Annotated in this window: 43 protein-coding genes; 13 read left to right on the forward strand and 30 right to left on the reverse strand. The window is 72.9% G+C overall.

Annotation, left to right across the window (positions count from 1 at the left end):
• Nucleotides 1–170 precede the first annotated feature (170 nt).
• Nucleotides 171–347 carry a hypothetical protein gene (locus ACIPRD_RS10690; protein WP_356402651.1) on the forward strand — a complete coding sequence of 59 codons (177 nt, stop codon included), beginning with the start codon at nucleotides 171–173 and terminating at the stop codon, nucleotides 345–347.
• 407 nt (nucleotides 348–754) lie between these two features.
• A complete protein-coding gene (locus ACIPRD_RS10695) occupies nucleotides 755–3,295 on the forward strand; it encodes a discoidin domain-containing protein (protein WP_401562122.1) in 2,541 nt (846 codons plus the stop codon).
• A gap of 114 nt (nucleotides 3,296–3,409) precedes the next feature.
• Here the strand turns inward: ACIPRD_RS10695 and ACIPRD_RS10700 are convergent, their stop codons facing one another.
• Nucleotides 3,410–4,714, reverse strand: coding sequence for an acyl-CoA dehydrogenase (locus ACIPRD_RS10700; protein WP_401562124.1), 1,305 nt, complete (start codon nucleotides 4,712–4,714; stop codon nucleotides 3,410–3,412).
• A gap of 120 nt (nucleotides 4,715–4,834) precedes the next feature.
• Nucleotides 4,835–5,293, reverse strand: a complete 459-nt coding sequence (locus ACIPRD_RS10705; RefSeq protein WP_356402658.1) for an Rrf2 family transcriptional regulator — start codon at nucleotides 5,291–5,293, stop codon at nucleotides 4,835–4,837.
• Nucleotides 5,294–5,869: 576 nt separating this feature from the next.
• Between ACIPRD_RS10705 and ACIPRD_RS10710 the strand changes: the two genes are divergently transcribed.
• Both ACIPRD_RS10710 and ACIPRD_RS10715 read left to right on the forward strand, forming a co-directional pair.
• Nucleotides 5,870–7,231: a bifunctional o-acetylhomoserine/o-acetylserine sulfhydrylase gene (locus ACIPRD_RS10710; protein WP_356402660.1), complete on the forward strand. Its 1,362-nt coding sequence runs from the start codon at nucleotides 5,870–5,872 to the stop codon at nucleotides 7,229–7,231.
• Complete coding sequence (locus tag ACIPRD_RS10715) at nucleotides 7,228–8,379, forward strand: homoserine O-acetyltransferase (protein ID WP_401563154.1); 1,152 nt, start codon at nucleotides 7,228–7,230, stop codon at nucleotides 8,377–8,379. The genes ACIPRD_RS10710 and ACIPRD_RS10715 overlap by 4 nt, the downstream gene beginning before the upstream one ends.
• Nucleotides 8,380–8,458: 79 nt before the next feature.
• Here ACIPRD_RS10715 and ACIPRD_RS10720 read toward each other — a convergent pair whose 3' ends face one another.
• The 5 genes from ACIPRD_RS10720 to ACIPRD_RS10740 form a co-directional block, all read right to left on the reverse strand.
• A complete protein-coding gene (locus ACIPRD_RS10720; RefSeq protein WP_401562126.1) occupies nucleotides 8,459–8,920 on the reverse strand; it encodes an SUKH-4 family immunity protein in 462 nt (153 codons plus the stop codon).
• Complete coding sequence (locus ACIPRD_RS10725) at nucleotides 8,917–9,066, reverse strand: hypothetical protein (RefSeq protein ID WP_401562127.1); 150 nt, start codon at nucleotides 9,064–9,066, stop codon at nucleotides 8,917–8,919. Before ACIPRD_RS10725 ends, ACIPRD_RS10720 begins: the two co-directional genes overlap by 4 nt.
• Nucleotides 9,067–9,179: 113 nt before the next feature.
• Nucleotides 9,180–9,995: an amino acid ABC transporter ATP-binding protein gene (locus ACIPRD_RS10730; RefSeq protein WP_401563156.1), complete on the reverse strand. Its 816-nt coding sequence runs from the start codon at nucleotides 9,993–9,995 to the stop codon at nucleotides 9,180–9,182.
• 274 nt (nucleotides 9,996–10,269) lie between these two features.
• Entirely contained in the window at nucleotides 10,270–10,404 is a 135-nt protein-coding gene (locus tag ACIPRD_RS10735; RefSeq protein WP_356402666.1) for a hypothetical protein, read from the reverse strand.
• Nucleotides 10,405–10,499: 95 nt separating this feature from the next.
• A complete protein-coding gene (locus ACIPRD_RS10740; protein ID WP_356402668.1) occupies nucleotides 10,500–11,315 on the reverse strand; it encodes a DUF427 domain-containing protein in 816 nt (271 codons plus the stop codon).
• A 266-nt stretch (nucleotides 11,316–11,581) separates the two neighbouring features.
• Here ACIPRD_RS10740 and ACIPRD_RS10745 point away from each other — a divergent pair, with 266 nt between their 5' ends.
• Nucleotides 11,582–13,486: an SMI1/KNR4 family protein gene (locus ACIPRD_RS10745; protein WP_401562129.1), complete on the forward strand. Its 1,905-nt coding sequence runs from the start codon at nucleotides 11,582–11,584 to the stop codon at nucleotides 13,484–13,486.
• Nucleotides 13,487–13,724: 238 nt separating this feature from the next.
• On the opposite strand, the gene ACIPRD_RS10750 is transcribed toward ACIPRD_RS10745, so the two are convergent.
• From ACIPRD_RS10750 to ACIPRD_RS10800, 11 genes are all read right to left on the reverse strand, one after another.
• Nucleotides 13,725–14,993 carry a cytochrome P450 gene (locus tag ACIPRD_RS10750; protein ID WP_401562131.1) on the reverse strand — a complete coding sequence of 423 codons (1,269 nt, stop codon included), beginning with the start codon at nucleotides 14,991–14,993 and terminating at the stop codon, nucleotides 13,725–13,727.
• A 4-nt stretch (nucleotides 14,994–14,997) separates the two neighbouring features.
• A complete protein-coding gene (locus ACIPRD_RS10755) occupies nucleotides 14,998–16,266 on the reverse strand; it encodes a cytochrome P450 (RefSeq protein WP_356402674.1) in 1,269 nt (422 codons plus the stop codon).
• Nucleotides 16,266–16,856, reverse strand: a complete 591-nt coding sequence (locus tag ACIPRD_RS10760; protein WP_401562133.1) for a GTP-binding protein — start codon at nucleotides 16,854–16,856, stop codon at nucleotides 16,266–16,268. The genes ACIPRD_RS10755 and ACIPRD_RS10760 overlap by 1 nt, the downstream gene beginning before the upstream one ends.
• Nucleotides 16,834–17,202: a DUF742 domain-containing protein gene (locus ACIPRD_RS10765; RefSeq protein ID WP_356402678.1), complete on the reverse strand. Its 369-nt coding sequence runs from the start codon at nucleotides 17,200–17,202 to the stop codon at nucleotides 16,834–16,836. Before ACIPRD_RS10765 ends, ACIPRD_RS10760 begins: the two co-directional genes overlap by 23 nt.
• Complete coding sequence (locus tag ACIPRD_RS10770) at nucleotides 17,199–17,612, reverse strand: roadblock/LC7 domain-containing protein (RefSeq protein ID WP_356402680.1); 414 nt, start codon at nucleotides 17,610–17,612, stop codon at nucleotides 17,199–17,201. The genes ACIPRD_RS10765 and ACIPRD_RS10770 overlap by 4 nt, the downstream gene beginning before the upstream one ends.
• On the reverse strand, nucleotides 17,609–18,904 hold the full coding sequence (locus tag ACIPRD_RS10775; RefSeq protein WP_401562135.1) for an ATP-binding protein: 1,296 nt from the start codon (nucleotides 18,902–18,904) through the stop codon (nucleotides 17,609–17,611). Before ACIPRD_RS10775 ends, ACIPRD_RS10770 begins: the two co-directional genes overlap by 4 nt.
• Before the next feature lie 358 nt (nucleotides 18,905–19,262).
• Complete coding sequence (locus tag ACIPRD_RS10780; RefSeq protein ID WP_356402684.1) at nucleotides 19,263–20,735, reverse strand: multicopper oxidase family protein; 1,473 nt, start codon at nucleotides 20,733–20,735, stop codon at nucleotides 19,263–19,265.
• A gap of 196 nt (nucleotides 20,736–20,931) precedes the next feature.
• Nucleotides 20,932–21,327 (reverse strand): glycine cleavage system protein GcvH, encoded by a 396-nt coding sequence (gene gcvH / locus ACIPRD_RS10785; RefSeq protein WP_356402686.1) that lies wholly within the window; start codon nucleotides 21,325–21,327, stop codon nucleotides 20,932–20,934.
• A gap of 66 nt (nucleotides 21,328–21,393) precedes the next feature.
• Nucleotides 21,394–23,724: an FUSC family protein gene (locus ACIPRD_RS10790; protein WP_401562137.1), complete on the reverse strand. Its 2,331-nt coding sequence runs from the start codon at nucleotides 23,722–23,724 to the stop codon at nucleotides 21,394–21,396.
• A 417-nt stretch (nucleotides 23,725–24,141) separates the two neighbouring features.
• On the reverse strand, nucleotides 24,142–26,547 hold the full coding sequence (locus ACIPRD_RS10795) for a SpoIIE family protein phosphatase (protein WP_401562139.1): 2,406 nt from the start codon (nucleotides 26,545–26,547) through the stop codon (nucleotides 24,142–24,144).
• Nucleotides 26,548–26,665: 118 nt separating this feature from the next.
• Nucleotides 26,666–27,205, reverse strand: a complete 540-nt coding sequence (locus tag ACIPRD_RS10800) for a YbhB/YbcL family Raf kinase inhibitor-like protein (RefSeq protein WP_401563158.1) — start codon at nucleotides 27,203–27,205, stop codon at nucleotides 26,666–26,668.
• 342 nt (nucleotides 27,206–27,547) lie between these two features.
• Between ACIPRD_RS10800 and ACIPRD_RS10805 the strand changes: the two genes are divergently transcribed.
• A complete protein-coding gene (locus tag ACIPRD_RS10805) occupies nucleotides 27,548–29,269 on the forward strand; it encodes an MFS transporter (protein ID WP_401562140.1) in 1,722 nt (573 codons plus the stop codon).
• 150 nt (nucleotides 29,270–29,419) lie between these two features.
• On the opposite strand, the gene ACIPRD_RS10810 is transcribed toward ACIPRD_RS10805, so the two are convergent.
• Nucleotides 29,420–30,154, reverse strand: coding sequence for a class I SAM-dependent methyltransferase (locus tag ACIPRD_RS10810; protein WP_356402695.1), 735 nt, complete (start codon nucleotides 30,152–30,154; stop codon nucleotides 29,420–29,422).
• 238 nt (nucleotides 30,155–30,392) lie between these two features.
• On the opposite strand from ACIPRD_RS10810, the gene ACIPRD_RS10815 reads away from it, so the two are divergent.
• The gene (locus tag ACIPRD_RS10815) at nucleotides 30,393–31,151 is read left to right on the forward strand and encodes a hypothetical protein (protein ID WP_356402697.1); all 759 of its coding nucleotides are present in this window, start codon (nucleotides 30,393–30,395) and stop codon (nucleotides 31,149–31,151) included.
• 104 nt (nucleotides 31,152–31,255) lie between these two features.
• Here the strand turns inward: ACIPRD_RS10815 and ACIPRD_RS10820 are convergent, their stop codons facing one another.
• The 3 genes from ACIPRD_RS10820 to ACIPRD_RS10830 form a co-directional block, all read right to left on the reverse strand.
• Nucleotides 31,256–33,160, reverse strand: a complete 1,905-nt coding sequence (locus ACIPRD_RS10820; RefSeq protein ID WP_401562143.1) for a GMC family oxidoreductase — start codon at nucleotides 33,158–33,160, stop codon at nucleotides 31,256–31,258.
• A 328-nt stretch (nucleotides 33,161–33,488) separates the two neighbouring features.
• Nucleotides 33,489–34,862 carry an MFS transporter gene (locus ACIPRD_RS10825; protein ID WP_401562144.1) on the reverse strand — a complete coding sequence of 458 codons (1,374 nt, stop codon included), beginning with the start codon at nucleotides 34,860–34,862 and terminating at the stop codon, nucleotides 33,489–33,491.
• A gap of 231 nt (nucleotides 34,863–35,093) precedes the next feature.
• The gene (locus ACIPRD_RS10830; RefSeq protein ID WP_401562146.1) at nucleotides 35,094–37,385 is read right to left on the reverse strand and encodes an ATP-binding protein; all 2,292 of its coding nucleotides are present in this window, start codon (nucleotides 37,383–37,385) and stop codon (nucleotides 35,094–35,096) included.
• A 934-nt stretch (nucleotides 37,386–38,319) separates the two neighbouring features.
• Here ACIPRD_RS10830 and ACIPRD_RS10835 point away from each other — a divergent pair.
• From ACIPRD_RS10835 to ACIPRD_RS10845, 3 genes are all read left to right on the forward strand, one after another.
• Complete coding sequence (locus tag ACIPRD_RS10835; protein ID WP_401562148.1) at nucleotides 38,320–41,565, forward strand: TIM-barrel domain-containing protein; 3,246 nt, start codon at nucleotides 38,320–38,322, stop codon at nucleotides 41,563–41,565.
• A 588-nt stretch (nucleotides 41,566–42,153) separates the two neighbouring features.
• Nucleotides 42,154–43,698 carry an AMP-binding protein gene (locus ACIPRD_RS10840; protein ID WP_356402717.1) on the forward strand — a complete coding sequence of 515 codons (1,545 nt, stop codon included), beginning with the start codon at nucleotides 42,154–42,156 and terminating at the stop codon, nucleotides 43,696–43,698.
• A gap of 417 nt (nucleotides 43,699–44,115) precedes the next feature.
• Nucleotides 44,116–45,309 (forward strand): PP2C family protein-serine/threonine phosphatase, encoded by a 1,194-nt coding sequence (locus ACIPRD_RS10845; protein ID WP_356402719.1) that lies wholly within the window; start codon nucleotides 44,116–44,118, stop codon nucleotides 45,307–45,309.
• 44 nt (nucleotides 45,310–45,353) lie between these two features.
• On the opposite strand, the gene ACIPRD_RS10850 is transcribed toward ACIPRD_RS10845, so the two are convergent.
• Nucleotides 45,354–45,902, reverse strand: coding sequence for a TetR/AcrR family transcriptional regulator (locus ACIPRD_RS10850; RefSeq protein ID WP_401562150.1), 549 nt, complete (start codon nucleotides 45,900–45,902; stop codon nucleotides 45,354–45,356).
• A gap of 201 nt (nucleotides 45,903–46,103) precedes the next feature.
• Here ACIPRD_RS10850 and ACIPRD_RS10855 point away from each other — a divergent pair, with 201 nt between their 5' ends.
• Together ACIPRD_RS10855 and ACIPRD_RS10860 are read left to right on the forward strand one after the other, a co-directional pair.
• Nucleotides 46,104–46,946, forward strand: coding sequence for an oxidoreductase (locus ACIPRD_RS10855; protein WP_401562152.1), 843 nt, complete (start codon nucleotides 46,104–46,106; stop codon nucleotides 46,944–46,946).
• A gap of 35 nt (nucleotides 46,947–46,981) precedes the next feature.
• Nucleotides 46,982–47,422, forward strand: coding sequence for a carboxymuconolactone decarboxylase family protein (locus tag ACIPRD_RS10860; protein ID WP_401562153.1), 441 nt, complete (start codon nucleotides 46,982–46,984; stop codon nucleotides 47,420–47,422).
• Nucleotides 47,423–47,504: 82 nt separating this feature from the next.
• On the opposite strand, the gene ACIPRD_RS10865 is transcribed toward ACIPRD_RS10860, so the two are convergent.
• The 7 genes from ACIPRD_RS10865 to ACIPRD_RS10895 form a co-directional block, all read right to left on the reverse strand.
• Entirely contained in the window at nucleotides 47,505–48,515 is a 1,011-nt protein-coding gene (locus tag ACIPRD_RS10865; protein WP_401562155.1) for an aldo/keto reductase, read from the reverse strand.
• A 108-nt stretch (nucleotides 48,516–48,623) separates the two neighbouring features.
• Nucleotides 48,624–49,445 (reverse strand): aldo/keto reductase, encoded by an 822-nt coding sequence (locus tag ACIPRD_RS10870; RefSeq protein ID WP_401562156.1) that lies wholly within the window; start codon nucleotides 49,443–49,445, stop codon nucleotides 48,624–48,626.
• A gap of 206 nt (nucleotides 49,446–49,651) precedes the next feature.
• Nucleotides 49,652–50,644: a phosphotriesterase gene (locus tag ACIPRD_RS10875; RefSeq protein ID WP_401562158.1), complete on the reverse strand. Its 993-nt coding sequence runs from the start codon at nucleotides 50,642–50,644 to the stop codon at nucleotides 49,652–49,654.
• A complete protein-coding gene (locus ACIPRD_RS10880; protein WP_356402732.1) occupies nucleotides 50,644–52,158 on the reverse strand; it encodes a long-chain fatty acid--CoA ligase in 1,515 nt (504 codons plus the stop codon). The genes ACIPRD_RS10875 and ACIPRD_RS10880 overlap by 1 nt, the downstream gene beginning before the upstream one ends.
• A 325-nt stretch (nucleotides 52,159–52,483) precedes the next feature.
• Entirely contained in the window at nucleotides 52,484–53,281 is a 798-nt protein-coding gene (locus tag ACIPRD_RS10885) for an IclR family transcriptional regulator (protein WP_356402734.1), read from the reverse strand.
• 370 nt (nucleotides 53,282–53,651) lie between these two features.
• On the reverse strand, nucleotides 53,652–54,413 hold the full coding sequence (locus ACIPRD_RS10890; RefSeq protein WP_401562160.1) for an SDR family NAD(P)-dependent oxidoreductase: 762 nt from the start codon (nucleotides 54,411–54,413) through the stop codon (nucleotides 53,652–53,654).
• A 112-nt stretch (nucleotides 54,414–54,525) separates the two neighbouring features.
• Nucleotides 54,526–55,995, reverse strand: a complete 1,470-nt coding sequence (locus ACIPRD_RS10895) for an MFS transporter (RefSeq protein ID WP_401562162.1) — start codon at nucleotides 55,993–55,995, stop codon at nucleotides 54,526–54,528.
• Between the two features lie 353 nt (nucleotides 55,996–56,348).
• Here ACIPRD_RS10895 and ACIPRD_RS10900 point away from each other — a divergent pair, with 353 nt between their 5' ends.
• Nucleotides 56,349–57,488 carry a hypothetical protein gene (locus tag ACIPRD_RS10900; RefSeq protein ID WP_356402743.1) on the forward strand — a complete coding sequence of 380 codons (1,140 nt, stop codon included), beginning with the start codon at nucleotides 56,349–56,351 and terminating at the stop codon, nucleotides 57,486–57,488.
• Nucleotides 57,489–57,671: the final 183 nt, after the last annotated feature.

Genomic DNA, 57,671 nt, shown 5'->3' on the forward strand with positions numbered 1-57,671 from the left:
GGATGATCCCCCATTCCTGCCGCTGTCCTCCCCTAAGGGAGGTTCTGTCACCACGCCCGCCCCGGTTCGCGGGGCCCGTCGGCCACCTGATTCGATCACTCGGACGCAGTGCGACAGAATCTTGCAGGTAAGAGGCCGGATGGCCGTCCGATCCCACCAGAGAAGCGTGCATGTTTCAGGAGACACCGATCTACACCCGCCTCATCACCGAGCGCGGCGACGTGCCCGCCCAGGTACGCGGCGAGGCGGACCGCATCCATCGCGAACTGGAACGGGTGACCGGCTACTCCCCCGTCCTGGCGCCCCACCACAGCTTCCAGTCCATCGCTCCCGTCCAGCGTCACTGAGCCGCTTCCGTGAGCGGGCCGGCATCGGTCCTGCCGGCCCCTCCTGACCGCCTCCACCGGCACGGACGGCCCCACGCCCGCTCCCGGACGGCCGCCCCGTTCCGTTCACTTCTCGTCGGCGCCGGACCGGCACCGCGTCGACGTGGCGCGTGGACCGCTGCCGGTCGCGCGCGACCGTCCACCGCCAGGGGCGGACCCGTCCCGACGGCCCACCAGGGAGCACGGCGTCCCGGTCCGCGCCGTCGGCTGTCCGGAATCGCGGTACGGGCAGGGGCCGTCGCGCACCGCTGCGGTTTTCAGGATGTGGCTTCCGAAGGCTTGCCGTGCGCATGACTCATCTCTTAAATCAAAGCATGAACTAAGCACGGGGAAAGGTGAGTCGAACCCGCAGTCGAGGGAGCCGCCGTATGAGACTGAGATCCCTGGGCACAGCGCTCGCCGCCACGGCAGCACTGATCGCCCTGCCCGCAACCCACCCGCCGGCCGTCGCGGCCGAGACCCCCCTGTCACAGGGGAAGACGGCCGTCGCGTCGTCGGAGGAGAACGCCGGCACCACCGCCACGAAGGCCGTCGACGGCGACGCCGGGACCCGCTGGTCCTCGGCCGCAGGTGACGAGCAGTGGCTCCAGATCGACCTTGGATCGAGCGCCACGGTGACCCAGGTGGTCCTCAACTGGGAGGCCGCCTACGGCAAGGACTACAAGCTCCAGATCTCCGGGGACGGGAGCAACTGGAACGATCTGAAGTCCGTCACCGGCTCCGACGGCGGTGTCGACACGCTCGACGTCTCCGGCCAGGGCCGCTACGTGCGGATGCTCGGCGTGCACCGCGCCACCCAATGGGGCTACTCGCTCTGGGAGTTCCAGGTCTTCGGGACGGCCGGCGGCACGTCCGCCGGGTGCGGCACGTCGAACGCCGCCCAGGGCAGGCCCGCCACCGCCTCCTCCACGGAGAACGCGGGCACCCCCGCGTCGGCCGCCTTCGACGGCAGCGGCACGACCCGCTGGTCGAGCCAGGCCTCGGACCCGCAGTGGGTCCAGGTCGACCTCGGCTCGGTCCAGGACGTCTGCAAGATCGACCTCACCTGGGAAGCGGCGTACGGCAAGGACTTCCAGATCCAGGCCTCCTCGGACGGCCAGAACTGGAGCACGCTGAAGAGCGTCACCGGCGCCACCGGGGGCACGGCCTCCTACGATGTCAGCGGGTCGGGCCGCTACGTCCGGGTGTACGGCACCGCACGCGGCACCGTCTACGGCTACTCGCTGTGGGAGGTGGCCGTGCACACCGGTTCCACGGGCGTCCCGCCGGTCCAGGGCGGGGGCGACCTCGGGCCCAACGTCATCGTCGTGGACCCTTCCACACCCAATCTCCAGCAGAAGTTCGACTCCGTCTTCGCCCAGCAGGAGTCCAACCAGTTCGGCTCCGGCCGCTACCAGTTCCTGCTCAAGCCGGGCACCTACAACGGCATCAACGCCCAACTGGGCTTCTACACCTCCATCTCCGGGCTGGGCGCGAACCCGGACGACACGCAGATCAACGGTGACATCACCGTGGACGCGGGCTGGTTCAACGGCAACGCCACGCAGAACTTCTGGCGTTCGGCCGAGAACCTCGCGATCAGGCCGTCCAACGGCACCGACCGCTGGGCCGTGGCCCAGGCCGCCCCGTTCCGCCGCATCCACGTCCAGGGCGGCCTCAACCTCGCCCCGAACGGCTACGGCTGGGCCTCCGGCGGCTACATCGCCGACTCGAAGATCGACGGCACCGTCGGCCCGTACTCCCAGCAGCAGTGGTACACCCGGGACAGCTCGGTCGGCGGCTGGACCAACGGCGTCTGGAACATGACCTTCACGGGCGTCCAGGGCGCACCGGCGACGAACTTCGACAGCGGGCCTTACACCACCCTGGACACGACCCCGGTATCGCGGGAGAAGCCGTTCCTGTACCTCGACGGCTCCACCTACAAGGTCTTCGTCCCGTCCAAGCGCACCAACGCGCGCGGAGTGTCATGGCCGGCGAACGCGGGCACCTCGCTGCCGCTCGACCAGTTCTACGTCGTGAAGCCGGGCGCGACCGCCGCCACCATCAACACCGCGCTCGCCCAGGGCCTCAACCTGCTCTTCACGCCCGGCGTCTACCACCTGGACCGGACGATCGACGTCACGCGCGCCAACACCGTGGTGCTCGGCCTCGGTCTGGCCACGCTCGTCCCGGACAACGGGGTGGACGCCATGCATGTCGCCGACGTGGACGGGGTCCGGCTCGCCGGCTTCCTGATCGACGCGGGTCCCGTCAATTCCGACACCCTTCTGCGCATCGGCACGCCCGGCTCCGGGGCGGACCACTCCGCCAACCCCACCACCATGCAGGACGTGTTCGTCCGCATCGGCGGTGCCGGTCCCGGTCTCGCCACCAACTCGGTCGTGGTCAACAGCAACAACGTGATCATCGACCACACCTGGCTATGGCGCGCCGACCACGGCAGCGGCGTCGGCTGGGACACCAACCGGGCGGACTACGGGCTCCGGGTCAACGGCAACGACGTACTCGCGACCGGCCTGTTCGTCGAGCACTACAACAAGTACGACGTGTACTGGAGCGGTGAGCGGGGGCGCACGATCTTCTTCCAGAACGAGAAGGCCTACGACGTGCCCAACGCCGCCGCGATCACGCACGACGGCATCGTCGGCTACGCCGCCTACAAGGTCGCCGACTCGGTCACCACGCACGAGGCGTGGGGGCTCGGCAGCTACTGCAACTTCACGGCCGATCCCTCGATCGTCCAGGCGCACGGGTTCCAGGTGCCCACGGGCTCCGGTATCAAGCTGCACGACCTGCTGGTGATCTCCCTCGGCGGCAAGGGCCAGTACGCCCACGTCGTCAACAACACGGGCTCCCCCACCTCGGGGACGGACACCGTTCCGTCCAAGGTGACGCAGTTCCCGTGACATCAGGTGCACGGAGCCGTCCCGGGACGCGGAGCAGCGCGTCCCGGGGCGGCGTGTCCGGGCGGCCGGTCACCCGGGTGACCGCCCTGCGCGCTGCCCCGCCGCGCCCTCCGGTCACTCCGGGTCCTGCCACCGGCCGGCGCGGGTGTCGTTCAGGAAATGGTCGCCGATCGCGCGCAGGCCCGGGGCGGCGAGCACGCGGCCCGTCAGGGCCCTGGCGTTGCGCCAGAACCGGTCGAGCCCTTCGGACTCGGCGAGTTCGAGGACGCGTTCCCCGGTCAGCAGGGCGGTCCTGAAGGTGGCGGCCTCGGCGGCCGCGACGAGCGCGGCGGCATCGGCGCGCGGACCGGCGTCCAGCTCCCGTCCCGCGCGCAGGGCACACCCCATCGCCGCGGTCGCCCGGTCGACGACCGCGGCAGCGGCGCAGGAGGCGAGCGCCAGCTCTCCGAAGGCGAGCAACTGGTCGGCGTCCGCGGCGGGAACCGGCACGGGCAGCCTGCCGCCGCTGCCATCGGCCGCCCACCGGGTGTGGGTCTCGGCGAGACGCAGATCCCTCGCCTCCGCCAGTGCCCCCTCGGCGATGCCCAGGGCGACCTGCGCGAGCATCAGCCGCAGGGCGAGCGGGGCGACGGTCGCGTAGGGCGCGCTGCCGTACTCGTCGTGGACGGCGGGCCCCAGCACCTGACCGGCCGGCACGGATACCTCGTCGAAGAGGAGCGTGCCCGCGTCGGCGAGCCGCTGGCCGAGCCTCTCGGGCGACGGGGCACGCGTGATACCCGGACGGCTCGGGTCCACGAGTACGACGAGGGTCTCACCGGTGGCCGCGCACACCGCATCGAGGACGAACCGGTCGGCCACGTTGACCGCGGTGGCCAGGGTCAGGTGGCCGGTGAGCAGATAGCCTCCGGCGGCAGGGGTGAGCACGGGAGAGACGCCCCCGCCGCCGGGACGGACGGGCTCCGCCGGCGCCTGGCCCGGGTCCGGGAGCCGGACGTCTCCCGCCCACAGCCACTGCTCCCGCACCGCCCGGGACTCCACCTCGGCGGCGTGCCCGGGGTCGGCGAAGAAGCGCGGGCTCCAGGACAACACGTAGTGCCGGCCCAGCAGTTCACCCATCGAGCCGTCGGCGGCGGCGACCCGGCGGACGATGGCGCACGCGCTCTCCCACTCCATCCCCGTCCCCGTGCCGGCCGCCCCGGGCGGCGCGAGCACGGCGTGCAGACCGGATTCCCGCAGACGCGCCACCTCGTCGTACGGCGGCTTGCCGGCTCTGTCACGGTCGGGTGCGTCCACCGCGAGGTCGTCGCCGAACTCGTGGGCGACGCGCTGCCAGAACCGCCCTGGCAGGACACCGTCCTCCGCCTCGGCCTCGCTCGCCGCCGCTCCCCGCCTCTGCCCGGAACCCGCGCTCACAGCCACCTCGGACCATTCCCTAGTATTCCTAGTGCCTTAGTAGGGATTAATCCTGTGGACGGGTGGCGCCCCGGGCAAGGGAGCATCCAGCACCTGGACACGCACGTCTCGCCCACCGGGAACCCGTCATGGATTCAGCCAGGCGTCCGGCGTCTCGGTGAGCGTCAGGACACCGGCGGGGAGCTGGCCCGCCACGACCTGGGCGAGGGAGGTCCCGTCGAGGATCTGACGGACGTTGACCCGCAGCGCGACCCACAGCGGGAGCAGGGACGTGGCGGGACCGGAGTACGACAGGTCGGGCGGACGTACGCCCTGCACCGACACCAGCGGCCCGTCCACGACACGGATGACGTCGGCGATGCTGATGGAGGCCGCGGGCCTGGCGAGGCGGTAGCCGCCGTTGGCGCCACGCTGGCTCAGCACCAGCCCGCCGCGGCGCATGTCGTTGAGGATGCCCTCGAGGAACTTGTGCGGAATCGCCTGGGCCTGGGCGATCTCCTCCGCCTTGAGCGGCGCGGTGTCCCCGGCCGCGGCGAGTTGGAGCGCGGCCCGCACCGCGTAGTCTGCTTTGGCCGAAATCCGCATGACCCCCATTATCCGGCACGAGGACCCCCGCGAGGCGCGGAGCGCGGCGACCCGTGCGGCACGAGGCGAGCGGCGGTTCCGGCGCCGCCCGATGGCCCCCGGATCCGGGCCGGCCCGGTGCCCGCGGATCCGGCGTCCGCCTCGTGGCCGCCGGTCCGGACCGGCCGCGGGAACGGGCGGAGAGGAACGACACCGCCGCACCTTCCGACGCGTGCGAGCAGGCCGTTCGTCAACTCCACGTGTCATGCTGGTACTTCGTGGCCGCCTGTGGTTACCTGAGTCCATGACCGTGCTCGTGACCCGCCGCCACGTCGATTACGTGCGTGTCACCACCACGGCGTGTCCCCGCGTGAGCTGACGCTCCGCCCCGGGACCTGAGCGTTCCGCCGCTCCCGGCTCCGGCCGCGCCCTTCGCTCTCTCCTCCGCCGCCTTCCCGGCGTTTCCCGCGTTCCCCCTGTTCGCCGCACCGCGCTGTCCGCCACCCCTGTCCGGGCGTGGCACCGGGCTCCGCGGCGCCTTCGCCGTCCGCCTCCTCCTGCGCACCCGCGCACCCGCACGCCGCACAAGGGAGAAACATGAGCCAGCCCCTCGACTCCGTCAGCGCCGGCCACACCCCCGAGGACGAGCCCGCCGGACCGGACACCTCCGCCTGGTCGTTCGAGACGAAGCAGATCCACGCCGGTGCCGCGCCGGACCCGACGACCGGGGCCCGGGCCGTGCCGATCTACCAGACCACCTCGTTCGTCTTCCGCGACACCCGGCACGCCGCGGACCTGTTCTCGCTGGCCGAGCCCGGCAACATCTACACCCGCATCCACAACCCCACCCAGGACGTCTTCGAGCAGCGCGTCGCCGCCCTGGAGGGCGGTGTCGCCGCGGTGGCGGTCGCCTCCGGACAGGCCGCGGAGACCCTCGCCGTGCTGACCCTGGCCTCCGCGGGCGACCACGTCGTCTCCAGCACCTCGCTGTACGGCGGCACCTACAACCTGTTCCGGCACACGCTGCCCAAGTTCGGCATCGAGGTGTCGTTCGTCGACGACCCCGACGATCCCGACGCCTGGCGGGCCGCGATCCGGCCGAACACGAAGGCGCTGTTCGCCGAGACGCTCGGCAATCCACGCGGGAACGTCCTCGACGTGCGCGCGGTGGCGGACGTCGCCCATGGGGCGGGGGTCCCGCTGATCGTGGACAACACGGTCCCGACGCCGTATCTGCTGCGGCCGGTCGAGCACGGCGCCGACATCGTCGTCCACTCCGCGACCAAGTTCCTCGGCGGGCACGGCACCACCATCGCGGGAGTGGTCGTCGACGGTGGAACCTTCGACTTCGGTGCGCACGCCGAGCGCTTCCCCGACTTCACGGAGCCGGACGCCAGTTACCACGGTCTCCGGTACTGGCCCGCGCTCGGTCCGGGCGCGTTCGCGGTCAAGCTGAGGGTGCAACTGCTGCGCGACCTGGGCCCCGCCCTCTCGCCACACTCGGCGTTCCTGCTTTTGCAGGGCGTGGAGACCCTGAGTCTGCGGCTCGAACGGCACTCCGCCAACGCCCAGGCCCTCGCCGAGTGGCTGGAGCAGCGCGACGAGGTCGCCGCCGTCCATTACCCGGGGCTCCCGTCCAACCGGTGGTACGAGGCGGGCCGGCGGTATCTGCCGCGGGGCGCCGGGGCGGTGCTGGCCTTCGAGCTGCGGGACGGGGTCGAGGCCGGGAAGCGGTTCGTGGACGCGGTCGAGCTGTTCAGTCATCTCGCCAACATCGGGGACGTACGCAGTCTCATCATCCACCCGGCGTCCACGACCCACAGCCAGCTGGACGAAGGCCAGTTGACGGCGACCGGCACGTCGCCGGGTCTGGTGCGGCTGTCGGTCGGCATCGAGAACCTGGCCGATCTGAAGGCGGACCTGGAGGCCGGTTTCCGCGCCGCGAAGGCCGCGTCCTGAGCACGGAGCCGTCACCGTCCGGGATCCCTCTGCCGCCGGCCTCCGGGGCCTGGCGGGAGGGGGACCCGCCCGGCCGCCGCCACTGGCATCCGAGGGAGAAGGCGCTGTCACTGGAGGCGGGCGGTGAACTGCCCGGTGTGCGGCTGGCGTTCGAGACATGGGGGCGGCTCGCGCCGGACCGTGCGAACGCCGTGCTGGTGCTGCACGCGCTGACCGGCGACAGCCATGCGGCCGGACCCGCCGGGCCCGGTCACCCCTCCCCCGGCTGGTGGGACGCCCTCATCGGCTCGGGGCGGGCACTGGACACGGACCGCTGGTTCGTCGTGGCTCCGAACGTGCTCGGCGGCTGCCAGGGCAGCACCGGGCCGTCCTCGCGCCGTCCCGGCGGGCGGCGCTGGGGCGGGGACTTCCCGTTCCTGACGCAGCGCGACCAGGTCGCCGCGGAGGCCGGGCTGGCCGACGAACTGGGCATCGGGCGCTGGGCGCTGGTGATCGGGGGCTCCATGGGCGGGATGCGGGCGCTGGAGTGGGCGGTGACCTGGCCGGAACGCACAGCGGCGCTGCTGCTGCTCGCCACCACAGCGGCGGCGACCGCCGAGCAGATCGCCTGGGCGAACGTCCAACTGCACGCCATCCGTGCCGACCCCCACTGGCGTGACGGCGACTACCACGACGCCGGCCCCGGTCGCGGCCCGCACGCGGGGCTCGGCCTGGCCCGTCGCCTCGCCCATGTCACCTACCGGAGCGAGCCGGAGCTGGCGGCCCGCTTCGGCCGTTCGCCCCAGGGCGCGGAGGACCCGTGGCGCGGTGGCCGCTACCAGGTCGAGTCCTACCTGGACCACCATGCGGCCAAGCTGGTCCGCCGTTTCGACGCGGGGAGCTACGTGACGCTGGTGGAGGCCATGAACAGCCATGACATCGGCCGGGACCGCGGCGGCGTACGCACGGCCCTGCGCCGGGTCACCGCGAGGACGCTGGTCGCCGGGGTCGACTCCGACCGCCTGTATCCGCTGTCCCAGCAGCGGGAGTTGGCCGCAGCGATCCCCGGTGCGGACGGTCTGCGTTTGATCGAGTCCCCTCACGGCCACGACGGTTTCCTGATCGAGGCGGAACAGGTCGGCGCACTCGTGCGTGAGCTTCTCGGCTGAGTGGGGTCACCGAGGGCGCGAGGGGTCCACCGCCTTCGGCTCCGCCCGGTCGAGCGGCCTGTCCCGGTGTTCCGCGTGGTCAGACGTTCATGCCGTAGCCCAGTTCCTCGGCGGCGATGTGCCAGAAGGAGTTCTCGTCGGCGACGGCGTCGGGGTCGAGCGCCCGGAATCGGTCCAGCAGCGCCTCGGTGAGTGCGTCGGCTGCCTGTTCGGCCAACTCCAGGGCCTCGTCGTCAGCCGTACCGTCGTCGGCCCCCTCGAACGCGGCGGCCTCGGTGGCGGCTTCGCCGTAGGCGTGATGGAAGGCGGCGAAGGCCTCGACACCCGAGTTCACCCATCGGGGGTCTCCGTCCTCCGGCAGGCACCACAGCGAGCCGTCGTCGCGCCGGACGGCGAGCGCGCTCAGCCCCGGGTCGACCGCGACCAGGGCGTACCGCGCACCGCCGACCGCGCGTTCCGTGAACGGGGAGTCCTGCCACACCCCGGGGTACGGGCTGTCGGCGCATCCGGCCAGCAGTGCGGCGGCTTCGGTGTCGTTCATGCGGCGAACATAGCCTGCGCCGCCGACGGCAGGCGGGCCCGGGGCAGGTGCGGTCGGGCGGTGGTCCGGCTGACGAAGTCCGCGACGGTGTCCTCCATCTGCCGCAGCCCGGGGTCCTCCAGGCGGTCCTTGCTCAGGACCCGCATATGGCGGCAGGGTCGTTGACCAGCGCGGACATCGTGGACGCCAGGCTCATCGGGTACTTGGCGGCGGCGGCCGGTGTCTTCGCGAGCATGCAGACAGTGTGGGACTCGCCGGTTCAGAGGACCTTGCTGAGGAAGTCCCTGGTCCGCTCGTGCCTCGGGTGATCCAGCACCTGGCCGGGCGGCCCCTGCTCGACGATCCGGCCGCCGTCCATGAAGACCACCTGGTCGGCGACCTCGCGGGCGAAGCCGATCTCGTGGGTGACGATGACGAGGGTGGTGCCGCCGGCCGCCAGGTCCTTGATCACGGCCAGCACCTCACCGACCAGTTCGGGGTCGAGGGCGGAGGTGGGCTCGTCGAAGAGGACGACGCCGGGACGCAGGGCCAGGGCGCGCGCGATGGCGACCCGTTGCTGCTGTCCGCCGGACAACTGGCGCGGGTAGGCCCGGGTCCTGTCGGCGAGCCCGACGCGGGCGAGGAGTTCGCGGGCCAGATCCTGGGCCTCCGCCCTGTTCAGCCTGCCGGTCGCCACCGGGGCCGTCGCGACGTTCTCCAGGACGGTCAGGTGCGGGAAGAGGTTGAAGTTCTGGAACACGAACCCGATGCGGCCGCGCTGGGCCAGAACGACCCGTTCGCTCAGCTCCTTGAGCCGTCCTCCCTCCCGGCGCACCCCGATCGGCTCGCCGTTCACGCTGACATGACCCGCCTCGGGCTTCTCCAGATGGTTGATCACCCTGAGCAGCGTGGACTTGCCCGAGCCGGAGGGGCCGAGCACGACCGTGACCTCGCCGGGCCGTACCGTCAACTGGACTCCGTCCAGGACATGATGGGCACCGAACCACTTGTGCACATGGTGGACCTCGACGGCGGCGGGATCCGTGCCGGACGCGACTCCGCCCTCCGCCTCGGCCTCCGCCGTCTTCCCCGTCAGCCTGTTCGTCACTCGCCGTCTCCCTCTCCGTCTGTGTCTGCGTGTACGTGGCCGGTCGGAGGTGTACGCCGGTTCGCTCGCCCGGGCGGTGGTAAGGCCGTCTCCCGCCGAACCCGGGAGCCTGCGTCGCGCAGCGCGTTCCGAGCCGTCGGCGACGGGGCCGGGGCGGGGACTGGGCGGGGTGCGCGGTGCGGGAGGGCCGCTCAGGCAGGCCGCGCCGATCCAAGACACACAGTGATGCCGGGAGACTCGCTCCTCAGCGGCTCGGAACCCGTCAGAGCTGACGGACGGCGCGACAAGCGGCCGTACACAGAGCGCTGTTGACGCGCAGCAGGTCGACGGAGCGGTCCGCGCACAGCAGGACGCGGCCGGGGCGCCGCGGTGCGGCCGTCCCGTGAGCTGCGTGCATGGCCGTCACCGTCGCTTCTCCGCCCCTGGAGCAACTCGCTGTGGGCGGCCAGTAAGACACGCCCCGCGGAGGGATGTCAACGCACCCGAGCACGCTCACGTCGGCGGCCGCTCCCTGAGCATTCCGCTGAACGGGGTGACAGGGCGATCCAGTCGGTCGCCGTCGACGGTGAGGGTGACCGCCTCGTTGTAGAAGGCGAGGAGATCCTTGACGGCGCCCACCGCGGGCAGCGGCTCCGGGTAGCTCCAGACGACGTTCGGCGGAACGTCGCCCTCGCCCCGCCACGACCAGTACACGGCGGTGCCCTTGTAGGGGCAGCCGGTGCTGTGGTCGGTGGGTTCGAACAGGTCCAGACGGACGTCCTCGCGCGGAATGTAGTACCGGGTCGGCAGGCCGGTCTCGAAGACCAGGACGGGGCGGCGGGTGTCGGCGACGACCGTGCCGTCGATCTCGACCCGGACGTGGCGGCTGCCCGCGATCGCGTCGACCCGCTTGTGCGGGTCGCGGGGGTGCACGAAGATCTCTTCCTCCTCCTCGTACCAGTGGTCCAGGCCCCGCCCGGACCGCTGGAACCACTCGAACGCGATGTGGCCGGCCAGGTCTTCGGCGGGGAACGTCCACGCGGCGTTCTCGGCCGTCGCACCGGCGGTCTCGAGATCGTAGAAGATCCGCGATCCGGTGTGCGTGCCCGTCGGGGGGTTCTTCGCCGGGCGCAGCAGGTCCTCGCGGACGTCGGCGCGGGGGAAGGCGTACAGCGGTACCGGCAGTCCGGGTTCCCACACGAGGACCGGGTGCCTGCTGTCGACGACGGTGACCTCGCCCTTGCGGCCGCGTACCCAGCGCTCACTGGGCTCCCACAGGATGCCTTCGGGAGTGGTCCGTACGGCTCGCGCGGTGGGGAACGTGGTCATGCCCGGGTCTCCTTCGGCGCCGGCCCTCCCGCCGGCATCGGCGGTCCTCCGTCGACGTTACTGCCGGCTCACCCGCACAGCGATCCGTACGACCGCCCCACGCCAGGACACGCGCCGAAGCGGGCGACTCGGGCGACACGGCCGTCACCACCGGTTCGGCCGGTTCGGTCGATGCAGCCGATGCAGCCGATGCAGCCGATGCAGCCGATGCCGGAACGCCGTACGTGCCCGGGGCGTTGTCAGTGGTGGCTGGCACCATCGCGGGTATGGCGGACATCGACGACTGGCATTCCTTCCTCGCGCAGTGGTCCCAGGAATGGGAGGATGCGCAGGATGGCGGCGCGCCCGCGGCCCCCGCGCCGGAAAACGGCCCTGCGGGTACGGACACGCTGGGCTTCCCGCCCGCTTCCGAGGAGCGGATTCTGGCGCTGGAGGAGCGGCTGGGGCACCGGCTGCCGCCCTCTTACCGGGCGTTCGTGGCGGTGAGCGACGGATGGCGGCACGCGGGCGGCTTCGTGTGGCGGCTCGCCGGGACCGGCGAGGTGCGGTGGCACGAGGACGCGGAGGGGCTCTCCGAGTATTTCCCGGGTGAACCGGACGACGAACCCACACCCGAGGACGCGTTGCTCGCCGGGATGTGGAGCAGGTCGCTCCAGCTCGACGTGGAGTCGGACGGCGTCTACGTGCTGCTGGATCCGGGGGACACGGACGGCGACGGCGAGTGGGCCGTGTACACCTACGCGTCGTGGCGGGCGAGTCCGCCGGAACGCCATCCGTCGTTCGGGGCGTTCATGCGGGACATGTACCAGGAGTTCCACCGGCTGGAGGTGGACCGCTCGTCGCGGGAGGGGCGCGAGTTCGCCAACGCGACCACGAGGGCGCTGGACGAGGCCGTCGAGGCGGCACGGCGGGACGCGCTGGCCGGCCGGTACGAGCGGGCCAGCGCGGCGCTGGCGGAGGCGGTCGCGTACGGCAGGCCGAGAGCGCAGGGGCTGCGTGACCAGATACGCCGGTTCCTCGGGGAGACCTACATGGTGTACTTCCCCGGGCTCGCCGCCGATCCGCTGTACGCGCCGGAGATCCTGCCCGTGCTGGCCGCCGAGCACGCTCGGCACCACCGGGACGAGACGCACGCGCTTTCGTTCGCCAGGAGCGTCGGTGTCCCGGCGGACGGCCCGGCGGACGACGTCCTGCGTCGGGTACGGGCAGGCACCTGCCGCTACGCCCCCGAGGGGCCCTTCGGGCTCGCCGTGGAGGAGGCGCGGGAGCAGGCGCGCTGGGGCGACACCGACGCCGCTTGGCGCACGCTGCGTGGCGCGCTCGACGCGTGGCGGCCCCTGGGTCCCGACCACCTCGCCCCGGTCGGACTGTGCGCCGATCCGGTGCTCGGTCCGCTGCTCACCGTCGAGCGCGGCCGGGAACTGCTGGCCACGCCCCGTGCCGGGCGACAGGGCGAGACACCGGTGCCGTCGGGCGACCTCGATCCGCCGGGCCTGGCGTGGCTGGCGGACGGGGAGCAGGGCGTCTTCCGGGCGTCGTACCGCTTCGTGCTCGTGGAGTCGGTGGAGCCGGCCGCTCTGCCCGGGCTCCTCGGCGCGGACGGCACCACCACCGTGCTGAACGAGCCGATGACCTTGTGGGACGCGCGGATGCGCCTGCGGGAGAACAGCTCGTCCTGGGAGGACCGGGCGCTGACCGCGGTGGGCCGGGCGGGTCGGGGCTGGAGCTTCGCCGTGGAGCCGGGTCCGGGCGGGAGGTTCTCCGAGAAGCGGTTCGTCTCCCCCGGTACCGCCGCGTCCCGGGGTACGCGCGCGGTGACGGTGTGGTGCGAGCCGGGCGACCCGCACCGGCCCGGTGTCTTCCAGCTGTCCGTGGCGCGGGACGGGGTGGAGCAGTACGGCTTCACCGTGCGCGGGGAGGAGGTGACCGGGCAGGGGGCGATACCGGACGTTCTTGATCCGCACCGGCTCTTCCAGGAGGACGGCCCGGCTTCCGGGCGGCTGGGCGAGCGCCGGGCGCTGGAGGCGCTCACCGCCCTGTTCGGCGTACGGTTGCCGCGGTTCGCCCTCGCTCACGGACGCCTTCACTCGTTCCGCACCCGGCCGTGGAACCGGGCGCCGGGCCCGGGCGAGGGCTACATGACCGTCAGAGTGGTCCACGGCACTCCGTGACCACGCAGGTCCGTGACCACGCAGGTCCGTGACCGCGCCGACGGCCGGACCGGACCGCGACCCGCCGGGCCGGCCGGGCCGGCGGACGCGGACTCGGCACGGGTGCGGACTCGGTGCGGGTGCGGACCCGGCGCGGATGCGGGCACCGGCGCGGATGCGGGCACCGGCACACAGCCGTTGCGCCGGTGGCCGGGGCCGTCCGCGACGGACGGCCCCGGCCACCGGTGTGGGAAGAGCGTCAGGCGGTCGTGGGCTCCGGGCGGACGGTCCGGCCGAGGCGCACCGGGATGCTCTGGTGGCCGTTGGAGATGAAGCTGGCGAGCGGCTTCAGCTCTCCGGGGTCGACGGCGAGGCTCAGGTCGGGGAAGCGGGCGAAGAGGGCGGAGAGCGCGATGCGCGCCTCGGCGCGGGCGAGTTCGAAGCCGAGGCAGAAGTGGACGCCGTGGCCGAAGGCGAGGTGGTCGCGGGCGGTCTCGCGCGTGACGTCGAACCGGTCGGCGTCGGACCCGTGGGCGCCCGGATCGCGGCCCGCGGCGGCGAAGTTGACGACCAGGGCGTCGCCCTTGGCGAAGGTGACCCCGCTCGCCTCGTCGGTGAGGTCGTTCACGGCGAAGCGCATGATCATCGTCGCGAGGGGGGCCTCCAGCCGGAGGGCCTCCTCGACGACCTGGTCCCAGGGGGTCTTGCCCGAGGTGACGAGGGCGAGCTGGTCGGGATGGGTGAGCAGGAGGACCGTGGCGTGGTCGAGCAGGTTGACGGTCGTCTCGTGGCCGGCGCCGATGAGGAGCATCATGCTGTCGGCCAGTTCCTGCGTGGTGATCTCGCCGGCGGCCTGGGCGCGGACGAGACTGGTCGTCACGTCCTTCTCGGGGTGCTCACGCTTGTACTCGATCAGCCGGCCGATCAGCCCGTACACGTCGGTGGCGGCGGCGACGGCCTCCTCGGGGGTGCTCCCGGTGGAGAAGAGCCGGCCGATGGTGTCCCGGAACGCGTCGTGCAGGTCGTCGGGGACGCCGAGGACGGCGTTGACGACGAGGAGCGGGAGGCGCCAGGCGAAGCGGGCGCGCAGGTCGACGGTCTCGTCGGGGCCGGCGTCCTCGAGTTCGTCCAGCAGTCCCTGGGTGATCTCCTCGATCCGCGGGACGAGGGCGCGCACCCGGCGCGAGGTGAACGCGGTGGACAGGGCGCGGCGCAGCCGGCGGTGCTCCGTGCCGTACGCGGACAGGGCGTTGCGGACGTCGACCCAGATGCGCAGGGGCCAGTCGGCGGGGACCTCGCCGTCGATGTAGGCGGGCCAGTGCTGGGAGGCGTCCTTGGAGATGTCGGGGTGGACGAGCAGGCGGCGTATGAGCGCGGGGTCGGTGACCGACCAGGCTCTGATGTCGCCGGGGAGGAGGGCCGGGGCGGCGGGTCCCAGGGCGCGGAGGGCGTCGGCCTCGGCGTGGATGTCCGTGCCGGCTCCGTCGATGGCGTAGGGGCAGCCGGTGACAGGGGTCGTGGAAGTCATGGCATCACTTTCCGGCGGGTGCGAGTGGAGTGTGGGGCTTGAATCGGACGGGCAGGGCGGCCGGCCCGGCGAGGAACGTGCCGGGCAGCGCCGGGATCTCGGCGGGGTCGACCGCGAGGCGCAGACCGCTGAGGCGGTCCAGGAGGCGTTCGACGGCGGTCTCGGAGATGACGCGGGCCAGTCCGGGGGCCGGGCAGGCGTGCGGGCCGGCCGAGAAGGCGAGGTGCGCCCGGTTGCCGACGCGGTCGTCCGGTGCGACGGCGAGTTCGGGGTCGCGGTTGGCCGCGGCGAAGCTGCACAGGATGGGGTAGCCGGGTTCCACGAGCACGTGGTCGATGCGCTGGGGGCCCTGCGCGTACAGGGGGCAGTAGTTGGCGACCGGCGGCTCGTCCCAGAGAACCTCTTCGAGCGCGGCGGCGACGGGGCGGATGCCGGTGTGGACGCTGCCGGAGAACCGCTGGTCGGTGAGGTAGCGCTGCACGCCGCTCGCGATGTGCTTGCCGGCCGGGGGCGCCGCGGCGCCGAAGACGAGGAGCAGGGTCTGCACCATCTCCTCGTCGCCGAGGCCGGTCTGGGTCAGGTACGTGACGATGTCGCGGCCCGGCTGGTCGCGCTTGAGCCGTACGAGGTCCAGGCACGCGGCTTCGAGGTCGGCGTTGGCGTCGGCGGCGTCGGGGCCGGCGGCGAAGAGCCGGGTGACGGCGTGGACGATGCGTTCGCCGATGTCGGCCGGGCAGCTGAAGAGGTCGATGACGCTGAGCATCGCCAGCGGGTCCGCGTACTGGGCGACGAGGTCGGCCTCACCGGCCGCGGCGAACGTGTCGACGAGTCCGTCCGCGATGCGGGCGACGGCGTCGGTGACGGCGTAGGTGTCGACGCGGGCGAGGGCGGTGGTGATGGCGCCGCGCAGCCGCTGGTGCTCCTCGCCGTCCTTCCACAGGGCGTTGTCGCGGGGCTGCATCATCACCCTGGCCGGGCTGTCGGCCGGGACCTTTCCGTCCATCAGGGCCTGCCAGTTGGCCGTCGGGTCCTTGGCGAACAGTTTCGGGCTGTTGCGCAGGAGGTGGACGACCGCGCGGTAGGTGACGGCCAGGTAGCCGTACACGCCGGGGGCGATCTCGACGGGGGCGATGGGGCCCTGCCGGCGCAGCCGCCGGTAGGTGGCGTGCGGGTCGGCGTCGAACTCCGGGCCGTGGATCGGCAGCGGCGCCTCCGACGGAGAGGTGTGTGCTCCCGGCGGGCACTGCGCGGCGTGCGGGGGGTGAGCGGTCATCAGGAGGACTCCGGCATGAGGTCGAGCAGGTGGCGGATCAGAACGGCCAGCGCGCCGCGCGAACTGTCCGGATCACGTGCGTCGCAGATGACGAGGGGGGTGGGACCGTCGAGATCCATCACCTCGCGCAGCCGCTCCGGCGAGTGCACGGGCGCGCCGTCGAAGGCGTTGACGGCGACGGCGTACGGCAGCCCGAGCTTCTCGATGAGTTCGAGGATCGGGTAGGTCTCGCGCAGGCGCCGGGTGTCGACGAGGACGAGTGCGCCGAGCGCTCCCTCGGCGAGGTCGCTCACGATGGGGAAGAACCGTTCCTGTCCGGGCGCGCCGAAGAGGTAGAGGACGAGGTCCTCGGCCAGGTGCAGCCGGCCGAAGTCCATCGCCACGGTCGTGGTCGACTTGTCCGGCAGGTCGGTGTGGTCCGTGGCCGTGCCCGCTGCCGTCATCACCTCCTCGGTGCTGACGGGGCGGATCTGGGAGAGCCCGTGGACCAGCGTGGTCTTCCCGGCCCCGACGTGCCCGGCGATCAGGATCTTCACGGTCCGTTCGGTGCCGCGCAGCGCGGGCGGCTCAGAGGCGTTGAAGCCCGGCAAGAACGTCCTCCAGCAGTTCACGGGTCTTGGCGGGGGCGGGCGCGGTGATGCGCTGCCGCGTGGTGATGTGCCCGGTCTCCATCAGATCGGCGAGCAGGATGCGCAGCACGCTCACCGGCAGGGCGAGCAGTGCTCCGAGTTCGGCCACCGACTGGGATCCCTCGGCGAGGGCCTCCAGGATCCGGAGCTGTTCGGGGTTGAGCTGGGTCCGGGTGAGGGAGCCGGCCGACGAGGACAGTGTGATCAGGGTGATGTGGTCGAAGGTGTTGCGGCTGGCGTACGACCGGCCTCCGGTGATCACATACGTCCGCACCAGCCGGTCGTCACCGTGCCCTGCCGGGCTCATCCGTGCTCGGCGGGCGACTGCCTCGGCTCGACACTGAGTTCAGTGCCCAGCCGCTTCACGACGTCGGCCATCTGGTAGGAGAAGGCGGCGATGTCGACATCGCTGTCGGCGGACGCCACGAGGAAGCAGCCGCTGCCGGCGGCGATGATGAAGAGGAAGCCGTCGCGGTAGCTGACCATGGTCTGCTGCCAGGGCGTCTTCTCGTCGCCGACGAACCGCGCGGCGTTGCGGCTGAGCGACTGGAGTCCGGAGGCGGTCGCGGATATGTGGTCGGCCAGGTCCTGCTCGACGTCCTCGGAGGCGGCCATCGGCAGTCCGTCGGCGGACAGGACGACCGCGTAGCGGGCGTGCGGGAACTGGACGAGATTGTCCACGATCCAGCTCAGGTCGGGTCGGACACTGCTGGTCACGGGGTCGGCTCCTTGGGCGCGCGGGGCTGGGCGGGGATGTGGGCGCGGGTGACACGGGCGAAGGCGGCAAGGGCCTCGCCGGCGTCCCGCGGCGGGGGTTCGGTGGCGGGGAGGGTACTCTCCACCGGCTGGGGCTTGACGCGGCGGCGCATGGGCAGCCCGTCCTCCGCCACGGGGTAGGAGCGGGCCGGTTCGGCGGTGTCCGCGGCCGCCGTGGAGGCGGGGGCGGGGGTGGTCCGCGCGGCGGGTTCCGGGGCGGGGTCCGCCGGTGCGTCGACGAGGAGGTCGCGGGGGATGAAGACCACGGCCCGCGTTCCTCCGTGCCGGGAGTACTCCTCGTCGATGCTGACGTGGAAGCCGTAGCGGGCGGCCAGGTCGCCGACGCCGGCGTGGCCGAAGGCCGCCGGGTTGTCGATCTCGGTGAAGCGGAAGGGTTCGCGGCCGGACAGCCGCCGGTCGGCCTTCTGCCGCACCTCGGCGGACATGCCGGGTCCGGCATCGTGGATCTGGACGCTCACCCCTCGGTGGGCCTCCAGGACGGTCACCTCGACCGGGGTGGTCGGAGCGCTCTGGCGGGCGGCGTTGTCCATGAGTTCGGCCAGCACCAGCACCAGCGCCTCGACGATCCGGCCGGAGACGTGGAACTCGCAGGTGGCGGGGACCTGTACGCGGCGGAAGTCGCGGATGCGGGACATGCCTCCGCGTACGGCGTCCAGCAGGGCCGTGTCGTCACGCTGGCGGCCGGGCCAGCTTCCGGTGAGCACGCTCAGGAGCTGGAGGCGGCGCAGCAGCTGGCTGGTGGCGTGGTCGATCGGCTGGATCAGTTCCAGGAGCTTCTCGTCGTGCCGGGTGTCCAGCAACTGGGTGATGGCGACCTGGAGTTCGTAGCCGAGCGACTGCACGGAGCGGGTCGCGGCGCGCACGGCCACCCGTGCCGCGCCTTCCGACAGCTCGGACTGCTCCGCGATGAGGCGGCTGATCTGCTCCAGGACGGCCCGGTACGCCGTGTCGACCTCGGTACCGGCGAGTTCGGGGTGGAGCAGGCCTTCGGTCGCGGTGCCGGCCTCCGCCCTGCTCTGCTGTGCGAGCACCTGCCGGGGCAGCCGGGTCTCGGCCAGGTGCGAGGCCTCCACCTCGTGGACGGCCACCCGGCGGTCGGCGCGCACGGCGGCTTCGGCGGCGGCTCTGCCGGACTGCCCCGCCTTGGCGCGGTAGTGGATCGCGACGCCCCCGGCGGCGGCAGCGGCGACGGACGGAGCCCACAGCAGCACATCCTGCACGAGCGGGTTCATGGGGCGACCTCTTAGCTTGGGGGTGGCGTGCGGGCCGGGGGCTGCCGCCACCCGGCCGGACGAATGCTCCTGCCCCCGGGGAGGGGCGGTACGGCACTCACGCTTCCCCCAGACCGACTACTCAGCGGATGTTCGCGCACGAATGCCAACTCGGCTGAGAGGAAGTCCAGTTGACGAACAGAAGGTGACACGGCCGAACCGGATCGTGATCCTCCCTTGAGTGTCGGCGCACTGTCAACTGAGGCGATCAAGAACGGCGGCACGGATCGCGGCGGTCACCGAGGGGGTGTCGGAACCGGTGCGGGAAGGGGGCCGGACCGGGGCGGCGGAGAGCGCCGGAGCACCGGCCGGCCGCCGGTCACTTCTCGATCTGGAGCACCGCCATCATGCCCGCGTCCTCGTGGTTGAGCACGTGGCAGTGCACGACCGTCCTGCCCGGATAGTCGCGGAACCGGATGCGCACGACCATGGTCCCGCGCTGGGGCACGTCGACGGTGTCCTGCAGGCCGTAGTCGGTCCGCGGTCTGCCGTTGACGCTCATCACCTGGAAGTCGTTGGTGTGGACGTGGAAGGAGTGGACCTCGTCGCTGTCGTTCTTGATGGTCCACTCTTCGGTGGTGCCCAGCCTGGAGCGGAAGTCGACGCGGTTGTGGTCGAACTGCCTGCCGTTGATGTAGAAGAGCGTGCCCGCCTTGTTCTCGGTGAAGACGACCGACTTGCGTGCCGCGACGGGCTCCGCGCCCAGGTCGTCGGCGGGGGCGAAGGTCGTGGGGAGCGCCGCCGGCCGCTCGGGCGTGCCTTCGGAGCGGACCGTGGCCAGCGTCGCGCGGGGGAACTTGTTGCCGGCCTTGCCGGTGTCGTACGGCAGGGTCAGCAGTTCCGAGGTGCCGGCCTTCGGGCCCTGCACGAGTACGTCGTAGCGGGCTCCGGCCGGGATGACCAGGGAGTCGGCCGAGTAGACCTTGTGCACCGGGTAGCCGTCCTGGGCGACGACGTGGAATCTGGTGCCCGGCAGCGCCACCTTGTAGAAGATGTTCGCCCCGATGTTCGCGAGGCGCCACAGCTGGGTCTCGCCGGGCCTGATCCGGATCCTCGGGTTGAGCTGGCCGTCGACGGTGCGTGTGGTGGGCGCGCCCATCTTGAGGTCGGCGGTCTTGATGCGGTCGCCCACGATCTGGAAGTCCTTGAGCGCGACGACGTGTTCGGTGATGCCGCGCAGCCGCGCGGGCAGGTACCGGTCCAGGCCGTCGACCACGATGAGTCCGGCCATGCCGCCCGCGGTCTGGGCCGCGGAGAGCGTGTGCGGGTGCGGGTGGTACCAGTACGTGCCCGGTTCCAGGCTCTTGGGGAAGGCGTACGCGTACTGGAACGTCCTGCCCGGCGCGATGCTGAGGAAGACGTTGTCCGAGTTCCCGGCGGGTGAGACGTGCATGCCGTGCACGTGCAGGTTGGTCTGCTGGTCGAGCCGGTTCTCGAAGGTGATCTCCATCCGGTCCCCGGCGCGCAGCCGGAGCGTGGGCGGCATGTACATCCCGTTGTAGGTCAGGGCCCACAGCTCGCGGCCCGCCAGCCGCACCTTCCTGCGCTCGACCACGATCCTCGTACGGAGCAGGCCGTTCCTGCTCACGACCTCTGCCGGGTCGCGCAGATCGGCGGTCGCCCGCGCGGTGACGGCCGGCGACGGGGACACCGTGGCGGACAGGCTGGCCGGGGCCGCCTCCGTGTGGCTGTGCGCACCGGGCTCCGTCCGCGCGGTGCAGCCGGCGGCGAGCGCGAGCGCAGCGAGCGCGGATCCGGCGGCGGTGCGGATCGCGCGGATGTGTGCGGACAAGCGGGACTCCCCTGCGCTGCGGTGGCGGACGGACGCGTGGCCGGCCGCCATCATGCACGGGGAGCCGGGGGAAACCGGTGACGACGCGAGGGGCGGTCACCGGTGTCACCTCGGTCGGCGGACCGTACGGCTCCGGGCTCCCGTGCCGGCGGTCCGGCTCGATACGCGGAGTCGGTCTTCCGGGTGAGCCGCCGGGTCAGTCGTCCGACTCGGCGCTGCAGTAGTCGCGGTACTGCTTGGCGTCGAGCAGACCCTCCAGGTGCCCCCGGTCGGCCACCTTGACGTCGATCAGCCAGCCGTCGCCGTACGCGTCGACGTTGATGTCCTCGGGCGAGTCGTTCAGCGCCTCGTTCACGGCGGTCACCGTGCCGTCGACCGGCATGTAGACCTCGGTCACCGCCTTCACCGACTCCAGGGTGCCGAAGGGCGCCGTCGCCTCGAACCGGTCCCCCACCTTCGGCAGCTCGGCGTACACGATGTCGCCGAGCTGCTTCTGGGCGTGGTCGGTGATGCCGATGCGGGCGGTGTCGCCCGTGATCCGCAGCCACTCGTGGTCCTTGGTGTACCGGCAGTCTTCAGGGATGTTCGCCATCGGAGCTCCTTGAGGGTTGATCAGCAGGATCAGCCTGCCGCCTCAGGGGCCGTGAGGGGCGGAATGTCACCCGGACGAGTGGGGCGGGGTCCGGCCGGTGCCGCCCGCGGCCGGCCGTACGTCCGCGTGACCGGCCACCGCCGCGGCGAGGCTCGGCTGGAGCCGGCGGGCGGCGTCGAGGTGGTCGCGGGTCCAGATGAGACGGACCGCGGTGGCGGCGTCCTGCTCCTGGTCGTCGTGCAGGGCGCGGAAGATGGTGTCGGCCAGGCGTCCGGCCAGGGCCGGATCGTGCTCGACCGGCGCCGGAAGGGCGGCGCCGTGCTCCACAGTGGCGCCCAGGTACCCGAACCAGTCGGTCACGCGGGTGGTCGCGGCCAGCAGCGTACGGCGGGCCTCGTCCCGGTCGGCGCCCGGGAACCGGCCGTCGGCGTGCCGCCACAGGGACAGGACGGCGTCGGCCGCGAGCCGCAGTCCGACCACCCCGGTGACGAGCGTGGTCATGTCCGCGAGCGGCATCTGCTTGGATCCCCGCTCGGCGAGGTAGTTGCGGAAGGCGTCGTCCAGCCGGCGCGCGGCCGCGGCGGCCTCGCGGCCGGCCCGCAGCGCCTGCCCGGGCCCGACGGGTCCCGCGGCGGAGCCGACGGCGTACTCCACCGTGGACGTGAGGTACCGCGCGCTCTCGGTGTACGCGTCGGCCAGGGCGTGGTCGACGGCGGCCGAGGCTCCGCGCGGCCAGAAGAACAGGGCGACGAGAACGCTCACCCCGCAGCCGAGGGCGATGTCCTCGATGCGCAGGAGCACGATGTGCCAGTCCGGGTTCTGGTCGATGTTGAACAGCACGACCAGGGTGATGGTGAAGGCCGCCTGGCCGGCCGCGAAGGAGATGACTGCGGGGGCGATCCCGGCGAGCAGGATCGCGAGCGGCAGCAGAAACCACAGGACCGTCCCGTGGTGGCCGATCAGGCGCAGCAGTCCGGCTCCGACGACGGATCCGACGACCGTCCCCATGACGGCCCGTACGGCGCTCTGGCCGGTGTTGAGCGCGTTGGACCGCAGCACCGACAGGGTGCCCAGCAGGACCCAGAAGGAGTGCTGGACGCTGGTCGCACCGGCCAGGGCGACCGCGATCCCGAGGCCGATCGCGCCGCGGACGCTGTTGTGCAGCCACATCGAATGGCGTTCCAGGTGAGCCCTCGCCCTTGCCGCCGCGGCGGCCAGCGGCGCGGTCGGGTCGTCCGGTTCGAGCCCCAGGAGCCGCTCGGCCCAGCTGCGCTGTTCGGCGGCCGCGGCCTGCTGGACGTTGGCGGCGATCTGCAGGACCGCGAAGCCCAGTTCATGGGCGCGGAAGGACAGGTCCAGAGAGGTCAGGAACCCGTAGACCTCCGTCACCGTGCCGGGCCGTACGGCGGGCAGACGGGTGGTGGAGCGCTCCTCCATGTGGTCGAGGGCGGAGCGCAGCGCGGCCGCCGAGGACCGCAGTCCGGCCGTGTCCGCACGGAGGTCGCCGAGCAGGACGGCGGCCTCATCGAGAACGTCGGCCGCGGCACGGCGTGCGGCGCGGGCGGCGGGGTCGGGGCGCGGTACGTGGTCGCCGTAGTCGGCGGTGTCGTCCAGGATGCCCCGCAGCCAGGTGAGTTCGTCGACCAGGCGTACCAGGGCCCGGGAGGTCGCCGAGAGCCCGGCGGGCCGGTAGGGGGTGGCCTCGAAGGCATGGCGCAGGTCTTCCGCGGCCGCCTCGGTGCGCTCGGCGGCGACCCCGCACAGCGGGACGCCGGGGGCTTGCGGCCCGCCGTCCAGATGGGCGGCCTCGGTGCGCAGCTGCAGGGCGGCCGCGCGGCAGACACGGGCGGCGGGCGGGGCGACGGGGTCGCCCGCGGGGCGCGGCCACAGCAGGCAGATCGCGAGGGCGGCGGCAGCGGCGGCGAGCCCGGCGCCGGCGAGCCGTTCGGGGAGCTGCGCGAGCGGGGCCGGGGTCGTCACCGGCAGGATGAACGCCAGCAGCAGTGCGGTCGAGGCCCCGGCGAGGACCGAGCTGACGACCCCTCCGAACAGCACCAGGAAGCCGACCACGACCGTCGAGACGACGGCGGCCCACGGCGGGTGCGCCACCACCGTGCCCAGACAGATCAGCACCCCCCAGGCCGCCGTCAGGCTCAGCTGGGCGCGCAGGCGCTGCATCATGGGGCCGGTGAACTCCACGAGGAGCAGCATCGAGAACGAGGCGAAGGCCGCGTAGCTCGCCATGACGTGGGAGTGGAACACCTGGGTGCACAGCGCGAACAGCGCGGGCATGACCAGGGCGGTCCGGCAGGCCCGCCGCGTCGCCGCCAGCTCCGGGTCGCGGGCCCGCAGCCGCTCCACCGCCCGCGCCGCGCCGATCCGACCTGGTGCTCGCATGGACCCGCACGCCTCTCGCCGAGGGGACGGCCGGCCGCCCCGCTGCTGCCGAGTATCCGCCGCGCCCGCCCGTGCCGCCGGTGACCTGCCGTACGACTCACGGAGGTGGCGGAGTGCGCGGGGGTGTGCGGGGGATCATGGCACCGCCGGTGCGGGTGCCGGTGTCGGGCGGGGACATCACCGTCCCGCCGCCCGGAGCCGGCCGGCCGTCGGGTTCACCGGCGGCACGCCCGGACGTGACCGGGAGCGGGCGGGCGATGCCGTACGGTCCGGCCGGGAGCGAGCCGGTGGCCGGCGTACGTCCCGGCGAGGGCGAGCCGGTGGCCGCCGCACGGTCCGGCGAGGGCGAGCGGGCGGGCGGATCGGATGCCGTACGGTCCGCCGGCGCGCGGGTTCGTGGTCCGCCGCCGTGCCGGTTCAGACGAGGACCGAGAGGTCGACGGGGGCCGGGGCGAGGGACTGCTCGACCCAGATGGTCTTGCCGCGGGGGCTGTAGCGGCTGCCCCAGCGGGTGGCGAGCTGCGCGACGAGGAACAGGCCGCGTCCGCCCTCGTCGGTCCAGCCCGCCCGTCGCAGCCGGGGCTGGGTGTTGCTCGGATCGGTGACCTCGCAGACGAGGACGTCCTCGCGGATCAGCCGCAGGCCCACCGGGCCGCCGGCGTAGCGGACGGCGTTGGTGACGAGTTCGCTGACGATCAGTTCGGTGGTGAAGGCCATCTCCTCCAGCCCCCACTGTTCGAGCTGCCGGGCCGCCGCCCGCCGGGCCTCGGCCACGACGGCCGGGTCCGCGGGGAACTCCCAGCTCGCGGTGGACCGTTCCGGCACGGCTCGGGTGCGGGCCAGGAGCAGGGCGATGTCGTCGCGGGGCGGGTCGTCGCCGAGGCCGGCCAGGAGCGCCCGGCCGGTGTCGCCCAGGGGGCGCCCGGGGTCGTACGCGGCGGCGAGGTGCTCGGTCAGCCAGCGCAGGCCGGCGTCGACGTCGCCGTCCGTCCGTTCGATCAGGCCGTCGGTGTAGAGGGCCAGGACGCTGCCGGGCTCCAGGTCGGCGGTGACGCTCTCGAACGGCATGCCGCCCACTCCCAGCGGCGGCCCCGGGGACAGGTGGATCACGTGGGTGGTGCCGTCGGGGCGGATGACGACGGGGGGCGGGTGGCCCGCGCAGGCGACGGCGCAGCGGTGCGTCACGGGGTCGTACACGGCGTAGAGGCACGTGGCGCCGACGAGGCTCTCCGCGTCCGCGCCGTCGCTGAGCCGCTGGACGAGGTCGTCGAGGTGGGTGAGGAGCTCGGTGGGGTCGAGCTCCAGGTCGGCGAGGGTGCGCACCGCGGTGCGCAGGCTGCCCATGGCCGCGGTGGCGTTCAGGCCGTGTCCGACGACGTCCCCGGCGACCAGGGCGAGCCGGAAGGAGGGCAGGGGGATGACGTCGTACCAGTCGCCGCTGATGCCCGCCCCTCCCCCGCCGGCGGGCAGGTACATGCCCGTCGTCTCGGCCGCGGGCGTGTCGGTGGTGGCCGCGGGGAGCAGCCGCTGCTGGAGGGCGAGCGCGACGCGGTGCTCGCGGGTGTATCGGCGGGCGTTGTCCACGCTCAGCGCGGCCCGGGAGGCGATCTCGGCGAGCAGCTCGGCGTCGTCGGGCTCGAAGGGATCCTCCCGGCCGGTCCGCCAGAGCGTGACGGAGCCGAGCACCAGTCCGCGCGCGTACAGCGGCGCCCAGATGCCCGAGTGGCCGTCGTCGGGCACGAAGAGGGCCAGGTGCGCTTCGTCGCCGAGCACGACGGCCGCCTTCTCGCGGTCCACGATGACGGCACGTCCGTGCTGGAACTCCCACAGTTCGGGGCTGTGCGGCAGCCGGGGGACCGGGTCGCCGGGCCGGAGCAGGGTGGCGGAGTCCGGGACGCCCTCCGCGGCCGCGGCCACCCGGCGCAGGCTCAGCTCGCCGGCGCCGGTGCCCTTCGGGGGTTCGTCCCCTTCGAGCACGGCCTCGGCCAGCTCCACCCATCCCATGTCCGCCAGCGAGGGGACGAGGAGGCCCACCAGGTCCTCGCTGGTCCGGACGACGTCGAGTGAGCTGCCGAGCCGGGAGGCGGCCTCGTGCAACAGGTCCATGCGGTGGCGGGCCCGCTGCTGCTCCGGGGTGTCGGTGAACATCGCGACGACCCCGGCGGGATCGCCGTGGGCGTCCTCCACCCGGAAGGCGGACAGCGACAGGGCCAGCCGCCGGTCCGGCGCCCGCGGCGAGCGCACGCGCAGGTCCTTGCCGATCAGGGGCTCGCCGGTCTCCAGGACACGGCGCAGCGCGGTCTCCGCGGCCTCGGCCTCGTCCGGGGAGAGCACGTCCTTCAGCCGGCTGCCCTCGGGCAGCACGGTGCCGCCGAACATGCCGGAGGTGATGTTCGTCCACATGACGTTCAGGTCGGTGTCGTGCATGCCGATCCCGACGCGGTCCTGGGAGAGCAGGGCACGCAGGACGTTCGCGCCCTGCTCCCAGTGGCTGACCTGGTGGGTGGGAGCGAGCAGCACGAGGGCTTCGGCGGCGGGCTCGGTCCGCAGGACCCTGAAGGTGATGTCGACCGTGTCTCCGGACCGGTGCCTGAGCAGGACCCGGCCCGAATCCGGGATTCCGGCGCCGACCGTCAGCCGGTGGCACTCTCCGGCGAGCAGGTCCCGCACCGGCCGGCCGCAGACCTCGCCCGCGGTCAGCCCGAGGAGTCCGGCGGCCGCCTCGGACCAGCGGGAGACCCTGCCCTGGTCGTCGAGCACGGCCGTGGCGATTCCGGCGAACGAGAACACCAGCTCCCCGCCGCCGGCGCTGAACCCGCGCATCCCGCTCCTCTGGCTCGGCGCCCCCACCTCTGCCTTCGGCTCCTCCGGCTCGGCGTCCCCCGCCTCTCCCTACGGTACGACCGCGGGGGTGGAGGCGCTTTTCCGCGGGGCGGCGCGCTCAGGCCGGAGCGGCGAAGACCGGCGTCAGCGTGGCGCGGGCCAGCGTGTGGCCGAGGAGCTGGAAGCCGAGCCAGGCGGGGGTGGCGTCCGGTCCGATGTCGAGCGTGGGGATGTCCAGCGCGTGCACCACGAAGATGTAGCGGTGGGCGCCGTGTCCGGGCGGGGGCGCGGCACCGAGGTAGGCCCGCTCGCCCGTGTCGTTGGCCAGGACCTTGGCGCCGGCGGGGAGGTTCGCGCCGCCCGCGGCACCGGCGTTCTCGGGCAGTTCGCGCACGGAGGCGGGGATGTCGTACACCACCCAGTGCCAGAATCCGCTGACCGTCGGCGCGTCGGGGTCGAAGCAGGTCACCGCGAAAGACCGCGTGCCGGCGGGCTGCCCCTCCCAGTCCAGCTGCGGGGAGCGGTCCTGCCCGGGGCCGCCGAAGATGCCGCTGCACTGCGCGGTGTTCAGGGGCTCCCCGTCGGCGATGTCGGCGCTGCGCAGGGTGAACCGCGGCACCCGCGGCAGGACGCTGTAGGGATCGAAGGGGTGGGACATGGTCATCTCCTCTGTGTCCAGGGACATTCACGCACAATGCGCCCGCTCCACGACGGAGCCTCGCGCTGCCGACGTGGAGCGGCCCGACGGCCGGACGACTGCCGGACGACTGCCGGACAGCGGCCGGGGGCGTGCGGGCGCGGGCGGGACGGACCGGTCGGGCGCCCTCCCGGCGGGCGCCGCCGCCGTCTTTACTTCACCGTACACGTAGATGCATAATGCGCTTATGCATACTCCGGTGTCATGCCCGGGCCCGCGCGATCCGGGCCGGCCGGACGCGCTCCCGGGCCGCACCCGTCGAGATCCCCGTATCCGTCACGACCTGACTGGAGAGAACCGGCAATGAGTGGACCGCACGGAAAGACCGCAGGCCCCTTCAGGCAACCGAAGGCCGTCTGGGCCGTCGCGTTCGCCTGCGTGATCTCGTTCATGGGCATCGGCCTGGTCGACCCGATCCTGCCCGCCCTGGCCGACAGCCTGCACGCCTCACCGAGCCAGGTCTCCCTGCTGTTCAGCAGCTACCTCATCGTGACCGCGGTGGCGATGCTGTTCGTGGGCTGGTTCTCCAGCCGGTTCGGCGCGAAGCGGACCCTCGTCATAGGCCTGGCCGTCATCGTCGTCTTCGCCGCGCTGGCCGGCACCTCCGGATCGGTCGACGGCATCGTCGGCTTCCGGGCCGGCTGGGGCCTCGGCAACGCCATGTTCATCGCGACGTCCCTGGCGGTCATCGTGGCCTCCGCCAGCGGCGGCTTCGGCGGCGCGATCATCCTCTACGAGGCCGCGCTCGGCCTCGGCATCGCCGTAGGACCGCTGCTCGGCGGGGAGTTGGGGGCGATCAGCTGGCGCGGCCCGTTCTTCGGCGTCGCCGTCCTGATGGCCATCGCCCTCGTCGCCACCGTCGCCTTCGTCCCCTCGCTGCCGAAGCCCGCACGCCCCACCTCGCCCGTCGCTCCGCTCAGGGCGCTGCGCCACCGCGGGCTGCTGACCATGGGCATCATGGCGCTGCTGTACAACTGGGGCTTCTTCACCATGCTCGGCTACGCCCCCTACCCGATGAAGCTGAGCGCCCACGAACTCGGGCTCGTCTTCACCGGCTGGGGTCTGCTCGTGGCCGCCTTCAGCGTCTTCTTCGCCCCGCGCCTGCAGGCCCGGTTCGGCACCGCCCCCGTCCTGTACGCCAACCTCGTCTGCCTGAGCATCGTGATGGCCGTGATCGCGGCGGGCGTCGACCACCCCGCGGTGGTGATCGTGGCGGTCGTCGTCTCGGGCGCCTTCATCGGCATCAACAACACGCTCACCACGCAGGCCGTCATGCTCGTGGCCCCGGTCGAGCGTCCGGTGGCCTCCTCCTCGTACGGCTTCCTGCGTTTCATCGGCGGCGGTCTGGCCCCGTACGTCGCGGGCAGGCTCGCCGACGCCGGTGGCCTGAGCGTTCCCTTCTACCTGGGCGCCGGCACCTTCCTGCTCGCCGTCCCCGTCCTGGCCTGCGGGCACCGTCTGCTCCGCCGGGCCGAGGAGCGGGCCGAGGCCGGCGAGCCGGTTCCCCCGGCCTTCACCCCCGTGCGCGCCGCCTCCGGCGACGGCACTCCCGCGGTCGTCGTCGCCGTGGGCGCCCACGGCAGGGCCGCGGCCATCGTCGACGCGGCGGCGCGGCTCGCCCGGGGCACCGGCAGCCCGCTGGAGGTCGTCCACGTCCGGCAGACGGCCGTGGTCGAGGAGCAGGCCGTCGACACCGAGACCGCCGACCAGGCCCGTGCGGCCGTCACCGCGCACCTCGACCGGCTGGCCGCTCTGGGCATCGCCGCCGGCGGCCAGATCCTCACCAGTGTCGGCGACCACGCCGCGGCCGGCCGCGCGCTGGCCCGGCACGCCGCCGAGGTGCACGCCCGTGCCGTCGCCGTCGGCCGCTCGCCGCGCGGAGCCCTGGTCCAGTTCGCGGACGGAAGTTTCACCAGCGCCCTCACCCGGTCCTCGGGCTGCACGGTGGTCCTGGTCGATCCGGACGGCGCTCCCCGGGACCTGACCCCGGAGGCGCTGGCGGAGCTGCGCGACACGACGGTCTGAGCGCCCGCGTATCCGGCTCCGCTCCCCCGCGGGCGGGCCGCGTCGCACTTCTCATGCCGCGGCCCGCCCCGCTGTGCGGGGCCCCCGACGGGTCCTGCGCGTTCCGGACGCCCGGGCAGGCGGCCCCGCGGTGGCCGCGCCCGGCCGGTGTCACCCTTCCTCGGGCCGCCGCGCCACGAAGACGAACTCCCGGCCGGGACGGTCGGGAGCGTCGCGCAGTTCGTCGACCACGAACCCGCTCGCGATCAGGTCCGCCTCCGCCTCGCTCCGCTCGCGGTAGCGCAACGTCGAGTCGGACGTGAGGACTTGACCGTCCGCGGCGAAGACATAGGTGGACCGGAACGTCACCAGCGGCCATCGCACGTCCGTCACCTGGATCCAGTGCTCCACCGCACCGACCCCGGGGATCTCCGTCACGCCGTAGGTGTCCGCGCGGTTCCACTCCTCCCACGCGCGCCTGGCGGGGTCGCGGGTCTCGAACACCAGGCGTCCGCCCGGCCGCAGCGACGCGTACGCCGTCCGCAGCGTCTCCCGCCATTGCCCGGGTTCGACGATGGCCTGGGCGACGTTGGCCGTCATGGTGGCCAGGTCGGCGCGCAGCGGCGGGAGTGCCGTCGCGTCGCCGCGGATCCAGCGCACCCGCTCGGCACCCGGCTTGGCCTCGGCGACGTCGACGGACGCGTGGGCGGGGTCGACGCCGATGACGTCGATCCCGCGACCGGCCAGCAGGAGGGCGAACACCCCGGTGCCGCAGCCGATGTCCAGCACCTGCTGCGCCGCGAACTCCTCGGCCATGCGGGCGTACATATCGAGGTCGCCGCGATCGGGGTCGAGCCGGTCGTAGACCGCGGCGAGCCGCGGATGTCCGTAGCACTCGTCAGCCATGGAGGTGACGGTATGTGGCATCCGGTCCGGGTCACCACCGGGTTTTCCGCCGGGCGGCGGCGTCCGGCCGATCAGCGGCGGGACGCGTTCCCCCGCGCACGCCGTCCGTGCCGGCGGGTACTCCACCCGGAGGCCACCGAGGCCGTCGCGTAGGCCGGATGCCCGCGCCCGGATGCGCGTCGAGTGCGTTCGCCACAGGATCCTGACCATGCGGACATCTCGTGGTACCCGGTCATCTGTGCGGCTCGAACGACGCGGCGGTGCGCGTCATCTCATATCCGCGGCCCTCGCCTGCGGCGTCCTGGTGACGGCGACGACGGCGTGCGGCGGCACCACGGCGCGAACGAGCCCCGCGGGCGCGCCGGGAACCAACAACCCGGCGGCACCCTCCTCCCCCGGGGCCTCGGCGGCCTCCCGTCTGCCGGGCGTCGGTGAGCGCCTGTCGAAGCAGGTGTCGTCCCGTACCGAGCAGGCGGTCGTGGTCTACGGCGAGGGGCGGGACTCGGCGAACAGCCTCGCCGTGCTGTACGAGAAGCGCGGCACGGCCTGGGAGCAGAAGGCCAGCTGGCCGGCGCACAACGGCCGCATGGGCTGGACGACGGACCATCGTCTGGACGACGAGAGCAGCCCCGTCGGGGTGTTCACCCTCAGCGACGCGGGAGGCTCGCTGAAGAACCCGGGCAGCAAGCTGCCGTACTGGTACGACGACAACGCCTACGCGTCCATGGTGAACACCGACGACGAAGCCCACGTGCACGACTTCGACTACGTCATCGCCGTCAACTACAACCGTCTCAAGGGCGTCCCGCCCTTCGACTGGACCCGTCCCGACGGCGTGGAGAAGGGGGGCGGGATCTGGCTGCACGTGGATCACGGCGACGGCACCTCGGCGTGCGTCACCGTCCCCGAGACCGCCATGAAGACCCTGCTGCGCACCCTCGATCCCGCCCGCCACCCCGTCGTGGTGATGGGTGACCGGGAACGCCTCAAGGCCTGACGGCCCGGACCCGACGGACGCTGCCCGGACAGACGCCGCCCCGGCACACGGAGCGTGCGGTCCCTGTCCGGGCAGCGCTGGTTCTCCGCCGGCGTCCCCGGGATTCAGGCGGGCCGCACCGTCCCGTACTCCGCCAGCATCGCCTCGCTCGCCTTCTCGCCGACCAGGTAGACGGCGCTGGCGATGAACAGGCCCGGGATGTCGGGGAAGACGGACGCGTCCACCACGCGCAGGCCCTCCACGCCACGCACCCGGAAGTCGCCGTCGAGCACGGCGAGGGGGTCGTCGTCGGCGCCGATCCTGGCGGTGCCGCAGGCGTGGTGGCCCCACGACTGGCCGCGCACCCAGTCCTTGAGCTGGTCGTCGGTCGTGAACTCCGGGCCCGGGATCAGCTCGCCCTTCACTCCGGCGTCGGCGGCGTGCGCGATCACGTCACGGGCGATCCGCATGCCGTCGACGACGCCTTGCAGGTCCTCCTCCCAGCCCTCGGAACCCTCGGAGAAGTAGCGGAAGGCCATCTCGGGGGGCTCGGCGGGATCGGCGGAGCGCAGGGTGAGGAGGCCGCCGCGGTTCCTGGTGTGTCCCTTGAGCACCACGACGGCCAGCCGGTCGCGGGCTTTCCCGCCGTCCGTGGAGTAACCGGGGTAGTAGCCGTGGAAGTCGACGGGCAGCACCAGCAGCATGAGGTCGGAGTCGCCGTCGGAGACGCTCGATCCGGCGATGACCGTCGCCAGCAGGCCGTTGGTGGAGTACGGGCCCCCGTGGTCGGCGTCCCACTCGCTGATGAGCGCGTCCCTGTGCTGCCCCTCGGTGGGCACGTCCAGTGAAGCGCCTTCGAACAGCCGGTAGTCCTCGTCGAGTTCGGCGACGACCGACACCTCGTACCGGTCGTGCAGGTTGCGTCCCACGCCGGGGGCGTCGACGCGCACCGGGACGCCGAGCCGCTCCAGTTCGGCGCGGGGGCCGATGCCGGACAGCATCAGCAGCTGCGGGGTGTTGTAGGTGCCGCCCGCCAGGACGACCTCCTGGCGGGCGTACGCGGCCCTCTCGGTGAACTCCTCCTGCCCGGAGTCCTGTTGCCGGCTCTCGTCCGCTGGGTCGGGGCAGAGACGGCAGCTCTTGCCGGAGGAGGCGCCGTAGGCGTGGCGCTGCTCCCGGTAGGCGACGCCCACCGCCCGGTCGCCCTCGAAGAGCACGCGGGTGACCAGGGTGTTCATCCTGATGGTCAGCCGGTCGCCCACCTGCCGGCGTACGTCGAGGAGGCGTTCGCGGGAGCCGTTGCGCTGTCCGTCCCGTACCGCGATCGGGACGAAGCCCATGCCCTGGAAGTCCGGCGGGGTGTCGGCCGCGTTCGGGTCGCGGGGCAGCGGTACGTCGTCGGGGATGCCGAACCGGTCGCGCGCGGTCCGCTCGACGGCGCCGATGATGTCGAGGAACTTGGGCTCCCGGCGGGCCAGGGCGGGGGCGGCCCGGGTCGTACCGAGCCAGCCGTCGCGGCCGTGCGCGGCCTTGGCGTCGCGCTCGGCCGGGGTCTCACCGGGAAGCGGCTCGGCGTCGGCTCCCTGCCAGCTCTCCATCCGCCGGAACCGCTCCCGCATGGCCTCGGCGCCCCAGCCCGCGTCGCCGGTCGTCTCCACCAGCCTGTCCCACTCCTTGCCCTGCGGGAACAGGGTGATGAGGGCGTTCACCGTCGTGCTGCCGCCGAGGGCGCTGCCGCGCGGATAGAGGACGCCGTCGCGGGCCTCGACGAACTTGGCGTCCTCGCGCTGGGCCGCCGTGTCGTCCCAGTGCCGTACGAAGAAGCTCCACGCCATGTCGGGGTCCTCGCTGGCGAAGGCCTGCATGATCGGGATGGAGTAGTACGGGCACGCGTGGTCGTCGCCGGCCTCCAGGACCAGCACCCGGTGTCCGGCCAGGGCGAGGTTCGCGGCCAGCGGTCCGCCGCCGGCACCGGATCCGACGACGATGAAGTCGTATGTGTGAACGGTGTCGCGCGGTTGCTGAGGCACCTGGCTTCCTCCTCCACCTGCCGGCTCTGCTCACGCCGACGCGGGGACGTGCCGCGCGGCCCGCGGACGGCGCGGGGTGTGCCGGGGCGGGCGCGGCCTCGGGGGGCCTGCGGGGCTGCCGGTCGGCGGCTTCCTCCTGACCACCCTGCCCCGCCTGCCGGGGCTACGCCACCCGGCCCAACGCGGCGGCGCCGGCGTGGGGCGCGGAGGCGGGGTCGGGGGGCGGGGCGGCGGGGGGCGGGCAGTCGGGGCCGAGGGTCGAGGCAGCGGTGGGGCGGGCAGTCGGGGCCGGGGCGGGAAGTCGGGGCGGGGAGTCGTCCGGGACCGCTCAGGCCTCTCCCCCGGTGGACGCCGGGTTCGCGCGGTCCGCCGTCGTGGACCCGCGCGGCCCGGTGGTCGCGGCGGCCGAGGCGGTCGCGGGGCGCGGCATGAGGAGCAGCGCGGTCATGGCGGCGGCGCAGCAGCCCACGATGTACCAGCTGATCCAGGTGCTGGACCCGGTGTGTTCCAGGATCGCCGCGGCGATGAGCGGGGCGGGACCGCCGGCGACGACCGAGGCGAGCTGGTAGCCGAGTCCGGCTCCGCTGTAGCGGACGTTCGCGCCGAACCCCTCGGCGATCAGCGCGGCCTGGGGTCCGTACTGGACGCCGTGGAACACGAGCGAGAGCACGATCGCGAGGAGGACGAGGCCGGGGCGTCCCGTGTCGAGGAGGGCGTAGTACGGGAACGCGAACAGCCCGACGCAGGCGATGCCGATGCCGTAGACCAGCCGCCGCCCGAAGCGGTCGGAGAGGTGGCCGAAGAAGGGCACGCAGACGAGGCCGACCGCGGCCGCGACGAGCGTGTCGTCGAGCAGGTCCGCCTTGGCGAGCCCGGCCTTCTCCGTGCCGTAGGTGAGGACGAAGGTGATGAAGAGGTAGAAGGGCGCCTGCTCCGACATCCGGACGAAGGCCGAGGTCAGCACCGCGCGGGGCTGGTTCCGCAGGACGCTGAGAACGGGCCGGCGGACCACCACGCGTTCCTGCTTCACCTCGGCGAAGGCGGGGCTCTCCAGGACCTTCAGCCGTACGTACAGGCCGATGCCGATCAGGACCACGCTGGCGAGGAACGGTACGCGCCAGCCCCAGGAGCCGAAGTGGTCGCCGGTCGCGGCGGTCATGAGCTTCACCATGCCGGTCGAGGCGAGGAGGCCGAGCGGGACGCCGAGCTGCGGCCAGCTCGCCATCAGCCCTCTGCGCCGCCGCGAGCCCCATTCCATGGACATCAGGACCGACCCGCCCCACTCGCCGCCGACCCCGACGCCCTGGACGACCCGCAGCAGGACGAGCAGCACGGGTGCGGCGGGTCCCAGGGTGTCGTAGCCGGGCAGGAGGCCGATGAGGAAGGTGCTGACGCCCATCAGGACCAGGGTGGTCACCAGGGTCGACCTGCGGCCGACCCGGTCGCCGATGTGCCCGAAGACCGCGGCACCGAGCGGACGGGCCGCGAACCCCACGAACTGGGTGCCGAAGGAGGCGAGCACCCCGGTGTAGCCGGCGTGCCCGGGGAAGAACACGTGCGGGAAGACCAGGGCGGCGGCCGTGCCGTAGAGGAAGAAGTCGTACCACTCGATCGCGGTCCCCACGGTGCTGGCGGCCGCGGCGCGGCGGCGGTGCCGGCGCACGTGGTCAGGGGCGTCCGGGGTGGTCTCGTACGTGGTCATCGCGGCTCCCTGAGTAGTTGAACCACAGCACCGGTGAACGGACTCCGGAGAGAGTCGTGGTCCGCTGACGGTGTGTCAAGGGATGGCGCGGTGACGGAGGATGCGGCGGGGGAAGCAGGTGCACCGGTTGCGCCGGGGACGCCGCGTGACGGGCTCCGGCGCCGGAGCCCGCCCCGGCATCGGAACCCGGGGGCGTCATGGTCCGCCGGACGCGGCCTTCACGCTGTCGCCTCACAGGCGCGGCCGGACGGGTGACCCGACCGCCGGGGTGGCGCCCTGGTGGTTCTCCCCCGAGATCAGTGCGGCGATCTGTGACCGGGAGGAGAAGCCGAGCTTGGCGAGGATGTGCTCGACATGCGCGTCGGCCGTGCGTTTGGAGATCACCAGGTCCTGCGCGATCTCGCGGTTCGTCATGCCCTTGGCGATCAGCGTGGCGACCTCGCGCTCGCGCCGGGTGAGGCCGTCGCTTCCGGACGGCCGGGGCCGGGCGGGGAGGTCGGGGGGCATGTCCTCGTCGGACAGGGCGAAGGCGACCAGTTGCTCCCGGGGCAGCCTGGCTCCCTGGCGGCGCAGCCGTTCGAGTTCGGTGCCGCCGAGTGCGTCCCCGGCGGTGCGCAGCGCCTGCTCGTGCAGCCTGGTCAGCAGCGGATTGCCGAGGGCCCGGCGCCGGTCCAGCAGGTCGTACGGCGCGTCCACTCCGCCGAGGATGAGAGCGGCGCGCCGATGGCGGCCCTGGGCCACCGCCGTCCAGGCGACGGCGTCGAGGGTGACGGCGAGGTCGAGGACGCCGTCGCGGAGGTCGTGGAGTTCCACGGCGCGGCGGCCCGTCCGCGCGGCCTCCTCGACCGCTCCGGCGGCCAGGTGGGCGACCGTCAGATAACCGTGGGCGCAGCCCTGGACATAGCTGTCCGTCCGGTCGCCGCCGGCCGGTTCCGTCAGCTCCCCGAGGACGGTGAGCGCGGCGTCCGTGCGACCGCCGAGCGCGTAGGCCATGCCGAGGCGCAGGGTGGCCAGGGCGACGTCCAGTTCGGTGCCGGTGGCGCGCAGTTCGTCCAGGGCCACGGAGAGGTCGGCCACCGCCTCGTCGCACGCGCCGCGGAAGGCCGCCGCCTGTCCCGCGCACAGCCGGGCCAGGGCGGTCAGCCGGGGGTCGGCGAGCTGTCCGGCCTGTTGCCGCATCTCATGGGCCAGTCCCGTCGCGCGGGCGTGGTCGCCCTGGAGGGCGGCGAAGGTGGAGGCCCACTGAAGTGCCCGTACGCGCTCGGGGGTCGCCTCGCGGTGCTGGGCCAGGGCCAGTTCCAGCCAGTGGGTCGCTTCGGCGGGCTGTCCGCCGCACAGCCAGTAGGGCCACATCTGCGCGGCCATGGGCAAGAGGTCGCCGTCCGCCTGGGCGTACTCCAGGGCGGCGCGGAGGTTGTCGTGCTCGGTCCGCAGGGCCCGGTGCAGCCGGGCCTGGTCGGGGCCGAGGAACCGCTCCTCCAGCCGGCGCAGTCTGCTCCGGCAGTACGTGGTCAGCCGGTGCCGGAGGGCGGCGGTCTCGTCGAGCTCCGCCAGCCAGTCGGCGCCGAACTCGCGGATGGTGTCGAGGAGTTGGTAGCGGCTGTCCAGCCGTACCACCACCGACTTGTCGACCAGGCCGATCAGCGGGTCCACCACGTCGTCGACGGGGAGCCGGGGATCGGTGCACACGGACTCCACCGCCGCGAGGTCGAAGGAGCCCGCGAACACCGACAGGCGGGCCCACAGCAACCGCTCGGGCGGCGAGCACAGTTCATGGCTCCATCCGATGGTGGTGCGCAGCGTCTGATGCCTGGGCAGCACCGCCTTCCGGCCGCCGTTGAGGATCGCGAAGCTGTCGTCGATCCGCGCGGCGAGCTGTTCCAGCGGCAGGGCCCGCAGGCGTACGGCGGTCAGTTCGATGGCCAGCGGGATCCCGTCGAGGCGGCGGCACAGGGCGGCGGCGAGAGCGCGCCGGCCGTCCGTGAGCGTGAATCCGGGAACGGCGAGGGCGGCACGCTGCTCGAACAGGTCGAGGGCGTCTCCCCCTTCGTCGCCCTCCGGCAGCCCCAGCGTCACGGGCAGGACGTACTCGCCGGGGACGTCGAGGGCCTGCCGGCTCGTGGCGAGGATCTTCAGGCCGGGCGCCTGCGACAGCAGGAGGTCGGCCAGCAGGGCGCAGGCGTCGACGAGATGCTCGCAGGTGTCCAGCACCAGCAACAGCCCGGCGCCGGCGAGGTGCTCGACGACCGAGTCGACCGGCGACATGCCCGCCCGGGCCGGCAGCCCCAGCGCGTCGGCGATGACGCCCGGCAGCAGGTCGGGGTCCTTCAGGCCGGAGAGTTCGGCCAGGCGCACGCCGTCGGGGAAGCCGTCGGCCGCGTCGGCAACGGCTCGCAGCGCCAGCCGGCTCTTGCCGACCCCGCCGGGTCCGACCAGGGTGAGCAGCCGGGCCTGCCCCAGCATCTCCCGGATCGTGGCCAGTTCACCGGCGCGCCCGACGAAGCTGGTCAGTTCGGCCGGCATCCGACCCGGGCGCCGCCATGAGGACCCCAACTGCACACTTACCCCCCGCAGTCACCTTCCGCGTATGAACCGTATCCGAGGGTAGCCGCCCTTCCGGGTCGGCGACCGGTCCTTCCGCAGGCTCCGGCGACACCGTGCCCCGGAGCGGAGCCCGCGCCGGACCCCGGACAGGTCCGCCACCGGAACCCGCGGCGGACGGCGTGCCGTCCGGGAGCAGCGGGGCGTGCCGTCAGGGCGGGGCGAAGCGTGCCGCCCGGGAGGAGAGCGGCGTGCGGCTGCCCAGCCGACCGGGGCAGCCGCACGCGCCCGCGCCGCCGGGAGAGCGGGCGGCACGGACGCCCTTCTCATGACAGCCGTGGGGATGACCAGCACTGACGGCGTCCGGGCCGTCCGCCCCCGGGCGGCAGAGGAACCCTCGCAGGGCGCGGGCCGCGCCCGCATCGGTGACCGGCGAAGATCCGTATCCCCATGCGGCGGGGTCCGCGGCCCCCGCGTGCGTACGTACGCGGCTCGGCGATCCGGCCGACAGTCCGACAGCCCGGCCGCCGGCGTATGCCTGTGGGCGTACGTTCGCCGCGCGGCGATCCGGCCACCCGCCCGGCGGCCGGCGCGTGCCGGTCGCGCCGGCTGCCGCCCGCCACACCCCCGTCACCTGCCCCTCGCCGCCCGTCCTCCGCACGGGACCAACCCTCACGCCGGTCCCTCCAACTCCCCTGACAACGATGTCCGTTACGCCTGTGGACATAGTGAAGTCCGCATGGTGTCATGCCTGGAGCCCGCCTTTACAACGTTGTAGGCGAGCGCGCAGGCAAGTGCAGTCCTCTCCTCATGTCCGTTGCGCCCACCCGGGCGCCGCTGTCCCAGGATGGAGCATGCCGTGCGACCCCCCTTCCCCAGATCCCCACACCCCCGCCGCACCCGTGCCGTCGGCCTGATGCTGGCCTGTACGACCGTGGCACTCGGTCTGGCCTGCGCCGATGTGGCGTCCGCGGGCTCACCGGGCGCCCGGCCGGCCCGTCCCGCGACGGTGACCCTGTCCGACGCCAGGTTCGAGGTGCTGTCACCGACCCTGATCCGTACCGAGTACTCCGGGGACGGACGTTTCGAGGACAGGCCCACGTTCGACGCGATCGGCCGGAGCGCCTTCACCTCACCGCCCGCCTACACCTCGTCCGTCGAGAACGGCGTCCTGACCATCACCACCAGCGCGCTGACCCTCCGGTACCAGGTGGGTTCCGGACCGTTCGACGCGCACAACCTGACCGTACGGCTCACCGCGGGCGACACCCCCGTGACGGCGGCGCCCTGGCAGCGCTCCTCGTGCACGGCCGGGGCGCTGTGCGAGGCGGAGGACCAGGCGTACGACGGGGCCGGAATCGCCGTGGACCACACGGGTTTCACCGGCAAGGGCTTCCTCGCCGGCTTCGAGGTCGACAACAACTCCCTGTCCACCGACGTGCGGGCGCCCGCGGCGGGCACGTACGACTTCGCCGTGCGCTACGCGAACGCGGTCGGCAGCGACGGCCGGCACGAGACGCGCACCCTGAGCCTCGCGGTCGACGGGGGCGCGGAACAGAAGGTGAGCCTGCCGCAGACGGCCGACTGGAACTCCTGGGCGGTGGCCCGCGTGCCGTTGCGGGTCGGAGAAGGACCGCACACGGTGAGGCTGCGCCACGCGGCCGGTGACTCGGGGAGCGTCAACGTCGACAGCGTGGCCCTGCTCGGATCCGGGGCGGCGTATCCGTCCAGGGCGCAGACGGCGCTGCCCGGCTGCCGGTTCGGCACGAGCTGCGAGGCCGAGGACGCCTCGGCGGCGGGTTCCGCGGTGACGGCCACCGACCACCGGGGGTACTCGGGCGCCGGGTTCAGGGCCGAGCTCAATCAGGGTGCCCAGCTCTCGGACCAGGTCGTGGGGGTGCCCCAGGACGGCACCTATCTGCTGCACCTGCGCTACGCCAACGGCACGGGCGGCGACGGTCTGCACCGGTCGCGTGACGTGACCGTGCACACCGGGGGCGGTGCGGACCGCACCCTTTCCCTGCCGCCGACCGACGACTGGGACACCTGGAAGTCGGCCGCCGTACCGGTGGAGTTGAAGGCGGGCACCGACCGCGTCACCCTCGGCTGCCCGGAGTCCGTCAGCTGCCATGTCAACGTGGACACCCTGGCCCTCACCTCCGCCTCGGACGCCGCGCCCCCGCCGCACCTCGCTCTGGGCGGCTACCGGCGCAGTCTCGACGGGTTCGACGGCGAGGGCGGCGCGACGCCCCGGACCGCGCCCGGGCTGCTGCACCGCGACGGCTGGTACCTGCTCGACGACACGACGTCCGCGGTGTACGACGCCGGTGCGGGGAAGGCCACTTCCCGGCCGTCCCACGGCGGGCTGCCCTACAGGGACGGCTACCTCTTCGGCTTCGGGCACGACTACCGGCGGGGCCTCGGCGATCTCGCCACGCTGACCGGACCTCCGCAGCTGCTGCCCCGCTGGGCCTACGGCGTCTGGTACTCCGAGTACATCGACCGCACCGCGAGCGACTACGAGAACACCGTCGTGCCCGGGTTCCGTGCCGCCGGGGTGCCCCTGGACGTACTCGTCACGGACACCGACTTCAAGTCCCCCAACACCTGGTCGGGATGGAACTTCGACCCGGCCAAGTTCCCCGACCCCAAGGGCTTCTTCGACTGGTCCGCGGCGCAGGGCCTGCACAACACGCTGAACGTGCACCCGAGCATCCTGGACTCCGACCCCCGGTTCGCGCAGGCGCAGGCGACGGCCAAGGGCAGGCTGAAGAAGGGCGGTTGCGCGTCCGACGGCGGCGCCGAATGCTACACCTTCGACTTCGGGGACCCCGACCAGCTCGCCGCCTACCTGGCGCTCCACCGGCCGATGGACGCGGCCGGCAACGACTTCTGGTGGCTCGACTGGTGCTGTGACGCGTCGCGGTCCTCACAGGCCGGAGTCACCCCGGACGCCTGGATCAACCAGAAGTACGCCGACCTCACCGCGGAGACGGCCGGACGGGGATTCGTCCTGTCACGCGCCTACGGATCGCTCCAGGCGGGCGGTTACAGCGGTGGCGTCGGTCTGCCCACCGGGCCCTGGGCGGACAAGCGCTCCACGCTCCACTTCACCGGCGACACCGCGTCCACGTGGGGCACGCTGCGCGCCGAGGTCGGCTACACGCCGGGCGAGTCCGCCGCGACCGGCATGTCGGCCATCAGCCATGACATCGGCGGCCACAACGACGGGTTCGGCATCCCGGGCGCGGAGACCTACACGTCCGGCGGCACCTCCCGCCGCACCACGAAGCTGCCCGACGACCTGTACGCGCGCTGGGTGCAGTTCGGCACCTTCCAGCCCGTCGACCGCCTCCACAGCAACCACAGCGACCGGCTCCCGTGGCAGTACGGCACGGACGCGCGGAAGTCCGCCGAGAAGTTCCTCTCGCTGCGCGAGGAACTGGTGCCCTACACCTACACCCTGGCCCAGCAGGCCGCGACCACGGGAGTCCCCGTCGTACGGCCGCTCTACCTGGACTTCCCCGAGGAGGAGACCGCCTACAGCCGGTCCGGCAGCGAGTACCTGTACGGCCCCGACCTCCTGGTGGCGCCGGTCACCACGCCGGGCGCCACGGCCACCACGTCGGTGTGGTTCCCGCCGGGGCGCTGGACGGACTACTTCACCGGGCAGACGTACACGGCAGGCGCCGGCGGAGCCGCCTTCGACGTGTCGAGCACCCTGGACACCATGCCGGTCTTCGTCCGCGCGGGCGGCCTGGTCGTCACCCGGACCGGCGACACCACCGGCGGCGCGGACAGCCCGCTGTCCGAGGCCGGGGTCACGGTCGGCACCGGGGCGCCGGGGGCGTTCACCCTCTACGAGGACGACGGGGTGAGCCCGGTCTCCGGGCGGGCGGCCACCACGCGGATCCGCTACACCGAGCACCGCGGCGAGCACCGGGTGCGGATCGCGCCGGCCAAGGGCTCCTTCCGGGGGCAGACGGCACGGCGCCGGTGGACCGTCACCTTCCGCGGAGCGGATCACGCTCCGGCCCAGGTGACCGCCGGCGGCACGCGCCTGAAGGCGTCGGCCTGGCAGTGGGACGCGAGTACGCATGTCCTGCGCGTGACGCTCCCGGCGTCCGGCATCCGTCAGCCGGTGACCGTCGGCTACCGGTAGGAGACCGGCGCAACGGCACATGCGGGGGCCCGCGTCACCGGCCGGTGACGCGGGCCCTCTCGCACCCCGCGACTCCGGCGGGACTGAACTTCGCGCCGTCCGGGCGCCATTGGCGTCGAGAAGCCCCCTCTCCCCCTCGGATCCACGGCCCGAGCATCGCGCCGCGACGGTGCCACTCAGGGCCGGCGAAGGACCGCACGCGTCCGCGGGCTTCGGCGATGTCGGGCCACGCGCTTCGAACGCCGCGACCTCGGCCTGGGGCTGATTCTCGCCAGAGAGCGGATACGGGCGCGTATGCCTCTTCCGTCGCCGGTGACGGGGGTGCACCGGTCCGGGGGCGGTTGCCGGGCACGGAGCGATTGGCCGGTTTTCGACGTTTCGCCGTCACCGGATTGGTGCTGTCCGAGCCCGACGACCTACAGTCGATCTTGGTTGGCCTAGGCAACCTTTACCCGTGTATAGGCCACCGATCGTGGAGCCGAGGCGGCGCGACCCGAGGTCGTGCGGCGCCCTCCTCCCGTCCCCCCACAAGTACAGCCACGACGCGCCGGCATGCCATCGACGTGCGCCGGCCCAGGAGGACCACAGATGCCCGACGTCGCCCCACGCTTCCGAAGCCATGTGGAGGACATCCTCGACGCGCTGCGGGAGAACCCCGGCCGCGAGGCACTGGTGCACGGCGAGAGCCGTGTCACCGCAGGAGAGTTGCGCGACCTGACGTACCGGATGGCGTGGGCCATGCAGGCGCAGGGGATCGAGCGCGGACAGACCGTCACGCTGCTCAGCGGCAACCTGCCCGAGGCGTTCGCCGTCCGGTTCGCCGCCAACCTGATCGGCGCTCAGGTCAACCACCTGTACAGCAAGCTGTCCGCCGACGTGCAGGCCGCCATCGTCGAGGACGTGGAGACCCGGGCACTCGTGGTCGATCCGCGGCTCGCCGCCCGGGCCGCGGAGATCGCCGAGGCCGTACCGGTGAAGTCGGTGCTGTCGCTGGGCCCGTGCGCCGGAGCCGAGGACCTCGTGGCGCTCGCCGCCGTCCAGTCCGGCGAGCCCTTCCCGAGCCTGGCGGAGCCGGACGGCATATGCGGCATCCGCCACACCGGCGGCACCACCGGCCACCCGAAGGGCATCTGCACCACCTACCGCCAGGTGCAGGAGATGCGGTCCGTACGTCCGGTCGGCAGCGACGAGGCCGGGGCGCCCCGCCAGCTCGTCGCCACCACGATCGCCCACGCTGCCGGACTGCTCGCCGACGCCGTGCTGGAGACCGGCGGCACGGTCGTCATGCTCGACGACTTCGAGCCGGGCGAGGTGCTGGCCACCATCGGGCGCGAGCGCATCTCCCACCTGTGGCTGCTGCCGCCCCTGCTCTACCAGCTGCTCGACCACCCGGACATGGAGCACACCGACACCTCCGGACTGCGCCAGATCCTGTACGGCGGCTGCCAGTCCTCCCCCGCGCGGATCGCCGACGCCGTACGCCGCCTCGGCCCGGTCCTGATGCAGGGGTACGGCCAGAACGAGGGCGGCCTGATCAGCGTCCTGCCCCAGAGCGACCACGACCCGGACGACCCGGCGCGGCTGCGCACCGCCGGACGGATCCTGCCCGGCGTCGAGGTGGAGATCCGGGACGAGGACGGCAACGTCCTGCCGAACGGCGAGCACGGCGAGATCTGCGTGCGCTCCGCGATGGTCATGCAGGGCTACTGGAAGCAGCCGGGGCTGACCGCGGAGGTCCTCCAGGACGGCTGGCTGCACACCGGTGACGTCGGTTTCCGCGACGACGCGGGCTACCTCACCGTGGTGGACCGCCTCAAGGACATGATCGTCGTGGTGGGCGGCCACGTGTACACCACCGAGCTCGAGGATCTGCTCAACAGCCACCCGGACGTCCTGCAGAGCGCCGTCTTCGGTGTGCGCGACGAGGACCGCATGGAGCAGGTGCACGCCGCCGTCCTGCTCGCCCCCGGCGCCACGGCCGGCGCCGACGAGCTGCGGGCGATGGTACGCGCGGAGCGCGGGGCGATGTACGAGCCCGCCCGCATCACCTTCCCGTCCGAACTGCCTCTCACCGACGTGGGCAAGCCCGACAAGAAGGAGCTGCGCCGCCGCGCCGCGGCCCCCGCGGGCTGATCCCGCGCCGTCCCGCCGCGCCGCCCCGTCCCGGACCACGGATCCGGGGTGGGGCGGCGCGGCGATGACGTCACCGGGCCGCCCGTGGCGCTGCCGTACGGCGGCCCCGATCGTGCCCGCCGGGCGGTGAAGGGGCGGTGCGACGGCGAAGCGCGGGCAGGCCGGTGTCCGGCGGAACATGCCGACCGGTGGAGCAATCACCGGCGTGCCGGGCGGCCGGGTACCAGGCTGGTGCTCTTGTCGAGAGGCCAGGTGACAGGAGTTCCGTGTGCCGAGCCCGCCCAGGCCGAAGCGTCAGGCATGTCGTGCGCCGGTTGCCGCGCCCCACGGCACGGTCGCGTCCGGCACGGCGGCCGGCGGGTGTCCGGCGGTTCACCGCGCGTCCGTGAGGACGGTTCGCACCTCCGGGGGCGGCGGGTGAGGCGCGAGCGTGACGGTGCGGGCCAGGAGGGCGATCTGGCCGCGCGGACCCATCTGCCCACGCCCCCGGCGTGGATGCGCTGGCTCCCGGTGCTCTTCGTCGCGGGCGTGCTGGCGCTCGAACCCCTCACGCCGGTCGACTGGCCGGTGAGCTTCGTGCTCGTCGCGCTGCCGCTGGTGGCCGCGTTCGCGCACGGCCCGGCCGTCGTCGCGGGCGCCACCGTCGGGGCGATCGTGCTGGAGGGGGTGCTCGCGGGCACCCCGTGCTGCGCGGGCCGCCCCGTCGGCTACCTGTGGGACCGCCACTATGTGGCCTCCTATGTGTGCACCGCCCTGGTGGGCGCGCTCGGCACGGTGATCGCGGCCCACCGGACACGCCGTGAACGCACGCTCGCCGACGTGCGTTTCGTGGCCGAGGTCGCCCAGCGCGTGCTGCTCAAACCGGTGCCGCACCGGCTCGGCGACCTCGCGCTGGAGAGCCTGTACCTCGCCGCCGCGGCCGAGGCCCGCATCGGCGGCGACCTCTACGAGGCCGTCCTCACCCGGTACGGCGTACGGCTCGTCATCGGTGACGTACGCGGCAAGGGGCTGCTGGCCGTCGAGACCGCGGGCGCGATACTCGCCGCGTTCCGCGAGGCCGCGCACGACGAGGCGGAGCTTCCGGGACTGGCGGACCGGGTGGAGCGGAGCATGAGCCGCAGGGCGGCGCAGCTCGGCGGGACCGAGACCGCCGAACGGTTCGTCACCGCCGTCTTCGTCGAGATGCCGCCGGGCGACCACGTCGTACGTGTGGTCAACTGCGGGCATCCGCCGCCGCTGCGCATCCGCCCGGGCGACGTACGCGAACTCGACCGGGGGCGTTCGGGTCCGCCGCTGAACCTCGGGATGCTGGTGCCGGAACCGTTCCGGGCCGACACCTACTCCTTCCACCCCGGCGACGAACTCCTGCTGTACACCGACGGTGTCACCGAGACGCGGGACGCGGGCGGCACGTTCTACCCCCTGGCGGAGCGGCTCGCGTGCTGGGGGCCGCTGGGTCCGCGCCGGCTCCTGGACCGGCTCCACCGCGATCTGCTGGTCTACAGCGGCGACCGCCTCCAGGACGACACCGCCGCGCTGGCCGCCCGCCGCCTCCCCGCGGAGCGGACCGAGCGCGCCGCACGCTCCGCACGGGCCGAACCGGCCGAGTAGCCCGGACCCGCCGGTCGCCCCCCCTGCCCGGCCGGCGGGGAGGCTCAGCCGGCGGCGCCGAAGCCGTTGAGCAGCGCGTCCACGACCAGGTCGGCGGCCTGCGGCGGATCCGTCTCCGGGAAGCGGTGGGCCGCGCTGGAGACGAGCTGGTTCAGCGTCTCCCTGACCCACGGCAGCGGGACGCCGGGGCGCAGCAGCCCCTCGTCGGCGGCGCGCCGCAGGAAGGCGTCCAGCCGGGCGCTCTGCGTCTCGGCCCGCCGGTTGGCCTCGGGGTCCTCCCGCATCATGCGCCGCGTGTCGACGGGCCAGTCCCGACTGACCGGAACGATCCCCTCCACGTAGCGGTGCAGGGCCACGGCGACCGGGGCCTCCGTCAGCCGGGCCTCGTCGAGGACGCGCTCGGCGGCATCGAGCTTCGCCTGGAACACCGCGCTGAGCAGCGCCTCCCGGTTGGCGAAGCGGCGATGGGCGGTGGTGCGGTCGACGCCGGCCGCCGCGGCGATGGCGGACAGCGGTGTGCTCGGGTCTTCGGCCAGCAGTCGGGCCCCGGTGCGCAGGAGTGCGGCGAGGTTGCGGGCGGCGTCGGCTCTCATGATGCGCCCACCCTAGCAAGGAGTCGCACTTCCCCCTTCTTGCACATCTCACACGTGGCACTAGAAATTCTTAGTGCTACATTCCTGTTGCAGATACCGAGGGACGTCCGGGATCCCGACTGTGGACCCGGCGCATGGCTCCCACCTGCCACCGCGCCGCCGGGCGGTCCCGCGGCGCGACACCCGATGAGGAGATGTGTCATGGCAAGAACCTGGATGATCACCGGTGCCTCGCAGGGCCTCGGCCACGCGCTGGCCGTCGCCGCGCTGGAGGCGGGCGACCAAGTGGTGGCGGCCTCCCGCAGGCCCGAGGCGCTCGCCGCGCTGGAGGCGGACCACCCCGGCCGGGTGATGGCGGTCGCGCTCGACGTCACGTCGCCGTCGTCCGCGCGGGACGCGGTCGCGGCGGCCGTGGACCGGTTCGGGTCCCTGGACGTGGTGGTCAACAACGCCGGCTACGCGACCAGCGGCTCGATCGAGCACTTCCCGGAGGACGAGTTCCGCGCGCAGATCGAGGCGAACCTGTTCGGCGTGGTCAACGTGACGCGGGCGGCGCTGCCCGTGCTGCGCGCGCAGCGCTCGGGGCACTTCGTGCAGATCTCCTCGATCGGCGGCCGGGTGGGCGGCACACCGGGCCTGAGCGCCTACCAGACCGCGAAGTTCGGGGTCGCGGGCTTCTCCGAGGTCCTCGCGAACGAGGTGGCCCCGCTGGGTGTCAAGGTGACCGTCGTCGAGCCCGGCGGCATCCGCACCGGCTGGGCGGCGGGCGCCGCGCTGGCGTCCGGTCCGGTCGGGGCCGACTACGAGGAGACGGTCGGCCGGTGGGCGCGGCTGTTCGGCGAGTACAGCGGCAACGAGCCGGGCGACCCCGTCCGGATGGCGCGGGCCGTCGTCGGCGCGGTGGAGGCGCAGGACCCGCCGCGCCGGCTGCTGCTCGGCAGTGACGCCCTGGAGATCGCCCTCAAGGCGGAGGAGGAGCGTACGGCCGAAACGCGGGAGTGGGCCGATGTCAGCCGGTCCACCGATCACGCCGTGACGCTCTGACCCGACCACCCGATCCGGAAGGAAGCACACCACCGATGACCACCGACGAAACGACGACGCCGCCGCCCGCCGGCGAGGGGCGCGGGGCGTACCAGGCCGCGCTGGCCACGGCCGAGCGGTTGCTCGGCAGGTCCCTGGAGCCGTTCCTCGCACCCGTCCCGGGCGAGCCGGCCGCCGGCGAGGACTTCAAGCGCCTCGCCACGACGCACACCTTCGGGGACGCGTGGTCCCGCACCGACGGTCCCCTCGACACGCGGACCCGCGCGCTCGTGTCCGTGACGATCGCGGCGGTCCTCGGCACCCTCGAACCGCTGCGCGGCCAACTGCGGATCGCGCTGAACAACGGCGCCACGCCGGAGGACATTGTCGAGGTCTTCGTACAGATCGAGGCGTACGCGGGCGCCGCCCGGGCCTTCGAGGGCTATCAGGTCGCCCTGGAGGTCTTCCGCGAGGCGGCCGCGGCGCGGAACGAATGACGCGATGCCGTACGGCGGCGCGGCCGTCCCGCGGCACGGGTGCCGGGGCGCGGCCGCCCCGCGGGACGGGTGCAGGGCGGGATCAGCTCAGCGGCAGGGGGGCCGAGCCGGAGACGATCCCCTCTTCCCGCAGCGCCTGCCAGAAGGCCTGCGGCACCGGCCGGCCGAGAGCGCCGAGGTCCTCGGCGATGCGACCGGGGCGGCTGGCGCCCGGGACCACCGCGGCGACCGCCGGGTGCGCCAGGACGAACTGGAGCGCGGCGGACTTGACCGGGATGCCGTGCTCCGCGGCGAGCGCCGTGATGCGCTTCACCTTCTCGACGACGGCCGCGGGCACCTCGCCGTACTCGAAGTGACTGCCGCCGACGAGGACGCCGGAGCTGTAGGGCCCGCCGACGACGATGTCGACGCCCCGCTCGGCGGCCGCGGGCAGCAGCCGCTGGAGGGCACGCTCGTGGTCGAGCAGCGTGTACCGGCCGGCCAGCAGGAAGGCGTCGGGGCGCGGTTCGTCGAGGTCGAGCGTCAGTTCCAGAGGCTCGACCTTGTTGACTCCGAGGCCCCAGGCCTTGATGACGCCTTCCTCGCGCAGCCGGGTGAGGACCCGGAAGGCGCCGGTGCGGGCCTCCTCGTAGCGGCCGATCCATTCGTCGCCGTAGAAGTCCTGGGCCACGGAGTGGACCCAGACGATGTCGAGGCGGTCGGTGCGCAGCCGCTTGAGGCTGTCCTCGATGGAGCGCAGGGTGGCGTCCGCGCCGTAGTCGTTGCGGATCCTGTTCGGCAGGCCGTACTGGAACAGGTTGCCCTTCTCGCCCAGTTCACGGGTGGCCGGCTCCTCGAACTCGTCGAGGATGAGGCGCCCGACCTTGGTCGAGAGCACGTAGTCGGCGCGGTCGTGGCCGGACAGGAATGCGCCCAGACGGGTCTCCGCGAGGCCCGCACCGTACACGGGCGCGGTGTCGAAGTACCGGATGCCCTGGTCCCAGGCGGACCGCAGGGTCGCGTCGGCTTCCTCGTCGGAGAGGGAGCGGAACATGTTGCCCAGGGGGGCCGCGCCGAAGCCGACGGGGCCGGGGAGCAGGTGACGGATGCTCATGACTGGTCTTTCGGGTGGGACGGGTGACGGACCTCGCGGAGCCTGGATCTGGGTCTTCCTTCCGGATCAGGCCGGGCCGGCGATCCGGAAGGAAGACCCTGGGGCTCCCTAGTTCAGGGTGTCCGGGTCGGGGCCGGTGCGCAGGCCGCGGTCGAGGGCGGCGAGGGCGTTCAGGTCCTCGTCGGTCAGCCGGAAGCCGAAGACGTCGAGGTTCTGACGGATGCGGTCGGGCGTGACGGACTTGGGGATCACGACGTTCCCGGTCTGCAGGTGCCAGCGGATCACGATCTGGGCGGGGGTGACGCCGTACCGCTCGGCAAGGGTGAGGACCGGCTCGTCCTTGAGGACAGCGCCCTGCGCCAGCGGGCTCCAGGCCTCGGTGACGATGCCGTGCTCGGCATGGAAGGCGCGCAGCTCGGCCTGCTGGAGGGCGGGGTGCAGCTCGATCTGGTTGACCGCCGGGGTGATGCCGGTGTGGTCCATGAGGCGGCGCAGGTGCGGCACCTGGAAGTTGGAGACGCCGATGGCGCGGGCGCGGCCCTGCGCGAGGATCTCCTCCAGCGCGCGCCAGGTGTCGAGGTACAGGTCACGGGCCGGGGTGGGCCAGTGGATGAGGTACAGGTCGACGTGGTCGAGGCCGAGCTTGTCCAGGGAGGCGTCGAAGGCGGCGAGGGTGCTGTCGTGACCCTGGTCCGCGTTCCACAGCTTGGTGGTGACGAACAGTTCGTCGCGGGCGATCCCGGACTCGGCGATGGCGTTGCCCACGCCGCGCTCGTTGCCGTAGATGGCGGCCGTGTCGATGCTGCGGTAGCCGGCGCGCAGGGCGTGACCGACCGCCTCGCCGGTCGCGTCGTCGGGGACCTGGAAGACGCCGAAGCCGAGCTGCGGCATCCGCACGCCGTTGTTCAGGGTCACGTCGGGGATCGTCATGGGGTACTGCACCTTCCATCGCGGCTGTCGGCTGGCGCACGGCGGCCTGCCGGAAGGCGGGGAACCGGCGTCACGGCAGGTTCCCGCGCCCTCGCACGTCCTCGGACGGAGGCGCGCCGTACGGGTTCCGACACTACTTGCACACGCGGGATACTTGCAAGCGCCCTATAACGGCGTACGCAATGCGGTGATGCGGTCCCGCGCGGTCAGCCGGCGGCTCCGTCCTCGAAGCAGCGGCGGGGTACGTCGACGAGCATGCGGGTGATCTCCTCCTGGGTGACCCCGCGCTTGCGGACGTAGGGCAGCACCTCGTCCTCGATGTGCAGGTAGTGCCACTGGGACAGCAGGGGCATCACCTCGGGGTCGATCCAGTCGATGTAGCAGGAGGCGTCCTGCGAGAGCACCATCCGGTCGGCGAACCCCCTGCGGACCATCTCCACCAGCGTGTCGGCCCGGGCCTCGAAGGTCGTCTCGACGTTGAGGCCGAAGCGGTCCATACCGAGGACGAACCCGGCCTCGGCCAGCTCGGTGAGGTGGTCGACGTCGGTGGTGTCGCCGCTGTGCCCGAGCACGATCCGGCCCGGGTCCACCCCCTCCTCGTCGCACAGCACACGCTTGACGTCCCACCCGGTCCGCGAGCCGGGGTGGGTGTGCACGGTGATCGGCGTGCCGGTCCGCAGGTGCGCCCTGGCCACCGCGCGCATCACCCGCTCCACCCCCGGGGTCGGTCCCTGGTGGTCGATGGCGCACTTGAGCAGCCCGGCCTTCACACCGGTGCCGGCGATGCCCTCCTCGATGTCGCCGACGAACATGTCGACCATCGGGTCGGGCACGTCCGTGCCCGCGACGGCGTTCAGTGCCGGTCCGCGGTGGTGGAAGAAGAGCGGCACCTCGGTGTGGGTGTAACACCCGGTCGCCACGATGATGTTGAGCTCGGGCAGCTGCTCGGCGACGCGCTGGATCCGGGGTATGTAGCGGCCCAGGCCGATCACCGTCGGGTCGACGACGGTGCGCACGCCCTGCGCGGCGAGCGCGCCGAGTTTGGCCACGGCGTCGGCGATCCGGACGTCCTCGTCGCCCCACTCCTCCGGATGGTTCAGCTGCACGTCGGGGGTGAGGATGAAGACGTGTTCGTGCATGTACGTCCGTCCCAGTGCGGACGTCTCCACCGGACCCCGGACAGTCTCCACCACAGCCATCAGCGCAGCTCCTTCTTGAGGATCTTTCCGGTCGGTCCCTTGGGCAGCTCCTGGAGCACCCGGACCTCGCGGGGGTACTTGTAGGCGGCCAGACGTTCCTTGCAGTGGGCGATCAGTTCCTCGGGCGCGGCCTGCCGTCCCGGATGGAAGCTGACCACCGCGACGACCTCCTCGCCGAGCCTGTCGTCGGGGCGTCCGATCACCGCGGCCTCGGCGACGGCGGGATGGCCGTAGAGGACCTCCTCGATCTCGCGGGGGTAGACGTTGTAGCCGCCCCGGATGACGAGGTCCTTCTTCCGGTCGACGACGAAGAGGTAGCCGTCCTCGTCGGCGTAGCCGAGGTCACCGGTGTGGAACCAGCCGCCCCGCATCGCCTCGGCCGTGGCCTCGGGGTTCTTGTAGTAGCCCTTCAGCACGTTGTGCCCGCGGACCACGATCTCGCCGACGTGCCGGGGACCGGGCGGCAGCGGCTTGTCGTCGGGGTCGACCACACGCACCTGCACCCCCCACACCGGCTTGCCGACGGAGAGCACCTTGCGCCGCTCGGCGCTGATGTTGAAGGTGGCGGTGCTCGCGGTCTCCGACAGACCGTAGCCCTCCAGGATCACGACGCCGGGGAACCTCTCCTCGAAGGCCCGGATCACCTCGCCCGGCATGGCGGCGCCGCCGGACACGCCGACGCGCAGCGAGGACAGGTCCCGGTCCCGGCCCGCCGCCTCCAGGAGCGCGACGTACATGGTGGGCACGGCCGGGAAGACGGTCACGCGGTGCCGCTCGACGGCGTCGACGACCGCGCCGGGCTCGAAGCGCGGCACCAGCACCAGGGTCGTGCCGAAGCGCACCGCGGTGTTGAGGACGCTGGACAGGCCGAAGACATGGAACAGCGGCAGGACGGCGAGGGTGACGTCGTCGTCCGCGAAACCGAGCAGCTCCCCGGACACGGCACAGTTCATGTAGAGCTGGAAGTGTGTCAGCTCCGCACCCTTGGGCCTGCCCGTGGTACCGCTGGTGTACAGCAGTACGGCCGTCTCGTCCGCGTCGGTCGGGACGATGTCGGGGGCCTCGGCCGGGGCCAGCAGTTCCGCGAACTCCTCGGTGCCCTCGGGACGTCCGCCTCCGCCGAGGTCGACGACGTACGTCGCGACGCCCGGCACCGCGCTCGCACCCCGGTGCGCCTCCTCGGCGAACGGCTCACCGGTGATCAGCACCCGGGCGTCGCTGTTCTCCAGGTGGTAGGCCACCTCGGGCGCCCGCAGCAGCGGGTTCAGCGGGACCATGACCAGGCCCGCCCGCATCGCGCCGAAATAGGCGAGGAGGAACTGCGGCACGTTGGGCAGCTGCACGGCCACCTTCGCGCCGCGTTCGAGGCCGAGGGCGAGCAGGTTGCCGGCCACCCGGCCCGCCATCTCCTCGACCTGGGCATAGGTCAGGGTGGTGTCACCGAGGACGACACAGGGCTTGCCGGGGTCGGCGAGCGCCGACTCGTGCAGCATCGTGGCGAGGTTGAAGCTCACAGCGGCTCCTGGGGACCGGGGCGCGGGCCCCTATCCATACCGCCCGGTCGGTACGGGGTCAAGGGGTCGCGCACGGAGTGAGGGCCGGCTGTTCGCGGACGCTGGTGGGCCGGGCACGGGGTGAGGATCTGCCGTTCGCGGACGCTGGTGGGCCGGGCACGGGATGAGGATCTGCCGTCCGCGGACGCTGGCGGGCCGGGCACGGAGTGAGGGGCGGCCGTTCGCGCAGGCTCGCGCGCCCCGCGCGGGTCTGCTCGGGGGTCCGCACGCGGGTCTGCGCGGGAATCCGCACGCAAGTCGGTGTGCGGCGGTGTGTGCCCGGCCCTCACCCGGCCGGGTCCGCGGACCCTCCGGGCGTGTTCGCGGTTCCGGGATCGCCCTCGGGGCGCCAGCCCAGTTCGCGGGAGATGGCGGTCGTCGTCTCCAGCAGTGCCGGGAGGTGGGCGCGCAGGTCGGACAGGCCGGAGCGGGATTTGATGGCGGTGATCGAGATGCCGCCCGCGGCGGTCCCCGAGTGGTCCCACACGGGGGCGGCGACACAGTTGGAGATCGCGTCGTACTCGCCGTCGTCGTAGGCCCACCCCTGCGCGCGCACCTCCGCGAGGCGTTCCTCGAAGGCGGTGCGCGAGGTGAGGGTCGTGTCGGTGAAGCGCTCGAACGCGGCCTCCGCGAGGAACTTCTCACGCTCCTCCGGCGGCAGATGGGCGAGGAGTGCCTTGCTCACCCCGGCGGTGTGGAGCGTGACGTAGCCGCCGATGCGGGTGTTCAGGCGGATCGAGTCCGGCGGCTCGATCTTGTCGACGTACACGATGCGGGAGCCCTGCGGCACCGCGAACTGCACGGTCTCGCCCACCCGTTCGCTCAGTTCGACGATGTGCGGGTGGACGACGGTGCGCAGGTCGAACTGGTCGAGGGCGGCACTCGCGAGGGCCGCGAGCCGGAAGCCGACGCCGTAACGGCCGCGTTCGTCACGGCGGATGAGACCGCCGGCGATGAGTGTCTGCACGATCCGGAGGGCCGTGGTGCGGTGCACGCCCCACAGCGCCGCGATCTCACGCAGTTCGCGGGGCCGGCGACTGCAGAACTCCAGTACGTCGATCGCTCTGCCGACGGTTTGCGACACCGTGTCTCCCTGTGCGTTCCTCGCGTCGGCGTACCTCGCGTTGTGCGAGCGGGCTGCGCGCCCCGAGTCTACTGCCGGCGCTCCCGTCCGCCCGGGGCGGCCGTGGCGGGGGGGGCTTTCTCCGGAGGCCGCCTCGGCTCCCGGCTGCCGGCTGCCGGCTGCCGGCTGCCGGCTGCCGGCTGCCGGCTGCCGGCTGCTGGCTGCTGGCTGCTGGCTGCCGGGGGCTCGCAGTGTGTCCGGCTGCCCCCGGGGTCGCCGCGCGGCATCACCGGCTACCCCCGGTCGCCGGATCGCCGGGTGGAGCCGGGTCGCCGGGTCGCCGGGTCGCCGGGTCGCCGGGTCGCCGGGTCGCCGGGTCGCCGGTGGACCGTCAGCCGAAGTACTGGCCGCCGTTGATGTCGACGACCGTGCCGGTGACGTATCCGCTGTGCGCGGAGGCCAGCCAGAGGGCGGGACCCGCCACGTCCTCGGGGCGGCCGACGCGGCCGGCCGGGATGGTGGTGAGCGTGGCCTCCTTGGACGCCTGGGTGGTGAACGTGTCGTGGAAGGGGGTCGCCTCGATGAAACCCGGGGCGAGGGCGTTCACGGTGATGCCGCGCGGCGCGAGTTCCTTGGCCAGGCTGCGGGTGAACCCGAACACGGCCGCCTTGGCGGTGGCGTAGGCGAGCGCACCGGGGTGGCCGCCGTTGCGTCCGGCGAGGGAGGCGACATTGATGACGCGGGCGCCCTCACCGGTCATGAGCGGCAGCGCGCGCTGGGTGAACAGGAACATGCTGTCCAGGTTGACGGCGAGGACCCGGTGCCACAGCTTCAGGTCCAGTTCCTCGATCCCGGCCCGCTGCACCAGGCCGCCGACGTTGTTCACCAGGACGTCGAGCCGCCCGAGCTCGCGGCCGACCGCGTCGACCGCGCCGGCCACCTCCTGCTCGTCGGTGGCGTCGACGGCGAGGGCGAGCGGCGCGTGGCCGGACAGTTCGGCGAGCTCGTCGAGGAAGGACGGGTCGGGCTCGTGGGTGCGGTACGTGACGGCGACCCGGGCACCGGCGCGGGCGAACTCCCGGGCGATGTCCTGGCCGATGCCGATGCCGCCGCCGGTGACGAGGGACGTCCGGTGCTCGAGAAGGCGGGTCATGGTGCTTGCTCCTTGCTGTGCGTCCGCGCCGTCCGGACCTCGGTGCCGGACGCGCGCGGGGTGGGGGGTGTGAGGGGCGGGCGGGAGTGACGGGTGTGAGAGCTGCCGCGCCTCAGTCGGTCGGCACGGTGGTCGTCGCGGGGGCGCTCGTGGCGGGGAGGCTGGTTGCGGGGAAGGGAGCCGCGGGAAGGGGCGTCGCGGGGAGGTTCGCCGCGGCCGGTGCGGGAGCCGCGGGGCGGCCGGGCGCGGTGCCCTCGGGGCGTGCGGCGGCGTACCGGTGCACGAGAAGGGCGGTGAGGGCGAGGCAGGCGGCGAGGAACAGGAGCGCGTAGCGGATGTCGCCGGTGCCGTCCTTGATGAGGCCCACCGCGTACGGGGCCACGAAACCGCCCACGTTTCCCAGGGCGTTGACCAGGCCGAGCCCTGCGGCGGCGGCCGCTCCCGCGAGCGCGGCGGACGGCATGGCGAGGAAGGGCGCGGTGGCCGTGTAGATGCCGACGGCCGCGACGACCAGCATGAGCAGCGCGGCCGCGGGGCTGATCGTGTACACCAGCGCGGCTCCGGCGAGGCCGGCCGCCGCGGTCGCCATGCTCACCGCCGCGTGCCAGGCGCGGCGCCCGGTGCGGTCGGCGCGCCGGCTCCAGTAGAGGACGCACGGCACGGCCACGGCGTACGGGATCATGACGAGCAGCCCGAGGAGCGTGCTGCTGTAGTCGCCCATCGCGTCGACGATGGCGGGCAGCCAGAGGCCGAGGCCGTAGATCCCGCACACCATGCCGAAGTTGAGCAGTCCGTACACCAGGGAGCGGCGGTCCTTCAGTCCGGTGACGAAGGAGCCGCCACGCTGCCGCGCCGGCTTGTCCGCGCGCTCCGCCTCCAACGAGCTTGTCAGCCAGGCGCGTTCCTCGCCGGTCAGCCAGCGGGCGTCGGCCGGGGTGTCGGTGAGGAGCCGCGGGGCGAGGCAGCCGAGGACGACGGCGGGCGCCCCTTCGAGCAGGAACATCCACTGCCAGCCGTGCAGGCCGGCGACACCGTCCAGGTGCAGCAGCAGGCCGGAGAGCGGGGCACCGAGGGCGTTGGCGACGGGCTGCGCCATCACGAAGACGCCGAGCGCGGCGACGCGTTGGGCCTCGGGGAACCAGAGGGTGAAGTAGAAGAGCACCGCCGGGAAGAAGCCCGCCTCGGCCGCGCCGAGCAGCAGCCGCACGGTGTAGAACGAGGTCGCGCCCTGCACGAAGGCCATGGCGAGCGCCATCACGCCCCAGCTGACCAGGATCCGTGCGATCCAGCGGCGGGCGCCGTAGCGGTACATGCCGGCGTTGCTGGGGACTTCCATCAGCACGTATCCGATGAAGAAGATCCCGGCACCGAGCCCGTAGACCGCGTCACCGAAGCCGAGGTCGTGTTCGAGGCCGGCACGGGCGAACCCGACGTTGTTCCGGTCGAGATAGGCGACCAGGTACAGCAGCACGATCACCGGAAGGACGCGTCGGCGGACCTTGCGCAGGGTCCGCTCGGCAAGAGCGTCGGGGATCTGCTTCCCGGTCCGGCGGACGGCCGGGTCGGGCGCTGTCTCGGGCATGGCGGCTCCTCGGACTCGGGCCGGACGCACGTCCTTGAACGCCCGGCTCACGCGGCTCAACGTACGCCCCGCGCACAGGGTGTGCAATATGTGCACAGAAAGAAATGCGAGCGGTAAGGCAGTTCGCGCCCCGGGATGCCCGTCCTGTGACCCCTGATCCACGGGCGCGCGTACTCCGCGCGGCAACATCAAGCCTGTGAAGGCGAGTTGACGGCGCGAGAAAGCGACGGAGCACCCTCGCGGCCGGGCGGCGAAAGCGTGCCGCCACCCTTTCGTGGTTCGTCCGAAGTGATCTAACCTCCTTGCCACGCATGACACGTGTGTCACATGTGTCACGGTCAGGGGGAGACCACATGCAGCACCGTTCCACACCGCTCGCCACGTTCCTGGGGGCGGCGGCTCTGCTGTCCGCGACGGCCGCATGGGCGATGTCGTACGCCAGGTACGACGCGAAGACCCCGCGCCTGGACATCCTCGTACCGCTCGCGCTGGCCGGGGTGTTCGCCCTGGCCTGGCTGCTCACCTCCCGGACGGCGCCACCGGTGGAACCGCTGCCGGCGACAGGTGCGGCCGAGGCGGGCATCCCCGGCAGGCTCGCGCCGATACGCCGCGACTGGGGGCACATCGGCGCGGTCTACCTGATCGTCTGGACCCCGCTCGCGGCCGTCCGACCCGCCTACGGCGACGGTGGGTCCGTGCTCGGCTCGCTGTACTGCCTGATCGCCTGGCTCTTCGGTTTCGTGATGTCCCTGTACGCGATCGGCCTGCTCAAGAACCAGCTGGGCCCCGCACAGCGGATGCTGCGGGAGGACGCCGCGGGGGGCCGGGTGCACGCGATGCGCGTCCGGTTCACCACGCCGGTGCTGGAGTCGTACCGCTACCCGGCCCAGACGGGCGTCGGGAAGATCGCCACCTCCACCACGTACTCGGCCGAGCTGACCCCCGAGACCGGCTCCCAGGGGCGACGGACCATCAGGCTCACGGCGATGCCCGACTACAACTTCCGCATCTCCAACGGCGACAAGCATCTGGCCCAGGCAGCCGCGCGACTGGTGGGACACGACGGCTGGCTGTGCTGGCCCACGCGGTGGCGCGACATCGCGGGCACCGACAAGCAGCGCCGGATCCCGGCCGCCTTCGTCTCCGATTCGGGCCACGTGGTGTGGGGCGCGATGTCGGAGGAGGACTACGCGCCCTACCTGCGCACCGACGTCGCACCGGTACGCGAGACCGACACCACGCTCACCGCCGGCCCCCTGCCCCGCCCCTCCCGCTACGTCCCGAAGAAGCACGCCTCCGCTCTGCGCATCGCCGCGGTCGGCGCCCTCCTCGCCGTCCCCTACCTCCTCGGCGTCGTCCCGTACTGGGCAGGCCTGCTGCTGGGCGTGGCCGCGGGCGGCGTGGGCCTGTTCGCCGGAATGACGACGGACGGCGCGGGCATTCCCCGGGAACAGTGGACGGTACGGGAGACGTCGCATCCGTCACTGCGCTGAAGCGCTCACTTGTACGGCGGGCCAGGGGGTGCGACAACGCGCCCGACCCGCCGCGCGGACGGCAATTGCCTAAACCGCCTTCAACAGCCTTCCTCCGATGGGTCAGGCACGACCGGAACCTGTTCGGCACCCCCGACAGCTCCTTCCGAATCCCCTTTTCCACGGCCGCGTTCGACCGACCCT

Source organism: Streptomyces sp. NPDC090108 (assembly GCF_044747185.1).
GTDB lineage: Bacteria > Actinomycetota > Actinomycetes > Streptomycetales > Streptomycetaceae > Streptomyces.

Bases quoted from the DNA above. Each gene is read 5' to 3' on its own strand.
- ACIPRD_RS10875 (WP_401562158.1), bottom strand. From the start codon at position 50,644: ATGGCTGTGGTGGAGACTGTCCGGGGTCCGGTGGAGACGTCCGCACTG.
- ACIPRD_RS10695 (WP_401562122.1), top strand. From the start codon at position 755: ATGAGACTGAGATCCCTGGGCACAGCGCTCGCCGCCACGGCAGCACTG.
- ACIPRD_RS10900 (WP_356402743.1), top strand. From the start codon at position 56,349: ATGCAGCACCGTTCCACACCGCTCGCCACGTTCCTGGGGGCGGCGGCT.
- ACIPRD_RS10795 (WP_401562139.1), bottom strand. From the start codon at position 26,547: ATGCGCGGGTTCAGCGCCGGCGGCGGGGAGCTGGTGTTCTCGTTCGCC.
- ACIPRD_RS10705 (WP_356402658.1), bottom strand. From the start codon at position 5,293: ATGCGGATTTCGGCCAAAGCAGACTACGCGGTGCGGGCCGCGCTCCAA.
- ACIPRD_RS10805 (WP_401562140.1), top strand. From the start codon at position 27,548: ATGAGTGGACCGCACGGAAAGACCGCAGGCCCCTTCAGGCAACCGAAG.
- ACIPRD_RS10830 (WP_401562146.1), bottom strand. From the start codon at position 37,385: ATGCCGGCCGAACTGACCAGCTTCGTCGGGCGCGCCGGTGAACTGGCC.
- ACIPRD_RS10855 (WP_401562152.1), top strand. From the start codon at position 46,104: ATGGCAAGAACCTGGATGATCACCGGTGCCTCGCAGGGCCTCGGCCAC.
- ACIPRD_RS10890 (WP_401562160.1), bottom strand. From the start codon at position 54,413: ATGACCCGCCTTCTCGAGCACCGGACGTCCCTCGTCACCGGCGGCGGC.
- ACIPRD_RS10840 (WP_356402717.1), top strand. From the start codon at position 42,154: ATGCCCGACGTCGCCCCACGCTTCCGAAGCCATGTGGAGGACATCCTC.
- ACIPRD_RS10800 (WP_401563158.1), bottom strand. From the start codon at position 27,205: ATGTCCCACCCCTTCGATCCCTACAGCGTCCTGCCGCGGGTGCCGCGG.
- ACIPRD_RS10745 (WP_401562129.1), top strand. From the start codon at position 11,582: ATGGCGGACATCGACGACTGGCATTCCTTCCTCGCGCAGTGGTCCCAG.
- ACIPRD_RS10865 (WP_401562155.1), bottom strand. From the start codon at position 48,515: ATGAGCATCCGTCACCTGCTCCCCGGCCCCGTCGGCTTCGGCGCGGCC.
- gcvH (WP_356402686.1), bottom strand. From the start codon at position 21,327: ATGGCGAACATCCCTGAAGACTGCCGGTACACCAAGGACCACGAGTGG.
- ACIPRD_RS10710 (WP_356402660.1), top strand. From the start codon at position 5,870: ATGAGCCAGCCCCTCGACTCCGTCAGCGCCGGCCACACCCCCGAGGAC.
- ACIPRD_RS10740 (WP_356402668.1), bottom strand. From the start codon at position 11,315: ATGACCACGTTCCCCACCGCGCGAGCCGTACGGACCACTCCCGAAGGC.
- ACIPRD_RS10790 (WP_401562137.1), bottom strand. From the start codon at position 23,724: ATGCGAGCACCAGGTCGGATCGGCGCGGCGCGGGCGGTGGAGCGGCTG.
- ACIPRD_RS10825 (WP_401562144.1), bottom strand. From the start codon at position 34,862: ATGACCACGTACGAGACCACCCCGGACGCCCCTGACCACGTGCGCCGG.
- ACIPRD_RS10810 (WP_356402695.1), bottom strand. From the start codon at position 30,154: ATGGCTGACGAGTGCTACGGACATCCGCGGCTCGCCGCGGTCTACGAC.
- ACIPRD_RS10690 (WP_356402651.1), top strand. From the start codon at position 171: ATGTTTCAGGAGACACCGATCTACACCCGCCTCATCACCGAGCGCGGC.
- ACIPRD_RS10775 (WP_401562135.1), bottom strand. From the start codon at position 18,904: ATGAACCCGCTCGTGCAGGATGTGCTGCTGTGGGCTCCGTCCGTCGCC.
- ACIPRD_RS10870 (WP_401562156.1), bottom strand. From the start codon at position 49,445: ATGACGATCCCCGACGTGACCCTGAACAACGGCGTGCGGATGCCGCAG.
- ACIPRD_RS10850 (WP_401562150.1), bottom strand. From the start codon at position 45,902: ATGAGAGCCGACGCCGCCCGCAACCTCGCCGCACTCCTGCGCACCGGG.
- ACIPRD_RS10735 (WP_356402666.1), bottom strand. From the start codon at position 10,404: ATGCACGCAGCTCACGGGACGGCCGCACCGCGGCGCCCCGGCCGCGTC.
- ACIPRD_RS10755 (WP_356402674.1), bottom strand. From the start codon at position 16,266: ATGACCGCTCACCCCCCGCACGCCGCGCAGTGCCCGCCGGGAGCACAC.
- ACIPRD_RS10835 (WP_401562148.1), top strand. From the start codon at position 38,320: ATGCTGGCCTGTACGACCGTGGCACTCGGTCTGGCCTGCGCCGATGTG.
- ACIPRD_RS10720 (WP_401562126.1), bottom strand. From the start codon at position 8,920: ATGAACGACACCGAAGCCGCCGCACTGCTGGCCGGATGCGCCGACAGC.
- ACIPRD_RS10765 (WP_356402678.1), bottom strand. From the start codon at position 17,202: ATGAGCCCGGCAGGGCACGGTGACGACCGGCTGGTGCGGACGTATGTG.
- ACIPRD_RS10725 (WP_401562127.1), bottom strand. From the start codon at position 9,066: ATGCGGGTCCTGAGCAAGGACCGCCTGGAGGACCCCGGGCTGCGGCAG.
- ACIPRD_RS10750 (WP_401562131.1), bottom strand. From the start codon at position 14,993: ATGACTTCCACGACCCCTGTCACCGGCTGCCCCTACGCCATCGACGGA.
- ACIPRD_RS10895 (WP_401562162.1), bottom strand. From the start codon at position 55,995: ATGCCCGAGACAGCGCCCGACCCGGCCGTCCGCCGGACCGGGAAGCAG.
- ACIPRD_RS10860 (WP_401562153.1), top strand. From the start codon at position 46,982: ATGACCACCGACGAAACGACGACGCCGCCGCCCGCCGGCGAGGGGCGC.